General features: G+C 42.4%; 60 protein-coding genes, 5 tRNA genes and 1 pseudogene (1 of these 66 cut by a window edge). 32 read left to right on the forward strand and 34 right to left on the reverse strand.

Features of this window, described 5'->3' with window-relative positions; all coding sequences use genetic code 11:
* The 3 genes in view from HMPREF1139_RS02175 to HMPREF1139_RS02185 are tightly spaced (at most 22 nt apart) and all read left to right on the forward strand, a layout consistent with a single transcriptional unit that may run on beyond the window.
* Nucleotides 1-605: the 3' portion of an aldo/keto reductase gene (locus HMPREF1139_RS02175; RefSeq protein ID WP_009649659.1), read on the forward strand. Its footprint begins 343 nt before the window's first position; the window shows 605 of its 948 coding nt (coding positions 344-948); the start codon falls outside the window, past its left edge; its stop codon occupies nt 603-605.
* Nucleotides 606-622: 17 nt separating this feature from the next.
* Entirely contained in the window at nt 623-1,696 is a 1,074-nt protein-coding gene (locus HMPREF1139_RS02180; RefSeq protein ID WP_009649437.1) for an ABC transporter substrate-binding protein, read from the forward strand.
* A 22-nt stretch (nt 1,697-1,718) separates the two neighbouring features.
* Nucleotides 1,719-2,231 carry a hypothetical protein gene (locus tag HMPREF1139_RS02185; protein WP_034965947.1) on the forward strand — a complete coding sequence of 171 codons (513 nt, stop codon included), beginning with the start codon at nt 1,719-1,721 and terminating at the stop codon, nt 2,229-2,231.
* A gap of 459 nt (nt 2,232-2,690) precedes the next feature.
* Here the strand turns inward: HMPREF1139_RS02185 and HMPREF1139_RS02190 are convergent, their stop codons facing one another.
* From HMPREF1139_RS02190 to HMPREF1139_RS02210, 5 genes are all read right to left on the reverse strand, one after another.
* A complete protein-coding gene (locus tag HMPREF1139_RS02190; protein WP_009649508.1) occupies nt 2,691-4,832 on the reverse strand; it encodes a site-specific integrase in 2,142 nt (713 codons plus the stop codon).
* 281 nt (nt 4,833-5,113) lie between these two features.
* Nucleotides 5,114-5,476, reverse strand: a complete 363-nt coding sequence (locus HMPREF1139_RS02195) for a hypothetical protein (protein WP_009649894.1) — start codon at nt 5,474-5,476, stop codon at nt 5,114-5,116.
* A gap of 224 nt (nt 5,477-5,700) precedes the next feature.
* Nucleotides 5,701-6,825, reverse strand: a complete 1,125-nt coding sequence (locus tag HMPREF1139_RS02200) for a cytochrome d ubiquinol oxidase subunit II (RefSeq protein WP_009649564.1) — start codon at nt 6,823-6,825, stop codon at nt 5,701-5,703.
* Complete coding sequence (locus tag HMPREF1139_RS02205) at nt 6,818-8,353, reverse strand: cytochrome ubiquinol oxidase subunit I (RefSeq protein ID WP_009649465.1); 1,536 nt, start codon at nt 8,351-8,353, stop codon at nt 6,818-6,820. The genes HMPREF1139_RS02200 and HMPREF1139_RS02205 overlap by 8 nt, the downstream gene beginning before the upstream one ends.
* A 1-nt stretch (nt 8,354) precedes the next feature.
* Nucleotides 8,355-8,570: a DUF4492 domain-containing protein gene (locus HMPREF1139_RS02210; RefSeq protein ID WP_009649759.1), complete on the reverse strand. Its 216-nt coding sequence runs from the start codon at nt 8,568-8,570 to the stop codon at nt 8,355-8,357.
* Between the two features lie 128 nt (nt 8,571-8,698).
* On the opposite strand from HMPREF1139_RS02210, the gene HMPREF1139_RS02215 reads away from it, so the two are divergent.
* The 3 genes from HMPREF1139_RS02215 to HMPREF1139_RS02225 all read left to right on the forward strand — a co-directional run bounded on the left by HMPREF1139_RS02215 (nt 8,699) and on the right by HMPREF1139_RS02225 (nt 12,699).
* The gene (locus HMPREF1139_RS02215) at nt 8,699-10,333 is read left to right on the forward strand and encodes a CTP synthase (RefSeq protein WP_009649443.1); all 1,635 of its coding nucleotides are present in this window, start codon (nt 8,699-8,701) and stop codon (nt 10,331-10,333) included.
* Complete coding sequence (recJ, locus tag HMPREF1139_RS02220; protein ID WP_009649714.1) at nt 10,323-11,897, forward strand: single-stranded-DNA-specific exonuclease RecJ; 1,575 nt, start codon at nt 10,323-10,325, stop codon at nt 11,895-11,897. Before HMPREF1139_RS02215 ends, recJ begins: the two co-directional genes overlap by 11 nt.
* Nucleotides 11,898-12,276: 379 nt before the next feature.
* Nucleotides 12,277-12,699, forward strand: coding sequence for a hypothetical protein (locus HMPREF1139_RS02225; RefSeq protein WP_009649496.1), 423 nt, complete (start codon nt 12,277-12,279; stop codon nt 12,697-12,699).
* A 44-nt stretch (nt 12,700-12,743) separates the two neighbouring features.
* On the opposite strand, the gene HMPREF1139_RS02230 is transcribed toward HMPREF1139_RS02225, so the two are convergent.
* The 6 genes from HMPREF1139_RS02230 to HMPREF1139_RS02255 form a co-directional block, all read right to left on the reverse strand.
* Entirely contained in the window at nt 12,744-12,950 is a 207-nt protein-coding gene (locus HMPREF1139_RS02230) for a hypothetical protein (RefSeq protein ID WP_009649461.1), read from the reverse strand.
* A 68-nt stretch (nt 12,951-13,018) separates the two neighbouring features.
* Nucleotides 13,019-13,654 (reverse strand): protein-L-isoaspartate(D-aspartate) O-methyltransferase, encoded by a 636-nt coding sequence (locus HMPREF1139_RS02235; protein WP_009649793.1) that lies wholly within the window; start codon nt 13,652-13,654, stop codon nt 13,019-13,021.
* A 224-nt stretch (nt 13,655-13,878) separates the two neighbouring features.
* Nucleotides 13,879-14,634: a carbon-nitrogen hydrolase family protein gene (locus tag HMPREF1139_RS02240; protein ID WP_169767305.1), complete on the reverse strand. Its 756-nt coding sequence runs from the start codon at nt 14,632-14,634 to the stop codon at nt 13,879-13,881.
* A gap of 444 nt (nt 14,635-15,078) precedes the next feature.
* Nucleotides 15,079-16,101, reverse strand: coding sequence for a ribonucleotide-diphosphate reductase subunit beta (locus HMPREF1139_RS02245; protein ID WP_009649561.1), 1,023 nt, complete (start codon nt 16,099-16,101; stop codon nt 15,079-15,081).
* A gap of 98 nt (nt 16,102-16,199) precedes the next feature.
* The gene (locus HMPREF1139_RS02250) at nt 16,200-17,318 is read right to left on the reverse strand and encodes a PepSY-associated TM helix domain-containing protein (protein WP_009649879.1); all 1,119 of its coding nucleotides are present in this window, start codon (nt 17,316-17,318) and stop codon (nt 16,200-16,202) included.
* 151 nt (nt 17,319-17,469) lie between these two features.
* Nucleotides 17,470-17,545, reverse strand: a tRNA-Ala gene (locus tag HMPREF1139_RS02255).
* A 104-nt stretch (nt 17,546-17,649) separates the two neighbouring features.
* Here HMPREF1139_RS02255 and HMPREF1139_RS02260 point away from each other — a divergent pair.
* From HMPREF1139_RS02260 to HMPREF1139_RS02275, 5 genes are all read left to right on the forward strand, one after another.
* Nucleotides 17,650-17,724, forward strand: a tRNA-Gly gene (locus HMPREF1139_RS02260).
* A gap of 6 nt (nt 17,725-17,730) precedes the next feature.
* A tRNA-Leu gene (locus tag HMPREF1139_RS02265) sits at nt 17,731-17,817 on the forward strand.
* 7 nt (nt 17,818-17,824) lie between these two features.
* Nucleotides 17,825-17,898: transfer RNA gene (locus HMPREF1139_RS02270), tRNA-Cys, on the forward strand.
* A gap of 17 nt (nt 17,899-17,915) precedes the next feature.
* The gene (locus HMPREF1139_RS11640) at nt 17,916-18,071 is read left to right on the forward strand and encodes a hypothetical protein (RefSeq protein WP_009649693.1); all 156 of its coding nucleotides are present in this window, start codon (nt 17,916-17,918) and stop codon (nt 18,069-18,071) included.
* A 49-nt stretch (nt 18,072-18,120) separates the two neighbouring features.
* Nucleotides 18,121-18,210 (forward strand) — tRNA-Ser (locus tag HMPREF1139_RS02275).
* Between the two features lie 12 nt (nt 18,211-18,222).
* Here HMPREF1139_RS02275 and HMPREF1139_RS11820 read toward each other — a convergent pair.
* The 16 genes from HMPREF1139_RS11820 to HMPREF1139_RS02350 form a co-directional block, all read right to left on the reverse strand.
* Nucleotides 18,223-18,891 carry a hypothetical protein gene (locus tag HMPREF1139_RS11820; protein WP_232209588.1) on the reverse strand — a complete coding sequence of 223 codons (669 nt, stop codon included), beginning with the start codon at nt 18,889-18,891 and terminating at the stop codon, nt 18,223-18,225.
* The gene (locus HMPREF1139_RS11825; protein ID WP_009649434.1) at nt 18,830-19,477 is read right to left on the reverse strand and encodes a radical SAM protein; all 648 of its coding nucleotides are present in this window, start codon (nt 19,475-19,477) and stop codon (nt 18,830-18,832) included. The genes HMPREF1139_RS11820 and HMPREF1139_RS11825 overlap by 62 nt, the downstream gene beginning before the upstream one ends.
* Before the next feature lie 3 nt (nt 19,478-19,480).
* Complete coding sequence (locus HMPREF1139_RS02285) at nt 19,481-20,254, reverse strand: helix-turn-helix domain-containing protein (protein WP_009649527.1); 774 nt, start codon at nt 20,252-20,254, stop codon at nt 19,481-19,483.
* An 8-nt stretch (nt 20,255-20,262) separates the two neighbouring features.
* Nucleotides 20,263-21,270, reverse strand: coding sequence for a 4Fe-4S binding protein (locus HMPREF1139_RS02290; protein WP_009649478.1), 1,008 nt, complete (start codon nt 21,268-21,270; stop codon nt 20,263-20,265).
* 2 nt (nt 21,271-21,272) lie between these two features.
* The gene (locus HMPREF1139_RS02295) at nt 21,273-21,923 is read right to left on the reverse strand and encodes a TorD/DmsD family molecular chaperone (protein ID WP_009649542.1); all 651 of its coding nucleotides are present in this window, start codon (nt 21,921-21,923) and stop codon (nt 21,273-21,275) included.
* Nucleotides 21,920-22,765, reverse strand: coding sequence for a dimethyl sulfoxide reductase anchor subunit family protein (locus HMPREF1139_RS02300; protein ID WP_009649895.1), 846 nt, complete (start codon nt 22,763-22,765; stop codon nt 21,920-21,922). Before HMPREF1139_RS02300 ends, HMPREF1139_RS02295 begins: the two co-directional genes overlap by 4 nt.
* A 1-nt stretch (nt 22,766) precedes the next feature.
* On the reverse strand, nt 22,767-23,339 hold the full coding sequence (locus tag HMPREF1139_RS02305; protein WP_009649512.1) for a 4Fe-4S dicluster domain-containing protein: 573 nt from the start codon (nt 23,337-23,339) through the stop codon (nt 22,767-22,769).
* A gap of 10 nt (nt 23,340-23,349) precedes the next feature.
* On the reverse strand, nt 23,350-26,001 hold the full coding sequence (locus tag HMPREF1139_RS02310; protein ID WP_009649654.1) for a molybdopterin-dependent oxidoreductase: 2,652 nt from the start codon (nt 25,999-26,001) through the stop codon (nt 23,350-23,352).
* A gap of 127 nt (nt 26,002-26,128) precedes the next feature.
* Nucleotides 26,129-26,548 carry an RDD family protein gene (locus tag HMPREF1139_RS02315; protein WP_009649795.1) on the reverse strand — a complete coding sequence of 140 codons (420 nt, stop codon included), beginning with the start codon at nt 26,546-26,548 and terminating at the stop codon, nt 26,129-26,131.
* Nucleotides 26,548-27,156 (reverse strand): orotate phosphoribosyltransferase, encoded by a 609-nt coding sequence (pyrE, locus tag HMPREF1139_RS02320; protein ID WP_009649708.1) that lies wholly within the window; start codon nt 27,154-27,156, stop codon nt 26,548-26,550. The genes HMPREF1139_RS02315 and pyrE overlap by 1 nt, the downstream gene beginning before the upstream one ends.
* Nucleotides 27,157-27,203: 47 nt before the next feature.
* Nucleotides 27,204-28,847: a DUF4153 domain-containing protein gene (locus HMPREF1139_RS02325; RefSeq protein ID WP_009649534.1), complete on the reverse strand. Its 1,644-nt coding sequence runs from the start codon at nt 28,845-28,847 to the stop codon at nt 27,204-27,206.
* A 100-nt stretch (nt 28,848-28,947) separates the two neighbouring features.
* A complete protein-coding gene (frr, locus tag HMPREF1139_RS02330) occupies nt 28,948-29,505 on the reverse strand; it encodes a ribosome recycling factor (RefSeq protein WP_009649626.1) in 558 nt (185 codons plus the stop codon).
* Nucleotides 29,495-30,457 carry a polysaccharide deacetylase family protein gene (locus tag HMPREF1139_RS02335; protein WP_009649744.1) on the reverse strand — a complete coding sequence of 321 codons (963 nt, stop codon included), beginning with the start codon at nt 30,455-30,457 and terminating at the stop codon, nt 29,495-29,497. Before HMPREF1139_RS02335 ends, frr begins: the two co-directional genes overlap by 11 nt.
* A complete protein-coding gene (gene secG / locus HMPREF1139_RS02340; RefSeq protein ID WP_034965951.1) occupies nt 30,457-30,801 on the reverse strand; it encodes a preprotein translocase subunit SecG in 345 nt (114 codons plus the stop codon). The genes HMPREF1139_RS02335 and secG overlap by 1 nt, the downstream gene beginning before the upstream one ends.
* Nucleotides 30,802-30,867: 66 nt before the next feature.
* Nucleotides 30,868-31,251, reverse strand: coding sequence for a hypothetical protein (locus HMPREF1139_RS02345; RefSeq protein WP_009649798.1), 384 nt, complete (start codon nt 31,249-31,251; stop codon nt 30,868-30,870).
* A complete protein-coding gene (locus HMPREF1139_RS02350) occupies nt 31,244-31,954 on the reverse strand; it encodes a Bax inhibitor-1/YccA family protein (RefSeq protein ID WP_009649874.1) in 711 nt (236 codons plus the stop codon). Before HMPREF1139_RS02350 ends, HMPREF1139_RS02345 begins: the two co-directional genes overlap by 8 nt.
* A 230-nt stretch (nt 31,955-32,184) precedes the next feature.
* On the opposite strand from HMPREF1139_RS02350, the gene HMPREF1139_RS02355 reads away from it, so the two are divergent.
* The 5 genes from HMPREF1139_RS02355 to HMPREF1139_RS02375 are packed head-to-tail and all read left to right on the forward strand — an operon-like array spanning nt 32,185 to nt 37,023.
* Nucleotides 32,185-32,826 (forward strand): carbonic anhydrase, encoded by a 642-nt coding sequence (locus HMPREF1139_RS02355; protein ID WP_009649723.1) that lies wholly within the window; start codon nt 32,185-32,187, stop codon nt 32,824-32,826.
* The gene (locus HMPREF1139_RS02360) at nt 32,819-34,720 is read left to right on the forward strand and encodes a mechanosensitive ion channel domain-containing protein (RefSeq protein WP_009649580.1); all 1,902 of its coding nucleotides are present in this window, start codon (nt 32,819-32,821) and stop codon (nt 34,718-34,720) included. Before HMPREF1139_RS02355 ends, HMPREF1139_RS02360 begins: the two co-directional genes overlap by 8 nt.
* Nucleotides 34,717-34,866: a hypothetical protein gene (locus HMPREF1139_RS11645; RefSeq protein WP_009649853.1), complete on the forward strand. Its 150-nt coding sequence runs from the start codon at nt 34,717-34,719 to the stop codon at nt 34,864-34,866. The genes HMPREF1139_RS02360 and HMPREF1139_RS11645 overlap by 4 nt, the downstream gene beginning before the upstream one ends.
* A complete protein-coding gene (locus HMPREF1139_RS02370; protein ID WP_009649697.1) occupies nt 34,863-35,978 on the forward strand; it encodes a GGDEF domain-containing protein in 1,116 nt (371 codons plus the stop codon). Before HMPREF1139_RS11645 ends, HMPREF1139_RS02370 begins: the two co-directional genes overlap by 4 nt.
* A complete protein-coding gene (locus HMPREF1139_RS02375; protein WP_009649554.1) occupies nt 35,947-37,023 on the forward strand; it encodes a GGDEF domain-containing protein in 1,077 nt (358 codons plus the stop codon). The genes HMPREF1139_RS02370 and HMPREF1139_RS02375 overlap by 32 nt, the downstream gene beginning before the upstream one ends.
* A 137-nt stretch (nt 37,024-37,160) precedes the next feature.
* Here HMPREF1139_RS02375 and HMPREF1139_RS02380 read toward each other — a convergent pair whose 3' ends face one another.
* The 3 genes from HMPREF1139_RS02380 to HMPREF1139_RS02390 are packed head-to-tail and all read right to left on the reverse strand — an operon-like array spanning nt 37,161 to nt 39,998.
* The gene (locus HMPREF1139_RS02380; protein ID WP_009649453.1) at nt 37,161-38,444 is read right to left on the reverse strand and encodes a TRAP transporter large permease; all 1,284 of its coding nucleotides are present in this window, start codon (nt 38,442-38,444) and stop codon (nt 37,161-37,163) included.
* A gap of 9 nt (nt 38,445-38,453) precedes the next feature.
* Entirely contained in the window at nt 38,454-38,996 is a 543-nt protein-coding gene (locus tag HMPREF1139_RS02385; RefSeq protein ID WP_009649820.1) for a TRAP transporter small permease, read from the reverse strand.
* Nucleotides 38,997-39,005: 9 nt separating this feature from the next.
* Nucleotides 39,006-39,998, reverse strand: coding sequence for a DctP family TRAP transporter solute-binding subunit (locus tag HMPREF1139_RS02390; protein WP_009649668.1), 993 nt, complete (start codon nt 39,996-39,998; stop codon nt 39,006-39,008).
* Between the two features lie 220 nt (nt 39,999-40,218).
* On the opposite strand from HMPREF1139_RS02390, the gene sodB reads away from it, so the two are divergent.
* The 4 genes from sodB (at nt 40,219) to HMPREF1139_RS02410 (ending at nt 42,946) form a co-directional block, all read left to right on the forward strand.
* Nucleotides 40,219-40,869: a superoxide dismutase [Fe] gene (gene sodB, locus HMPREF1139_RS02395; RefSeq protein ID WP_009649602.1), complete on the forward strand. Its 651-nt coding sequence runs from the start codon at nt 40,219-40,221 to the stop codon at nt 40,867-40,869.
* A 190-nt stretch (nt 40,870-41,059) separates the two neighbouring features.
* The gene (locus HMPREF1139_RS02400) at nt 41,060-41,986 is read left to right on the forward strand and encodes an aminodeoxychorismate synthase component I (RefSeq protein ID WP_009649645.1); all 927 of its coding nucleotides are present in this window, start codon (nt 41,060-41,062) and stop codon (nt 41,984-41,986) included.
* On the forward strand, nt 41,952-42,530 hold the full coding sequence (locus HMPREF1139_RS02405) for an aminotransferase class IV family protein (protein ID WP_009649887.1): 579 nt from the start codon (nt 41,952-41,954) through the stop codon (nt 42,528-42,530). The genes HMPREF1139_RS02400 and HMPREF1139_RS02405 overlap by 35 nt, the downstream gene beginning before the upstream one ends.
* Nucleotides 42,531-42,598: 68 nt before the next feature.
* A complete protein-coding gene (locus tag HMPREF1139_RS02410) occupies nt 42,599-42,946 on the forward strand; it encodes a hydrogenase 4 subunit B (RefSeq protein WP_009649776.1) in 348 nt (115 codons plus the stop codon).
* A gap of 124 nt (nt 42,947-43,070) precedes the next feature.
* On the opposite strand, the gene HMPREF1139_RS02415 is transcribed toward HMPREF1139_RS02410, so the two are convergent.
* Entirely contained in the window at nt 43,071-44,234 is a 1,164-nt protein-coding gene (locus HMPREF1139_RS02415; protein ID WP_009649642.1) for a MalY/PatB family protein, read from the reverse strand.
* Nucleotides 44,235-44,272: 38 nt separating this feature from the next.
* Nucleotides 44,273-45,109 (reverse strand): DUF3737 family protein, encoded by an 837-nt coding sequence (locus tag HMPREF1139_RS02420; RefSeq protein ID WP_009649589.1) that lies wholly within the window; start codon nt 45,107-45,109, stop codon nt 44,273-44,275.
* A gap of 134 nt (nt 45,110-45,243) precedes the next feature.
* Here HMPREF1139_RS02420 and HMPREF1139_RS02425 point away from each other — a divergent pair, with 134 nt between their 5' ends.
* From HMPREF1139_RS02425 to HMPREF1139_RS02445, 5 genes are all read left to right on the forward strand, one after another.
* Nucleotides 45,244-46,017: an amino acid ABC transporter substrate-binding protein gene (locus tag HMPREF1139_RS02425; RefSeq protein ID WP_009649752.1), complete on the forward strand. Its 774-nt coding sequence runs from the start codon at nt 45,244-45,246 to the stop codon at nt 46,015-46,017.
* Nucleotides 46,018-46,176: 159 nt separating this feature from the next.
* Nucleotides 46,177-46,929: an amino acid ABC transporter substrate-binding protein gene (locus HMPREF1139_RS02430; RefSeq protein ID WP_009649442.1), complete on the forward strand. Its 753-nt coding sequence runs from the start codon at nt 46,177-46,179 to the stop codon at nt 46,927-46,929.
* Entirely contained in the window at nt 46,930-47,616 is a 687-nt protein-coding gene (locus HMPREF1139_RS02435) for an amino acid ABC transporter permease (protein ID WP_009649801.1), read from the forward strand.
* On the forward strand, nt 47,616-48,353 hold the full coding sequence (locus HMPREF1139_RS02440; protein WP_009649805.1) for an amino acid ABC transporter ATP-binding protein: 738 nt from the start codon (nt 47,616-47,618) through the stop codon (nt 48,351-48,353). Before HMPREF1139_RS02435 ends, HMPREF1139_RS02440 begins: the two co-directional genes overlap by 1 nt.
* Before the next feature lie 25 nt (nt 48,354-48,378).
* Entirely contained in the window at nt 48,379-49,395 is a 1,017-nt protein-coding gene (locus HMPREF1139_RS02445; protein WP_009649691.1) for a trans-sulfuration enzyme family protein, read from the forward strand.
* A 208-nt stretch (nt 49,396-49,603) separates the two neighbouring features.
* Here HMPREF1139_RS02445 and HMPREF1139_RS11065 read toward each other — a convergent pair whose 3' ends face one another.
* A complete protein-coding gene (locus HMPREF1139_RS11065; RefSeq protein ID WP_232209589.1) occupies nt 49,604-50,152 on the reverse strand; it encodes a S24 family peptidase in 549 nt (182 codons plus the stop codon).
* Nucleotides 50,153-50,260: 108 nt separating this feature from the next.
* A pseudogene (locus HMPREF1139_RS12075) lies at nt 50,261-50,425 on the reverse strand (helix-turn-helix domain-containing protein); the annotation flags it as partial.
* Nucleotides 50,426-50,601: 176 nt separating this feature from the next.
* Between HMPREF1139_RS12075 and HMPREF1139_RS11505 the strand changes: the two are divergent.
* The 7 genes from HMPREF1139_RS11505 (at nt 50,602) to HMPREF1139_RS02475 (ending at nt 55,524) form a co-directional block, all read left to right on the forward strand.
* Complete coding sequence (locus HMPREF1139_RS11505) at nt 50,602-50,748, forward strand: hypothetical protein (RefSeq protein WP_009649868.1); 147 nt, start codon at nt 50,602-50,604, stop codon at nt 50,746-50,748.
* 136 nt (nt 50,749-50,884) lie between these two features.
* Entirely contained in the window at nt 50,885-51,046 is a 162-nt protein-coding gene (locus tag HMPREF1139_RS11650; RefSeq protein ID WP_009649786.1) for a hypothetical protein, read from the forward strand.
* Nucleotides 51,046-53,178 (forward strand): helix-turn-helix domain-containing protein, encoded by a 2,133-nt coding sequence (locus HMPREF1139_RS02455; RefSeq protein WP_009649677.1) that lies wholly within the window; start codon nt 51,046-51,048, stop codon nt 53,176-53,178. The genes HMPREF1139_RS11650 and HMPREF1139_RS02455 overlap by 1 nt, the downstream gene beginning before the upstream one ends.
* A 118-nt stretch (nt 53,179-53,296) precedes the next feature.
* On the forward strand, nt 53,297-54,190 hold the full coding sequence (locus tag HMPREF1139_RS02460; RefSeq protein WP_009649575.1) for an ATP-binding protein: 894 nt from the start codon (nt 53,297-53,299) through the stop codon (nt 54,188-54,190).
* A 178-nt stretch (nt 54,191-54,368) separates the two neighbouring features.
* Entirely contained in the window at nt 54,369-54,710 is a 342-nt protein-coding gene (locus HMPREF1139_RS02465) for a DUF7768 domain-containing protein (protein ID WP_009649550.1), read from the forward strand.
* Nucleotides 54,711-54,825: 115 nt separating this feature from the next.
* Complete coding sequence (locus HMPREF1139_RS02470; protein WP_009649616.1) at nt 54,826-55,053, forward strand: hypothetical protein; 228 nt, start codon at nt 54,826-54,828, stop codon at nt 55,051-55,053.
* A gap of 60 nt (nt 55,054-55,113) precedes the next feature.
* On the forward strand, nt 55,114-55,524 hold the full coding sequence (locus HMPREF1139_RS02475) for a hypothetical protein (protein ID WP_009649683.1): 411 nt from the start codon (nt 55,114-55,116) through the stop codon (nt 55,522-55,524).
* The last annotated feature ends 244 nt before the right edge of the window (nt 55,525-55,768 follow it).

Genomic DNA, 55,768 nt, shown 5'->3' on the forward strand with positions numbered 1-55,768 from the left:
TAAAATCTTTTGAAGAATGGAGAGGAGCTAAAAACTATGGAGCTATAAGAGAGATGGAAAAAGCAAGAGAAGAAGGACTTATTAAGCATATTACTTTTTCTTCACACTTACAAAATAAAGAACTAATTGAGATGATTGGGGAGTATAAATTTGATTATAGTTTACAGGGCTTTAATATAATTAATTCCAAATACAGATTAAAAGGAATAATGAAGACTCATGAAAAAGATATAGGGACAATAGCTATGAATCCGCTGGCAACAGGAGACTTGTTGCTTTATGAAGATATATTTAACGCTATTCGTATAAAAGAAGACCAAACTTTGGTTCAAGCGGCATATGCATATATTCTGTCCTTTCCTTTTATAGATTCTGTACTGGGAACCTTTAATTCAAAAGATGAAATTAATGAAGCTATTAAAACCCTATATCAAGAACCTTACTCTGCTAAAGAAAGGAGTGAACAAGAAGGAAAATTAAAAGAAAGAATTAATCAAGTTGATTTAGAAAGAAAGATAGAAGTTGGCAAAGCTCTTAGACAAAGACCTCATATATTAAGAGAAGAAGTTGCAGATTTGTTTGGAGTTTATCCACTAAGTGTATAATTTTCAAAGGAGGAAAAATGAAAAGAAGGATTAGTTTATTATTATTTTTAGTACTAGCATTAATTTTAAATGCTTGTGGCGGCAGCGAAAAAGAAGCTAGTCAAGTGCAAGAAGTTAAAGAGGTAAAAGAAAGCGAATACTCGGTTACTGATGTTAGAGGAAAAACGATTAAATTTGAAAAAACACCGGAAAGAATTGCAACGGTGGACAAGCCTCTTCCGTCTATAATATATGCAATTGATGGAAAGACAGATAAAATTGTAGGATGCAACCCATCTTCTATTAAAGCTTTTGAAGAAAGTGTTTTAAAAAACATGTATCCACAACTAGCTAATGCGAATACTAAATGGTGTTCAAAAGACTCAGTTGTTAACGTGGAAGAGTTATTGAAGCTAAAACCGGATGTAGTGTTTATTTATTCGAATATTGAGAAAGAAATTGAAAAAATGGAAGCTGCAGGACTTAAGGTAGTAGCTTTAAAGAGGGCAGAATTTGATAGTATAAAAGAAAATATAAAAATGATATCTGAAGTACTTCAAAAGAAAGAACGTGGCGACTTATTAGTTGAATATATGGACAAAGGAATTAATGAAGTAACATCAAAGTTAGCTGAAATAAAAGATGAAGATAAACCAAAAGTTATAGAGTTTTATAGTGACATGAAAATAGCTGTAAAAACATACGACCATTGGATGAAACCAAGTGGAGCCTATAATCCGGCCCACGAGCTTAAGGGTAAATTGGCTGAAGTGGACATGGAGCAGATGATTGTATGGAACCCTGATATCATTTATTTAGGAAATCATTCAGACTTAATGCCGGAAGACTTTATTGAAAATAAGCAGGAAGGTAGAGACTGGTCAACAATTAAAGCTGTAGCTAACAAACAAGTATACAAAATTCCTATAGGTGTTTATAGGTGGGATCCTCCTGGGGTTGAAACTCCGCTTACAGTTAAATGGGCTGCAAAAATACAGTATCCACAATTGTTTTCAGATATGGACATGGAAGTAGAGTTAAAGAATTTCTTTGAATATGTATATGATTACAAATTATCAGATGATGAAGTTGCTACAATATTGAGGAAGTAGTTTTAACAAGAAAGGAAGAAACATGGATAAAATAAAAGTATTAGAAAAAGGACATGAATTAGAATATAGCTTTGATGATTTACTAAACTATCATGGTGTAGGTTATCCCGGGGGAGTAGCTCATGCATTTCAAGTCATGAGTAGAGCCTTTCCACTTTTAGATGATGGGAAATTATTAGAAAGAAGAGAGATATATCTTATTACAGCATTTCCGGGACCGGGAGGGCTAGATGCTTTTGAAATGGTAACAAGATGCGTAACAGGTGGTAGAATTTCCGTTGATATTAATTTAAAAGAAGCTGAAGAAGTCTTAGAAAGTCCCCATGGAAGATATTATTTTAAATTCAAGTATAGAGATAAAACAGTCGTTATAACCATAAAGCCAGGTTTTGTACTAAAAGAATTTATTGAATTATCAAGAAAAGAAGATAGAAGTGAAGAAGAAGAGACTACTTTGATTCAGATGAAAAAAGATATGGCAGCAAGACTATTGGCCGCTAAGCCCGAAGAAGTATATAACGCAAAAGTTCTATAAAAGAAAAAGAGAAGGGTTTTGATATGTGCCCTCTTTACTGGACAAACCAGTAAGGAGGGTATTTTTTTGAAAATAAAGATGCGTTTGAGTTATTAGTGTTTGGTTCTTATGGAAAAAATACAGTAATTTTTTAGGCTGTATAATAAATATGGGGTTTTAGGGACTATCCCTAACGAGGTATTTTTGTCTGACTTGTCGGACAAAAAGTATCCTCGCCCAGATGAAATACAAGATGGCTTTTTGATAGCAAATACCATATATAGAATATATATGCAAGCTGGTTCAGGTTATGCTTTTCGTTGTTTATTGATCCGTTTAAGATAAATAAAATAACATATAGCAAAATATTAAAAAGTCATAAAATTAAGCATAATTTCAGAATCTTAAATAACCTTAAATTATAAATCAACCTTTACTATTTATGTTAACAATCCCATCATTCTAAATAGTTTACTACGCTCACCCTTCCCCTCCTTGATAAAAATTTACCTCTTCAACTAGATCCTTTAGAATTTTTGGAGTTACTGGCTCTCCATAAGTGTTCATGGTGATCTTGTATTGTTGTTCATGTCCTACAAGAGCAGCTATATGTTCAACCCTTTGACCACTTTGAATGAGCTTGTTTATGAAAGTGTGTCTAAATGAGTGAAATGTCCTTGTCTTATCATCATCTTTTATAACTTTAGTATTGATCTTCTTTCTAAAATACTCAGAAAAGTCTTTATTATCACAGCTAAATAACCTAACTGCTTTGCCGCATTTCCTAGCTAGCTTCTTTTTACTCTCTATAAATTCAAGCAGCCCAATACTACTTAGCTTAGAATGGATAGGAACAATCCTAGCAGAGTTTCTAGTCTTTAAAGTCTTGCTCTTACCAGTTTTTACATCTATTTTTGTATTTAAACTAAAGCATACTATGTTGTATTTTTCGACTATGTCATCTGTGTTTAACTGGATTATCTCATTTAGTCTCATGCCAGAATAAGCTGCTATATGAGTAATGAAAAATAGCTCATCTTTACTAATTCTTTGGCTTTTAGTATCACCACTTGACCTGATCTTACTAACAATATCCAAAAGTGCATTTACATCACTATCTTCATAAGGATTTTTATTTGTAACGTCATCTTGGTTTAAATTTATTTGTAGATCCACAGCTGGATTCTTATCTATATAGTCGCTATCGTAGCAGTATTTAAAAAACTCACTAACTCTAACAATATACTTCTTGATGGTTGATTTAGAAATTTTTGGTCTATCCTTTGCTAAAGCTATGATCTCATCTAAGTTTTTATCTTTATAGAGACTATTTTGAGAGAGTTTGGTTGGTAGTTGCAGTAAGACATTTCTAAAATTTAGCAAATCATCTCTTTTTATCTTTTTGATATCTAGCTCGTCACCAAATTTCATAAACATCAGCTTTCCTACATGTCTAACAAGACCAAATGTGCTATCACTCCAGTTGTTTGAAATACTCGTGTTTGATACATAGTTTTCAAATGCACTCTTTAGTGTAACCATGTCAGCTTTGCTGTCGCTTTTAGTAGATGTGTCTAGTTTATATCTAAGACTTTTAGCTCTATTTGAGAAGAGCTTTTGAAAGAAATTTATAGCTTCATTGAAAGTCATGCCACTAGCATCACTTGTGTCATCTATCGCAAGATCTTTAGCCTCAATATCACTTAAAACTATACCTTTATCTTTATATTTATCTGCCTTATATAGCTTCACTTGACCACCAAAGTTAGGATCATTTAAATTTCCATACCCAAATTTTAGATCATCACTTAGCTCGTTGTCTCCATCTGGCAATAACTCACAACCAAATATTCTTAGGATATCGTTTTGTGTGAGTGCTCCCTTTTGCCTAGCTAGCTCATTTATGGCATCTCTTAGCTCACTAACAGAGTGTTTTAAGGACTTTTTAGTGAAAGGCAGCACCAAATTCTGCCTTTTTAAAGTCTCTATGTCGTCTTGATAGCTACCTATGTTAGCCTCTCTAACGCCTTTTACTATCTCGTCTTTAGTATTATTATCTAAATTTGCACTCTTGTGCTTTTTACCAAGTGGTACAAATGCTTGTTGCTTATCATTTAGTAGCTTTTGATTTTTGCACATCTTGTATGATATGTGATTTATGTTATCTATCGTTGCCTCAAGCACTCTTTTGCCAAGAAGCTTTTTGGTCTGAGGATCGGCGCAAGATAGCTTTTTGCAGATATCATCAACCTCTTTTGATATCACACTGGGTAAGCTATCCTCTTTTAAACTCTGCTTTAAAAACAAATTTAGTGATAGTAGTCCATCTAAATTTATATATCTGCCAAGCATATCATGCTCTTTGATACTTTTGGCCTCCTTGGCTTTTAAAAGCATAAGCACCAAGTGCTCTATAAGTTCGCTGTTCAAATTCATCTTCCATGCCTTTTTGATCGCGTTAAAAATTATAGAATAGATCTTAGCACGATTTTTTGCTGTATCAAAGCGTTTTGTGAGGAAGGAGGTTATATATTCGGTTTTATTACCAAAATAAGGCCTCAGATATAGTGGGATAGCTACTCTAAAGTAGTATATGCCATTTCGTTTGACTAGATATTGCATCTTTGTTACCTATGCAATATAACTTTGTAGCAAAATGTAGCAGATACCTAGTGTAAAACTGGCTGTGTGTCGTCTTTTTGGTGCTTACACAAGGTTTATTTTTAAACCCTCATAAGCCGGAGGTCGGGAGTTCAAGTCTCCCCCGTGACACCAACTGCCTATTTTTCTCCTGTTTTTACCTATCGTTTTAGATGATATTTTTATATGTATTTAAGATTTTAGAGGTTATAATCCGCAAAATTTCATGGGACGAGTTCGCCTATTACTTTTACAAAAATTATTCAAATTTCTGTAAATTTTAGATTGTCAAATTTAAATTTTGGATCGGTCCAGTCGGTGTAGTAGCGTTTACCGTTTGATAGAGTTTGAGGTAGCTTTTTACCTATGGGTTTCATATTTATTTTTGAAACTTTACTGCTTAATTTGGTTTTAATACTATCTCTAAGCTGTTCTTTTAGCTCTTTCCTCTCTCTTTCTCTGTTAACAATTTCTTCATAAAAATTCTTATCGAATATATACACTCCGCCATATTTGCTAGCTAAACTCTCAAGTTCTTTTTTGCTTATATTGCCGGTATCTCTTGCACTACAACCCATCAAAAACACTAAAGCAAGTATGGCTAATATAGAAAGTAAAATTTTCATGATAGTATCCTTTGGGGAATTTAGTATTGGTATTATAGCTTTAAAGATTTTAAATCATAAAGGAGTTGGCGGTAAATTTATACCGCCAAATTTAGGAGTAGGTTATTGCTTTTTATCCGTCATTTTTTCAAATTTCGCTACGCTGAAAAATGCAAATTTATAGCCAGCGATGAGTGCTACCGGCCAAAGGATAAGAAATATCAAAGAGTGTATCATCTTGTCTCCTAGTATGCGTGATGATCGTTTGCGATCTCGTCTTGCGTGATCTTTTTGCTGTCTATCGCGCGCCAAACTACAAATATATACGCCAAGACGACCGGGACTAGCAGGCTCACATACGCCATTACGCCAAGTGTATAGTGGCTGGAGCTCGCGTTTTTGATGGTTAGTGAGCTTTGAAGGTCGCTAAATGACGGATAAAATGCCGTATCGTTTAGTCCTGTTATCAAAAATAGTGCGGTCACGACCAGTGTCACGCCTATGCCGTAAGGTAAAATCCCATAGATGCTTTTGCTAAATGCCCCTTTAAAAATTCCATACAGCACGAGCAAGACGCCAACTATCATCGCAGCTGCGATCCATGGCATCTGGATCAAATTTAAAGCGTATTTGTAGCTTACCATGCTAACGATGCCGTCTTTGTCGTATCCAAAGCCATCTTTCATGAGCACCCACGCAAGAAATGCAAGGAAAAACGGTAAAAATGCGATCGTATTTCTCAAAAGCGCCTTTCTGGCGTTTGCTCTAAATTCCTCGTCGTCGATGTTGTTTATGAGATAAAGCGCCCCGCCCACGCGAGAGAGAAAAAACATAGCAAGCCCCAGCAGATAAAGCATCGGGTTTGCGAGTGCTTCGAGCCCACGCCAAGGGGTTTGCCATTGGACAAAATTTTGATCGTTTAGCACAAAGTCGCTACCGGCAAAAAACGTGCTGACGGCCATACCTATCAGTATCACGCCCACCGAGCCGTTTATGAAAAGGAAAATTTCATAGGTTTTCACACCTAGGAAGTTGTCTGGCTTTTTGCGGTATTCGTAGCTCACGGCTTGGATGATGAAGCAAAAAAGTATCGCCAGCCAGACCCAGTACGCCCCGCCAAAGCTCGTCGCGTAAAATAGCGGAAACGCCGCAAAGCAAGCTCCTCCAAACATCACGAGCGTCGTAAACGTGAGCTCCCATTTGCGTCCGATCGAGTTTATGAGCATATCTTTTTGTATCTCGTTTTTGCCAAGTGAAAATATCATCGTTTGGCCGCCTTGAACAAACATCATAAACACGAGCAGTCCGCCCAGCAGACTGACTATGAACCACCAATAAATTTGTAAAGTTTCGAGTGAGAGACTATGCATGGTTTTCAAATCCTATCTTTATTTGCTTTAGCATGATTTTGACTTCGGCGATGAGAAGCACGGTAAAGAGTATCGTAAACAACGCGACTGAAATTTTGATATTCGTATCGGCTAAATTCGTAGCTCCTACGCCTACGGTCATGAGATCTTGTATGACCCAAGGCTGACGCCCGACCTCGGCCACTATCCAGCCGGCCTCAGCCGCCACGAAGCCAAGCGGTATGGTAAATACGCATAGCCAAAGTAGCTTTTTGAAATTTACGATGTCAAATTTGCTTGAAAGGCACATAAACAAAGTCAGCGCAAATAGTGCGATAAAATAAGTGCCAAGTGCGACCATCACGTGAAAGCTATAAAACGTGAGCCCAACGTGAGGCACGAGATCCTCGACATTTTTGATGTAGCCGTAGCCTAAGAATTTTAAATTTTGCTCCAAAGTTTGCTTTGAGCTTGCCATCACGCTCTCATCGCCCTCTTTTTTGGCGTCTTTGTAGGCTCTTAAAGCATCTACTGCGAGCCTTCCTTTTTCCATCTTGCTGGCTGCGCTTTCGATGCCCTCTTTTTCGTTACCGTAGATGATGTCGTCGATGCCTGGAGTAAAGTTATTTATGCCTCTAGTAGCCATGAGACCAAGCGCGTAAGGCACCTTTAGCTCGAGCAAAAACGCCTCTTTGTCATCGCCTGCTTTTTTGGCAGGGTTTAAAATCCCCATCGCTACGAGGCCGGCATTTGTCTGGCCTTTATAAAGCCCCTCCATCGCAGCTAGCTTCATAGGCTGTTTGTTTGCAGCTTGATACGCGCTCTCATCGCCGCTAAATAGCAAAAATACAGACGTTATCAGCCCAAAGCTAGCCGCTACGACGATGCTTTTTTTAGCCATCACGACGTTGCGTCCTTTCAGCAAAAACCAAGCTGAAATTCCGATCACAAAAAGCGCCGCGATAGAGTATCCGCTAGTGACGGTGTGTAGGAATTTTATGATACCGACCGGATTTAGCGCAACGTCGAGGAAATTTTGCATCTCCATCCTAGCGGTGTCGGGGTTAAATTTCATGCCTATTGGATACTGCATCCAGCCGTTTGCGATGAGTATCCAAAGCGCGCTTAAATTTGAGCCGATCGCAACAAGCCAGGTCGAGACGAGGTGAAATTTCTTACTGACCTTGTTCCAGCCAAAGAACATGACCGCAAAAAATGTGCTCTCTAGGAAAAATGCGAGCAATCCCTCGATCGCAAGCGGCGCACCGAAGATGTCGCCCACGAACCAGCTGTAATTCGCCCAGTTGGTGCCAAACTCAAATTCCATTATGATGCCGGTAGCCACGCCGATAGCGAAATTTATACCAAAGAGTTTGAGCCAAAATCTCGTTATGTCAAGCCATTGCTTGCTGCCCGTCTTGACGTAGATGCTCTCCATTATCGCGACGATGAAGCTAAGTCCTAACGTGAGCGGGACGAAGATGAAGTGATAGATCGCAGTTAGCGCGAACTGAGCCCTAGACCAGTCAACCGAAGCCAAATCAGACATTTTATTCCTTTGTGAGACTGTTGATAACGAAGTCGCTTTTTTCCTCGTTGGTCTCAAATTTTGTGTTTAATGTTTCATTGAAAAGAAAAATTTTAAGTATGCCAAACATTATGATAAGCTTTATCGCTATTATGAGCCATAGCTTTTTACCTAGCTTCATACCCTTAAAGCCGTCTATATATAAAGACGCGATGTTGTTTAAGTATCGTTTTATCATGATTTTGGAAGTGTATAACAAAAAAACTTAAAAAATAATTTTTAAATTTCACAATGACTTAATACCTTACTAAATATTTAAAAGGTATAATCGACACATCTAAAAAATAATAAATTTAAGGAAAATTCATGGCTAAAGAGACGAAGTATATTTTTATCACCGGAGGCGTGCTGAGCTCCCTTGGTAAGGGTATCGCAGCCGCATCTATCGCCACGCTTTTAAAAAACGTAGAGCTAAAGGTGAGTATGCTAAAGGCCGATCCATATATCAACGTAGATCCGGGCACGATGAGTCCGCTTGAACACGGCGAGGTTTTCGTGACTGATGATGGAGCGGAGACGGACCTTGATCTGGGACATTACGAGCGTTTTTTAGACGAGAGCTTGTCTCAAAAAAACAACTTCACCACCGGACGCGTTTATAGCGCCGTCATAGAAAAGGAGCGCAGGGGTGATTATCTTGGCAAAACGATACAAGTCATTCCGCACATCGTAGGCGAGATCGTGGATCGCATCAAAAAAGCGGGCGAGGGCAATGACGTCCTCATCGTCGAGATCGGCGGGACGGTCGGCGATATAGAGGGGTTGCCTTTTTTAGAGGCTATCCGCGCACTTAGGATAGAGGTCGGCAAAAAACGCGCGATGAATATCCATCTCACGCTCGTGCCTTTCATAAAGGTCGCAGGCGAGCTAAAGACCAAGCCTACACAGCACAGCGTGGGCGAGCTGCGCCGTATCGGCATAAGCCCCGATATGATCATCTGCCGCTCGGAAATGCCGTTAAACCGCGAGCTAAAGGACAAGATCGCTTCAAGCTGCGGCGTGGAGAAAAACTGCGTCATCGAAAGTAGTGACAGCGCGAGCATCTATCAGATCCCGCTTTCGTTTTTAAAGCAAGATATTTTAACGCCGATCGCTGAAAATTTAGGCCTTGGCGAGCTAAAGCCAGATATGTCGAAATGGGACAGCCTCGTTAAACGCATAATAGCTCCGACAAACGAGACCACGATAGCCTTCGTGGGTAAATACGTCGATCTAAAAGAGAGCTACAAGAGCCTGACTGAGAGCATCATCCACGCAGGAGCAAATCTTGATACGAGGGTAAATTTAAAATGGATAGACAGCGAAAAGATCGAGCCCAGCAATGTAAACGAGCTGCTTAAAGACGTGGACGGGATCTTAGTCGCCGGCGGCTTTGGCGAGCGCGGTGTTTTAGGCAAGATACAGGCGATAAAATTTGCTCGCGAGAACAAAGTCCCTTATCTTGGAATTTGCCTTGGTATGCAGCTTGCGATGATAGAATTTGCAAGAGACGTGCTGAATTTAGAGGATGCAAATTCCATAGAATTTGACGCAAAATGCAAAAATCCTATCATCTATCTGATAGACAGCTTCATCGACGTAAGCGGTAAAAAGCAGATCCGCACGCACAAAAGCCCGCTTGGCGGAACGATGAGGCTGGGAGCCTACGAGTGCGACATAAAGGCAAATTCGCTTTTAAGTAAAATTTACGGTGGAGCCAAGAAGATAAAAGAGCGCCACCGTCACCGCTACGAGGCAAACCCAAAATACAGGGCGGAATTTGAAAAAGCCGGGCTGATAGTAAGCGGCGAAAGCGATGGGCTGATCGAGGCTATCGAGCTAAAAGATCATCCGTGGTTCGTCGGCGTGCAGTGTCATCCTGAATTTACCTCCCGTCTGACCAGGCCAAACCCGACTATACTTGGCTTCATCCGCGCCAGCATAGCAAATCATGTTAAGTAAGGAAGATATCAGGAATTTATTGGAGCTTAGATTTAGTAACGATATACACAAAAAGCTTTCGCAAATTCCTACTCCAAGCGCCCTAAAGGACATCTTTAAAGGCGCGATGCGTATCAAAGAGGCGATGCAAAAAGACGAGCTCATAGTCATCGTCGGGGACTATGATGTCGACGGCGTCGTCTCTAGCGTGATACTGGCAGAATTTTTTGACGATCTGGGGGTTGGCAACTATCAGGTGCGTATCCCAAATCGCTTCAAGGACGGCTACGGCCTAAATCCAGACATCATCGAAGAGCTAGATGAAAACGTAAAGCTCATCATCACCGTCGACAACGGCATCAGCGCGAACGATGCGGCACAAATTTGCAAAGCACGCGGCATCGATCTCATCATCACCGATCATCACATGCCCCCGCCCGTGATGCCGGAAGCCTACGCGATCATCAACCCAAAGCAGCCCGGCTGCACCTTCCCAAATATCGAAATTTGCGGCGCTGAGGTAGCGTGGTATCTAGTCGGTGCGCTAAAGGATGTGTGCAAGCTAAACTACGATATGAGTAAATTCCTGGAGCTTTTAGCCATCGCCATAATCGCCGATATGATGGAGCTTCGCGATATGAATAGGATGCTGGTGCGACTGGGACTAAGCAGGCTAAATAGCTCCAAACGAGCTGCATTTCGCGCGATAAAAGAATTTTACGGAAAGGATAAATTTGAGTGCGATGATATCAGCTTTCTTATCGCTCCTCTCATAAATTCCGCCGGACGTATGGACGATGCGATGAATTCGTTTGATTTCTTACGCGCAAAGACAATTGATAAGGCGTATGATTATCTTGACATGATAATCGACTTTAACAACTCGCGTAAAGAGGAGGAGCGCGCACTTTTTGAATGCTCGCTAAAGGACGTGAGAGATGATGACGAGATCATCGTCACGTGGGGCGAGCAGTGGCACGAGGGCGTCATCGGTATCGTAGCGAGCCGCCTGGCAAAGCACTTCTCAAAGCCGGCTATCGTTTTTAGTATAGACAGAGGCAGAGCCAAGGGCAGTGCCAGAAGCATAGGCAAGCTCGATATCCTCGCACTCATCGCAAAGCATGAAGACCTGCTAAACAGCTACGGCGGACATAAAGGCGCGGCCGGCCTTGTGATCGCGCCTGAGAATTTGCAGAAATTTAAAGAGGAGATAAATAAAAGTTGCTTTTTGATGGATCTGCACCAGTTTGCCAGCTCGGACGAGCTTTTAGGCGATATAAGCGCCAAAGAGATCGACTTTGAGCTACTTGAAATTTTGGAGCTTTACGAGCCATACGGGCAGAAAAATCCGCGCCCGATATTTAGGATCGACGGTGCTGTCGTCAAAAACGAAAAGCTGATCGGCCGCGATCAAAATCACCTCAAGCTCATATTGCAAAAAGACGACAAGACCCTTGAGGCGCTGTTTTTTAACTTCACGCGCCACGTCAAAGTCGGTGAGAGCATAAACATCATCTTTTCTATCTCTAAAAATTCATTTCGCGGGCTTGTCACGCCACAGCTTTTGATAAGAGAAGTTTTGTAAATTTAGGCGGGCTAAATTTAGCTCGCTTTGCCTTGTTTGAATGCTAAAATTTCTATTAATATGGCTTTATTTTTAAAATTTTAGGCTCTGTTAAAATATTTCATTGATTTTTAACTTTCAAAGCAGGAGAATGCGAACAGCATTCGAGTAAAACCTTGTGAAGCGACGCTATCGCCGCCGATTTTCAGAGAAGCCGTAAGGCTGAATGCGGTCCGCTTGCGGTTGCGAGTGCAACGAAGCGTCTTGAAAAGCTGCGAGCAATGCGAAGCAGAAAAAATCGTGCTAAGGCTTAACTTCACTTCGTTCGCAACTACAAAGTAGAAGTGAAGCAAGTGTCAATGATTTATTATAACGGAACCTTTAAATTTAAAGGACAAGAATGAAAAAAATCTTTTTTTGTGCGGCATTTGTAGCGGTGCTATTTGGTAGGGATATTTGCGGCGATGTGGGTATGCAAGGGATATTGCTTAATCTAAAAATAAATCCAGCAAAGCCGTCCAGCGAAGTAGAGTTAAAGGAAGTGAGCTGCAAAAATAGCGTCGTCACGCAAAGATATGTCTTAAAAAATTTTGAAAATTTTGACTTTGACAAGCTGGCTGGCAAACAAAAACAAGAGCTAAAAGAGGTCATAAAAAACGGCACGATAGAGTTTTATTGTAAAAAAACTATGACGCCGCACGACATAGATGTACTAAATGCGATGGGACTTGGGGCTTTTGACATGAGATGGGTGTATGAGACGCAAACGGGCAAGATTTTTGAAGGGGTCTTGACGCGCTACGAAGCAGACTGCAAACGCTAAATTTGCACGAAAGATAAATTTGACGGGGCAAAACGCCCCGAAATTTAGGCTAATTTCGCCAAATTCTTTTTGACGAATTCGCCAAACTCATCTTGGCTTAAAATTTTCTTACCAAGCTCAGCCTTGCACTCTTTGCCAAGCTCACATAAAATTTTGCGGTTCGCCTCGCTTTGGGACTTGCCGTGCTTTTTGAGGATATTGTTTAGCTCGTAATCCTCGGAGAAATTTACTAACTCTGCATCTTTTGCCATGGTCGCTCCTTTAAAAAGATATAGAGCAACTATACGACCTTTAGATTTAAATTTTTATTATAGTTTCGCTACTCTCGTCCGCTTAGAAGTGGTACGAACAAACACTCGTCAAATACGCTCTCGCTGATATTGCCGCTCTCGTCTTTTTTAAATTTCACGATGAATTGCTTCTCATGTTTTTTGATCGGAGCGACCAAAATGCCGCCGTTTTTGAGCTGGTTGAAGAGATTTTGTCCGACCTTATCAGTGGCCGCCGATATCAGGATGCGGTCAAATGGTGCGTAGCTCTTCCAGCCGTTGTTACCGTCGTCGTAGCGCACATGCACGTTGCGTATCTTTAGCGCTTCGAAGCGTTTTTTGGCCTCCATAGCCAGCTTTTCTATACGCTCTACGCTAAATACCCTATGCGCCAGCTTGCCAAGTATGGCCGCCTGATAGCCGCTGCCACAGCCGATCTCTAGCACGTTGTCGATGCCTTTGTCGCATTCTAGCGCAAGCGTCATCTTGGCCACGGTCAGTGGCGAGCTGATCCATTGATTGCCCAAGATCGGCTGCGCGTCCAGCTTATAGGCATGCGTTTTTATCGGAACGAAAATTTCTCTCTCTGTCGTTGCGATGGCTTTATAAACGGCCGGTGCGAGCGTGATCTCGTCTGCGATCTCATCGGCTAAATTCTGGCATTTTATCTCTTCGAGGGATGTCAAAGTCATATCCTAAATGAAAATTAAATTCGTATTATATGTAAATAAAACTTGCAAGATACTTTAAAATTTTGCATTGATATCTTTAAACGGATACGCAAATCTCAACTGCTTCATTAGTGACCGCGATACGGACGCGAGCAACTAAGCTTTTTATTTCGACAGCGCTTGACGGTTTTTAGAGATACTTCGTTTGTAGTCAGCTATTCGTAGAATAGAGCCTAATTTCACAAAATTCCTAAGTTTTTCTTTACTGAGGCTATTAGATTTGGGTCAAATTCCGTACTTTGCACGAGTTCACCTGTCGGTAAAAATACGCCCGAAAACTCGAGCATCAGTGCACTTGACGCCACGACATAGCAGCCGTTTGCCAGTGCAAGTGCCTTGCAAAGCGCAAGATACGCCTCCTCTCGCTCCTTGCCCCACATCGCGGGCACGAGTATGATGTCGCAGCCCTTTAGCTGCGCCCAAAGCTCGGCAAAACGCAGCTCAAAGCAGATGAGCACGCCTACTTTTAGCCCACGAAAGTCAAACGGGCGTATCGCCGACATGTCGCCCGCGGCAAAAATTTCGTGCTCGTGGTTTGGGCGAAAGAGTATGGCTTTGTTTTGCGTATAGAAGACGTTTTGGCTGTTTAGCAGGATGAATTCGTTGTAAATTTGCGTTTTGTGCGGCTGCGTGATCGAGATTTTGGCTAGTCCGCTCGCGCGATTTAGGCTCGTTAAGTGCGTGAGAGCGAGGAATTTCTCAGGGCTTAGGGCGTCTTGAAGCGTCTCAAAAAGTATCGCGTCAAAGCTGCCGATCGCACCACCAAGCATCTGTGCGTTCGCACCCGCGAAAAAGCCGTCGAAGTCATAGCCGCTGATACAAAGCTCGCTTGCGAGAATGAGCGAATTTTCAGGGGCTTTGGCGATGAAATTTACGAGCTCTTCCGTGCGATCGTTTGCGTTTTTGGCTTTTAAAACCATGCTTAAAAGATTCATTTTTTTCCTTTTTAAATTTGGCTCTGTTATATCAGAGTATTGATGTCCGCTTCGCAAACCCTGTTCACTCCGCAAGACGCCGAACATATAGCACGATTTACGCGGTCAGCTACTGCTTCCCTGTAAATCGGCGGCGATAAGCTCGCTAACAAGGTTTGACTTCGCTTTACTTTATTAGAAACAGAGCCTTAAATTTTAATCCCATCGTAAGGTAGCAACCTTGAACGTGCTGGGGTCGGGGTTTGTTTAAGGGGGCATGGATGGTTTTTCTACTTCGTTGCACTACTCGAATACTGCTCGTATCCTCCCTTTTCAAAACGCTTCACGACTGCAAACAAAACGTTCTAGCCGCACCCCCTTAAAAAAATATCAAGTTTCGATTTTATAAATTTTAAAATTCATCAAAGGGCGGACGGGTGTCGCTTCACGGCAGGGTTGATCCACCTAAAAATCATCAAAACTCAAACTTCCCTTGCTGTAATTAGTAACCTTGCTCTCAAAAAAGTTGCTCTTTTGATCGTTAAATTTAGCAAAATCATCGACCCATTTGATCGGGTGTTTGGCGTTATATTTGCGTTTTAGCCCGATGGCGACCAGACGCTGATCGACTAGGTAGTGGATGTATTCCTCGATGATGTCGTCGGTAAAGCCCATGATCTGATTTTGCGTGATGTAGCGACCCCATTTGATTTCGAGGTTGCCCGCCTTTTCAAACATATCGTAAATTTTCTCTTCCATTTCAGGCGTGAAAAGATCGCTTCTCTCGGCGCGCACGGAGTTTATCATATTTTGAAATAGCAACAAATGCGTGATCTCGTCGCGCTGGATAAAGCGTATCATCTGCGCGCTGCCTAGCATCTTGCCCGCGCGCGCCAGAGCGTAGATCGCCGTAAAGCCGCTGTAAAAGTAAATGCCCTCTAAAATTTGATTTGCCACCATGGCTAGTAGCAGTTTCTCGTCCGTCACCTCGCCCGCAAGCTCCTCATAGACGCTTGAAATGTAGTCGTTTTTCTCGCGCAAGACCTCGTCGTGCTTCTCCATCTCGTAGATGAGGTCGGTGTTGTCGCAGATCGCCTCGACCATGACGGCGTAGGACTTGGAGTGGTTCGCCTCCTCGTAGGCTTGGCGGCTTAGCACGGCGTTGATCTCGGGAGCGGTAATGTAGGGGTTGATGTTGTCGGCGAGGTTGTTCGTCTGAAAGCTATCCATCGAGATGAGCTGACTCCAAACGAGGTCATACATGCGCTTTTCGGCGTCCGTGAGGTTGTAGGCGTAGTCGCGCACGTCATCGGTAGTATCGACCTCTTTGGGAAACCAGGTGTTGGCCTCCATCAGATCCCAAAGCTTGAGCGCCCACTGGTATTTTGCCTTGGTGAAATTTAAAATACCGTGCGGATTGCCGTTAAATACGCGCCGATCGGTCAAATTTTCGTTCGAGCTTGGATTGTAGATGCGTTTTCGATTCATTTTTTCTCTCTTAAATTTAGTGGATCAAAGAGCGATTTTATCAAAAAATATATAAATTTTGGCCGCCAAGGCTATGGTCTAAAATTTTAAAGCCGAATTTAGCGCCTATTTATGCGCTTAAACATCATCAAAAAGCCCGTCAAAAATAGCGACGCACCGATGAGACAGATAAACGCGAATAGCACCTGACCAAGTTTGCCTAAAAATTCTCCCGTGTGCACCCTTAAGACCTTTTGGCTAAATTTCTTGCCTTGAGGCACGAGATCGTCTTTTGTGAGCAGCTTGCGCTCTTTTATCTCGCCAGTAGTGGTATCGATCTTGAGACTGCCGATCTTTTGGCTCTCTTTTGGCGAGTAAGAGATGGAGTAAATGGAGGAATTTGCGTCCGGTACATTTATCGTCAGAGCAGTGAAATTGCCCTCAGTGCCCGCGACAAAAATTTCCATAGTCTTATCGATCTCTTGAAATTTAGAAATTTGCGTCGGCGCTTGATTTTTAGGCGGCATCTTTTTGGGAGTCATTTTAACGCCAAAAGCCGCATTTACGCTGCTTCGCACCCAGCCATACGACCAGTAAAGCCCCGTCAGCGGCATCACGATGAGTGCCACGCTCACCCACAAGCCAAGGCTCGCGTGAAGCTTGTAAAACAGCGCGTAGCCTTTGGCTTTGAGGTTAAATTTAAGTGCCTCTTTGAAATTTTTCTTAATGAGCGGCGCATAGAGCCAAATGCCGCTTATCATCAGTAGGCTCATGATTATCGAGCTTACGGCGACGATTTGCTTACCGATGTTTGCGCTGATGTTGTCATTTATGAGCGCTAGACCTAAATTTCGGTGTAGGCTAAGCACGATACGCTTGAAATTTTCGCCGTTATCCTCGCTGATCACTTCACCGCTACGAGGATCGATAAAATAGTTTAAAATTTTGCCGTTATTTGTGACGCTTATGCGGTAGGCGGTGTTATCGCCGCCGGTTTGTATGGAATTTAGCGTTTGAAAATTCGTTTGTTCTTTAAATTTTGTCAAAATTTCGCTCATTTTAAGGTCGGGCTTGTCGCTTTTAGGCAAATTTACGCTGCTTTCATTGATGAGGTCGGCGATCTGAGCCCTATATGAAACAAAGGGTGCACTCAGCGTCATTATAAGTAGCGGAAGTGCGGCTATGAGGCCTAGTAGGAGGTGAATGTTGAATATGATTTTGTTGCGTTTTAGTAGCATGGATCGTCCTTTGAAAGTTGTAATTTTATGCTAAATTTATTAAATAAAATATAAAGCATTATCAAAATCAAATTTAATTTATGGAATTTAGGATATGATTTTTAGATTTTAGATAGTGATAAATCTGCGCAAGGAAGTGGTGAAAAAACGATGGTGGAGTTAAGCGGGATCGAACCGCCGACCTCTTGAATGCCATTCAAGCGCTCTCCCAGCTGAGCTATAACCCCAAAGGATTTGCTATTTTACAATTTTAAGCCTTACAGAATTTTGAAATTAACATTAAGAGAAATAAAATTTTAAGCAAATTTTGGCTAACATTGCAATCTTTAACGCGGGAATAGCTCAGGGGTAGAGCACAACCTTGCCAAGGTTGGGGTCGCGAGTTCGAATCTCGTTTCCCGCTCCATCAGATGCCCGAGTGGCGGAATGGTAGACGCAAGGGACTTAAAATCCCTCGGTAGTTTTTACCGTACCGGTTCAAGTCCGGTCTCGGGCACCATCACGGTGGCGACATAGCCAAGTGGTAAGGCATGAGCCTGCAAAGCTTTGATCCCCGGTTCGAATCCGGGTGTCGCCTCCATTTAAGAAAGGAAAGATATGCGAAAGATACTTTTGGCAGTATGTGCTATGTTTTTTATGATGGGTTGTTCAAACACATGGCATGGAGTGAAAGAAGACACTCATAACGCTAAAGAATGGACTAAAGAAAAGATCAACGACGGCGCTACTTACGTCAAAGAAAAAACCGAATAGTTATAGTAAATTTTAAGCAAAGTTCGCTATAATCACAAAACTTCATTTTCGGGAGATGGCTGAGCGGTCGAAAGCGGCGGTCTTGAAAACCGTTGAGGTGTGAAAGCCTCCTGGGGTTCGAATCCCTATCTCCCGGCCACGATCATATTATTTAAATATTTTTTAGATTAAAGTCATTTATTTTTACCTTTTGTATCTTGAGTTCTCTTAAATATACTTCATCATTTTTTACTTCTATTACGTTTGAAGATAGTCCGATATCTATATATTTATCTTTAAATAAATTTATATATTTGGGATGAAATTCTAAAAATCCTAAATCTTGATTGTGATAATACTCAAAGATTCCGTTTTGCTTTAAAATTTCAGTTGCCTTAAAGATATCCTCATCAAAAACCTTTGCAGTTTTTAAAAAGTAGTCGTTTTGGCTGAAGTATTGCCATTTTTCTTTGGGATATAGTGTATTTTGTTGATAAATTTGCCCTAGATGCTTATTTGCTAAAGAGCAATAAAATACACCCATTTTAAATTTGTTTTCACTTGCAAATTTTAAAAGCTCCAAGCTCTCCTCTTCGCTTCCAGATATAGCAAGGCCACCAGCGTACCAGTAGTTATAGTAGGTTTGAAATGGCGGATATTTGAGCATAAACCCTCTTTTTATATACTCTTTTTCATTTGTCAAAGGAAAGCAAAATTCGAGCAAATTTATACCATCGATCCCGATTTGTTCTAAATAAAACATTATATTTTTCATCTTTTCAAGAGTTTTTGGAATGACTGGCATTTCGACTATAACAGTTTTGATGTAGTGTTTTTGCATCTTCGATCTTTTCTATGATGTCTGCTTGCTCGTTTAAACTATCCTCAAGTTTTATGCTAAATCTTATCTCGTCAAGTCCGCTGACTTTTAGCTTTTTGAGATATTTTGTGTCTATCAAAGTACCATTTGTATATAGTCTTTTGTGGATAGTGGTATTTGACTCATTTATGATTTTAAAAAATTCAAGCGTATCATCTTTGTATAGTAGGGGTTCGCCGCCGGTCAAAGCTACAAATTTAACGTTTTGATTATCTTTTAAAATCTTATTTGCTATCTGCTTTGCGGCAAATTTTCGTTTTACATCTTTTTTAAAATCATCTTGGTTCGGATTAAAACAAAAATAGCAGTTCTTATTGCATTTTAAAGATAGATAAACGCTGTGAGTATCGACTCCAGTTCTACATGCTTTACAGGCATTTGACTGAAAATTTATATATGAAAGTTCATTAGTAAATTTATTTGAAAAACCTTTTGTGAAAATTCCATTTTTATCGAAAACGAGCTTGTATCTGGCTTCTATGCTTTTTATAAAGTCGTCTTCTATCTGCTTGTACTTATCGATAGCATTTTGTAGATTCGTACTCATTTTCTAGTCTTTGCTAAATTTTATGGGTTCATAAACTACTCTATGTTTTTTTGGGATTATCCCCCACCTATAATCGCTAAAAATATTTGTCTGTATGATGCACTCATAGCATGGCACAGCTGATTGTAAAAATTTTATTTTCTTATCATAAAGGCGGTCTTTTTTATCCAAGTTAGTAGCTAAAGATATAAGGGCGATGTAAAGATTTATCTGCTCATTGACTGACTTTAAAATTTTATAATCATTAGGATCGAACATATGTTTAAATTTTGTCTTTAAACTCTCATCATACGATAAATTTGCATTTTTCCAAAACTCTTTAAATTCATCTATCTGTGCATCTTTATTTATAAAGCGGAAGTAACAGATCCCTCTACTGGTATGAGCCAAAAGTGCTTTACCTAGTGTCGAATCTTGCAGCACATAAGATATTTGGATATTGTTTGCGTATGTTTTAAACTCAAGCGGTGTGACCCCATAAACATTGACGAACATATTGTGAAGTTTTGAAGAGCTAGAAAGCCCCATACTAAAGGATGTATCTAACAAATTTTTATAATTTCTAAGGCTTGCTCTTGCGTAGTTTATAGTGATAAGATGTAAAAACTGTATAGGCGTGACGCCGACATACGTTTTAAAAACCCTTATAAAATAAAATTTGCTCATATTTATTAATTGTGCCAGCTCGTCTATATTAACTTTTTTATCATGATTTTCACATATATGCTTTATTATGCGTTCTATATCTTGTTTTAGCGGGTCTTTATCTGTTTTCATAATGATCTTCAGGCAAATAAATTTATGGTTTTGCTTTTATTCTCGCATAAAAAGCACTCTTGTCTATCGTGCGGTATAAATTCTCCACAGCTACATTTATTCGGTCGTATTTTATTTTCATGATAATGCATAAGCGAGCCTTTTAGATGTATAGGCTTGAATCCTTCAATAGCCCCAAACAAACAGGTCGTTTTACATAGTCCGCACTCGTTGCACCTTATGGCGGAGTGGTACAAGGTTATAGTATTGTTGCTTTTTGTAATACTTATAGCATCAAATGGGCAGATATTTTCACAAATTTGACATCCGCAGCATTTTTTATCGTTTATATTTAGTGTTTTCCAGCCAAATATCTTATCTTTTGCATAAAATTTAAGCCACTTATACATATCTTTTCTTGATATTTTATGTATGTAGTTATCTTTATAGTTTAGAACCGATCTTTTAATGCTGGAAAATAGTCCCCTTCTTGATGAGATATCAGTTTTTACTTCGTTTAAAGAGAGATTGATGTTTTTGTCATATAGCTCTTTACCTAAAAATTCTTTCACTCTTTTTATATTTTTTTCAAATATTTCTAAAAGACCTTTTTCTAGGCATGAGCTGCATTTATCATAGTAAAAGATCAACTTTTTATTGATCGCAAGATGGGCTAAAATCTCCCAAGGCAAAGAGGCTATGCAGTATAGATCTAAATTTTTATTAAACCCATTTTTATAGCATCCTATGGTTATAGTCTCAAATTTCGATTTTAAAATTTCTTGAAATTTCTTTGCATTTACGGATGAAAAAGATATAGCTCTTATCGGACAGACGACAGCGCAAAGATTGCAGTCGATACAGGCTTCAAACGAAGTATGCTTGCTTGCGTCATGATTCATTATGCCTTTGGGGCAAATTTGTTCGCAGTTAAAGCATATACTTTTGCCTTGTTTGCTGTTTAGACAGCCTTTAGCGTCTTTGCTGGTGTGAAACCGATCAAAAGCTTCTTTTTCTCCCGATAAAAAATTAGCCAAAATTATCTCCCGTCTTTTGCTAGCTCCAAAAATGTTTTGTCATATTTTAAAAATGTGGTTAAAAAATATGATACCTTTTTTATGTATAAGCCGTTCTGATATTCTAAATCTGAGCTAAATTTACCTACCCATGTAAGCAAGTGCTCGTCTAGAAATTCCAAACTATCGTTGATAGCATCTTTATACGATCTCTCGTCTTGGTTTATGATACCAGCAAGATATAGCATAAAATTTAACTCAAATGCTATATGATCGTCCGCCTCGTGTGGGTGCTTAGTAGGAAGTAAGCCGTATTTGGCGTATTTGTTTCTCACTATAAGAGTCGAGTTGCCAAAGAGTATTTTTTCTTCCGACTCATAGGCGCTTTCCCAAGGCGGAGCGGGCAGCCTTTGCGGGCCGATGAGCATCGCAGTGTATTCGCTACTAAGCCTAGACAAAAATTCATCGCTTACTTCACTTAAGAGCTTTGACAAAAATTTATAAAGCTCACTCATATTGTAAATTCGCTCTGAAATCAAAAATGACTGCTTTATCTTTTCATCTAATAGCTCCTTTGCGCTTTTGACGCTTAGCGGTGCGCTAAAAACTATATAAAAAACCTTGTAGATATAGTATCTACAAAGCATATAAATTTTTATATCTTCACGGTTCATTGAAGCCCTACTGTCGTAGTCACCATCGCTACATAAAATATCAGCTTTGCAAGCACTGCTGCTATAAATAAAAATACCGTCGCAGCAAGAGGTAAATTTAGAGCTATATAGCGCTGTTTATCAGATATTGATCTTATACTTTGTGCAAAAAATAAAAATATAGACATAGCGCCCAAAATCGATATCAAAAGTATGAGGTTCGAATATGAAAATAGTATGCTTGCACTTTGTTTTGCGGCTAGTGAGCCTTGCGACAAGCCAAGTCCATGTAGGACGTAAGAGAGACTAAGCATCCCCGCTAAAACTAAAATCACTATGCCAAAAACATAAAAATTTAAACTCATTTCTTTATATGTAAGTGTATAGAAAAATATCGCTCCAAGCATAAGAGCCGATAGGTAGTATTCAAAATAAGTATTTGCACTATCCCAGAAAGGAACGCTTGTCGATATATAAGCCTGCGACATCACATATAGATTAAATATGCCAGCTAGTAAGCTTAAGGCGCAAATCGGCGTTAAAATACCCGTGAATTTACCTGTATATAATATAAGCGCATACGCACAAACGAGCCCTGTATATAGCGATGTAAAGAAAATTTCGCGAGATAGCCAAGAGCTTGAAAGGTTGCTCATCGTTAAATACGCGTTTATAGGATTTCCCAAGTGCAAGAATGAGCTCAAAACACCGATCACGGCTAATATCGCTGCTATCATAGCTGGCTTGGTAAATTCCTTTTTGTATCTAAATTTAAAGATTGCAACGAAAAAGATCATGCCTATTGAGGATTGCAAACATACTGAAAATACACTAAGTCCTAAATCTTGAAATAAACTATGCATCTTAATACTCCTTCTTGCTAAACGAGCTATCAAATGCCTGTGGTTTAGGCTTTATATAAACGCTTGGATGTGTTATCTGCGAATTTGGCAAGATAGGCAAGTCCTTGGTTAAATTTTCGCTTCTATTCGTATCTTCGGTATCTACTATCGTTAGACAACGCATTATACAAGCATCGACGCAAGCTGGATCTTGACCAATATCAAGCAGGTCTTGACACATATTGCATTTGCTTACTAGCCCTGTTTTTTTGGAAAATTGCGGGACGCCATAAGGGCAGTTCCAAATGCAATACTTGCATCCTATACATTTTGAAGCATCATGTTGGACGCTAAGATCCTCGCTTATATGCATAGCTCTTGTAGGGCAGCCTTCGACACATTTTGGATTTTCGCAGTGGTTGCAAGATGTGCTGTAGTGATAAATTCTGACATCTGGAAAGACTCCGGTCTCAAAGCTTACTACTTTTCTAAATAAAGTTCCTATATCAAGATCGTTTTTGTCTTTGCACGCTATCTGGCATGTCTTGCAGCCGATACAGCTTGTCATATCAAAATAAAAGGCTCTTCTTTTCATCTATCGCTCCTTAACTAAAAATAACTCTTGCAGGCTTATTGATATCATCGATCAGCTTACTATGATACTTCTCGATCTTTACTATGACCGAGTTAAAGCCTGACACGCCTTGTCCTGTTGGATACTGACCGGCTAAGATATTGTCGGCTCCGCCCATATCAATGCCCGTTTTTTCATCTATATCCACCCATGCACCATGCGGTAAAGCTATGACTCCTGGCATCAAACGCTCGGTCACTACTGCATTTCTTAAAACCTTGCCGTAAGCACTCGTGATCAAAACACTGTCATTTTCACTTATACCGTTTTCCTTTGCGTCTTTGGAGCTTATAAATACGGGATTTCTCCATGCCTCTTGCAGCCATTTTACATTGTCAAACACCGAGTGTGACCGCCTTAGATAGTGCGGCGATATGAGCTGATATTTAAATTCTCCTTTTACCTTTTTGTCCCAATCGGCAAAGGTGTCTACGTAACCGTCTTTTACATTTATATATGTTGGTATAGGCGAAATTTTGCTATATCCCATTTGATTGATCTTGTTTGCCAGTGTCGAAGAGCAAATTTCTAACTTTCCGCTTGGGGTATTTAGAGGATTGCCTGCAGGATCTTCTCTAAAATCCTTATACGCTATATAGCCATAGTTATCTCCTTGAAACCTTTTTACCTGATAAACGCCTTTTTCTTTAAATTCCTTATATAAAATTCTGCCTGTTTGCGGCGAGCCCTTGACCCCAAGCTCGGCTATATCTTCAGGCGTAATGGTAACTAGCGGCTCATACGTCTTGCCGTCATCTTTTATGACCTCTATGGTAGATAGGGTATTGAAATACTGCTGCTTTTCATCAAATGGATAAATTTCTTTAGGGTCTATGCCAAGTCTTTTGCCTAGCTCTATGGCTATCCATTGATCCGACTTTGCTTCAAAAAGTGGTTGCGTGATTTGAGAGTAGTTTATTATCATCTCTCTGTTTCCGCTATGGACTAAATTTCCGCCCAAAAAGCCGCCAAATTTTTCCCATTCGGTGATGACTGGCAAAACGATATCGGCGTATTTGGCATTTGTAGTGAGAAACTGCCCGTGAGCTACAACCAGATCGACTTTTCTATGTGCCTCTATGCCTTTGCTCATCCCGTCGCTCGTTTGTAAATTTGCCCCGGCGGCGCTATAAATGACACGGATATCGATATCTCTGATCTGTCCTTTAGCGTATTGTTTAGGAGAGACGAAAGAACCGCTTCCGGTAAAATTATATTTTCCATCTATTATGGCGTTCCATACCTCATTGGCATTTATCGTATCATCTATAGGATTCGCGATCGCGGGTAGTCCGTCGTTACCGGCTTTTACAAGTGCAGGGTCGCCATTGCCTGATGTAGCGTGCATGGTGCTTCCTGTCATATGACCTGATTTACCCATATGTCCGGTCATAGCGCCTATCGTCATTATCAGTTGAGGCAGATTGTCAGCGTTTTTAGTTCTTGCCGAAGCCATGCCGCACAGAAACGCTACTTTGTTGTTTTTGCCAAGCTCCAATGCAAGATGCCTTATCTCGCTTGGCTCGATACCACAAATTTCAGACGCCCATTCGGCCGTTTTTGGCTTGCCATCATAGGTGCCTAAGACATAGTCTTTAAAATTATTTTTGACATCTTCGCCCTGAGGCATATGATCTTCGTCAAAACCAATCGTGCATCTATTTAAAAATTCCCAATCTATCAGCGGATGATTTACCGGATCGTCCATGGTGATCAAAGAGTGCGCCACCCCAAGAAGTAAGGCCGTATCGGTCGATGGCCTAACGGGTAGCCATTTGGCGTCTAAAAGGGCGCAGGTATCGTTATAAATAGGATCTATACATATAAATTTGGCTCCGGCTTTTTTAGCTTGCAAATAATGCCAACTAGCACTTCCCATCGCACTTCTAGCCGGATTCATGCTAAGCATTATGATCGTATCGCAGTTTCTCATATCAAATCTATCGTTGATAGTCTGGTCCCAAACTCCAAGTTGTAAAAAGCCTACGACCCCCGGCGTCATCGCCCAGCTGCCAAAGGAATTCGTATTCCAGTATTCTGTATATCCGCCAAAAAGCCCTAATGTCCTTGACATCTCGACGATTTGGCTGTTCCAGCCGGCCGAGAGCAAAATAGAGCGGTTGCCATACTCTTTTTTTACTCTTTTTAGCTCATTTGCTATCAGGTCTAGTGCCTCGTCCCACGAAATTCTCTCCCATTCGTCCTGACCGCGTAAATTTTTATCTCCGCCGCCAGGGCTATAATGCTTTCTTTTCATAGGATACTTGAGTCTATCGACGCTAAAGACTTGCTTTCTTTGACTTCTGCCTCTTAGACAGCCACGTTGCTGTGGATAGTCCGGGCTATCCGCGTGAGTATCGTCTGTCTTTTGCCTTATGACTACTCCATCTTTGACTAGGACCTTGTTTACGCATCTGCCGCCGCAGTTATGCCAACAGGCTGCAGATATCCATTGTGATGAGTGCTCGGTATCTTTTTCGTCTTGCTTTGTTTGTTGCGCTGCACCACTGGTCTTACTTAGCGAGCTATCTGCGCCAAGAACGGAAGCTGCAGTGGCTGTAGCCAGAGCACTTTTTAAAAAGGCCCTACGATCAAATTTTTGTGTTTTTGATGTGTCAGACATGATTTTCTCCCGACTAAAATAATTTTATGAAAATTATATGGGAACAGCTTTATAAAATCAATCTGAAAATTGCTATTTAGTAGAATATTTTTATTTTACGGTTTTTGAATATTTGTCGATATAAATTTCACTCTTTTTTACAAACGGCAGCCGAGTGCGTCAAGATATCGTGTAAATTTAGCCTGTCTTTTCGTAAAAAACATAGCAGTAGCCCCACGATGCTAAATCCGGCGAGGATAAAACAGACATATCGCAAAATAGCGTGCAAAAAGCCTATCTTGCGGCCATTTCGTAAATTTATGAGATAAATTTGCTGGGCCTTGTAGCCCGGAGTCTGTGCGCCAATGCTAAAAAACAGGCACATTATGAGGCCAAAAGCGGCGTTGCAAACGGCGATAGAGAGCTGGCTGGCGGCAAATCTCTCTTTGCTACCCAGCACTACATAGGTCGTAAAATACAAAATCGGCATCAAAATGACGAACATATCGATGATAAATGCCTTTACTCGCAACCAAACCGGCGCGATAACCGCCTTTTGCTTTGGCATCAGTTTCCGCGACTGCCGGGCTTTATCGCTTGGCTCCCGCTCGCGCACAACGGGCAGTTTTCAGGCGCGTAGATCTCGAATTCAAAATTTCCCAGAGCAAAGAGTGGCACATCGCTTGGCAGTTTACAGTTTGATTTCGCTTCGTTTTTTAAATTTGCCAAGGAGCAAAAGCCTCTGTTTGCAAGCGCTGCAAAGCCCACGACCTCGCCGCCTAGGCCTTTGATTATGTTTGCGGCCTCTAGCGCCGAGCCGCCTGTGGTTATGATGTCCTCGCAGACGATGAAACGCTCGCCTTTTTTGACCTCAAATCCACGTCTAAGCGTCATCACTTTATCGACTCGCTCTGTAAATATGAATCTCTTTTTCGCCGCTCGCGCGAGCTCATAGCCGGCTAAAATTCCGCCCAAAGCAGGCGAGCAAACGCTGTCGAATTCCACGCCGTGCGCCGATATGATCCGTGCCAGCTCATCTGCTAAACGCCCTGCTAGCTGCGGATCTTCGAGCACCTTTGCGCTTTGCAGGTAAAACTGCGAGTGGTTGCCGCTCGTTAGTAAAAAATGTCCTTTCAAATATGCGCCCGCGTCGCGGTAAATTCGCTCTAGATCCATTTACGCTCCTTAAAATTTTGCGCTATCTTAGCACACACGCTCTTAAGCTACTCTTGCCTCACATAGCCAAGCGGCCTTACCGACATGATCTTGTAGCCGTTTTGCGGATTAAATTCAAGCTCCATATTTCCAAATATCACATCTAAATTTTCCTCTTTAAACACCAAAAGATCGAATTTTATGTTTACGAGCCGCTCGTGGTCGTAAAGTTTCGTGGTGCTCATATAATTTTTGCTAAAGGTGTCTTTTAGATGCTCGTCAAGATCGATATCTACGCTTTCGTTGTTATCCAGGGCAAATTTCAAAACAGGCCCGTCGACTCTACTATCATAAAATCCGGGTCCTATAAAATACACCTGTGCTTCTTTGCCGACTTTTAGCTTTGCCGGTGCAAACGAGAGCGAAAAGTATTCGTTTTCGTCGGCATACATGGTGGCTATGCCGGCGTCAAACGTATCGATAGCTTTTTTATTTTTATTTGCAAAGTCACTGTCGTAGCTTTGTATGTAAAATAAAATATCTCTGATGCGCGACGTCAGCTCATCGCCTAGCTGCGCCAGCTCCCGCTCGTCGATATTGGTCCTGATATTGCCGTCGGCATCCAAGAAATTTAGCTGCTTGAATTTCGCAAATAAAATTTGCTTTTGCGAATTTAGCGCTATCGTTTTTGCATCGAGCACAAAGCCCGTGACGAAGGTCGCCAGGATAGCAAAAACGGCTACTGCGCGGTATGAAAATAGCGGCTTAAATAGCATGGATACATAAATGACGCTCACAAAAGCCGCCGAAGCGATCAGGTAAATTCTATCGACCGTAAGGCCGTATTCGCCGACTCTAGCCTCTATGCCGACCCATAAAAGCACTATCGCAGGGACGGCTAGGATGGCGAAAATTTTAAAGAATTTAGCCCAAGGCTGCTTGTCTAGGACTAAATTTATCGTGCTTAAAGTAAAGCCGCCAGCCAAATAAGCAAGGACTATGTATGCCACGCCGCCTCTAGGCAGACCGCTAAAGATAGCGATATTTGCGATATAGCAGTAAAGCAAGATCGTATAAACCAGCAAAAGTGGTGTCAGGATGAAATTTATGATGAGCTCAAGGAATTTAGTAAATTCATACTCCGTCTTGCTGGTCTCAAACGCCAAAAACAAGATCGGCAAGACGCCTAGGACTGCGCCCATGTAAAGTCTGGCAAATATCCCCTCTCTTAACAGATCCGTGTCAAATAGATAGTCAAGTCCGCCAAACACGGCGAATACGGCAAGATAAAATATATGTGCAGCGATGAAGGCGAAGGCTAAATTTATGATGCGATTTAGCGCTTTGCGGACGAAATTTTGATTTTCTTTGGAGAAATTTTCGCTGATCAAGGCGATGAGTGCGATGAGATTTGCCGCCCAAAATTCCAGTTTGTCAAGATAGTGTTCGCCGTCCGTGTCGATAAATTTTATCGCCGCTGCGCCGATGATAGGCACCAAGGCCGAGCAGATATAAAGCGCTCTTTGACGCCTGCAAAGAAAGATGACGACTAAAAAGAGCGGCTCAAATACCCAAAATGCGCTATTTTGCTTTAGTGTGCTCATGCTGATGAACGAAAGTGGCAGCATGAAAAGAACGATCGCTATGAGCTCGATCTTATGTGATGATAGCGTAGGCTTGAGATAGCAGAGGCTTTTGCGAAAGAGGCTCATAAATTCCCTTTGAATAAACGGCTGAATTTTGATCAGAAATAAGAGCTTTGACTAGAATTTCAGGGCCTTAGCAAAGCTCTTTGCAGCTTAAAATTTAGGCTTAGACCTTTAGTAGTTCGGCCTCTTTTTCTTTTACGAGAGCATCGATCTTGGCGACATAGCCGTCAGTTATCTTTTGAACCTCGTCTTGTCCTTTTTTGCTCTCGTCCTCAGTTATGGCTTTATCTTTTTCAAGCTTTTTGACCTCGTCGTTTGCGTCTTTGCGGACATTTCTGACGCTTACTTTGGCTTTTTCGCCCATCGCCTTTGCGTGTTTGGCGTTTTCTTGGCGTTGCTCGATAGTCATCGGAGGGAAAAACAGCTTCACGCATTCACCGTCGCTGTTTGGATTGACACCGATATTTGCCGCTTGGATCGCGCCTGAGATCGTCTTTATCATACTCTTTTCCCAAGGTGTGATGCTGATCGTAGAAGCGTCGCTGGCAAGCACGGTGGCTACTTGATTTAGCGGAGTCATCGAGCCGTAATAATCGACCATGACGTGATCTAGGATACTTATATTTACCTTGCCCGTTCTAAGCGTCGTGAAATCGCGCTTTAGCGAAGCGATCGCCTTTTCGCAGCCGTCCTTTTGGGCCGCATAAACATCATTTAGCATTTATGTCCTTTATTAAGAGTTTTGTCGTCCTTTGATGATCGATTTTTAGCGACATCAAAATTTTGTTTTTATTGATAGGCTGGGCGAATTTGTAGCTGAATACGCCATTTTGCATAGGCACGGGCTTAAAGCCTTTAAAACCGGTTATGAAAAATTTCCCCTCGCTCGCGTTCGTATCGGTCTTTATCGTTATCTCGTCTATCGCGTTGTCTTGCGGGTAATCTTTTGGAAATATCCACTCGGCCTTTAAAAATTTGCTATTTAGCGCTAGAGCTATCTTGGTGCCGTCCTCAACGGGCGTCCTGTAAAGATCGAAAATATCGCTTTTGTTTGAAACGGCGCCTGAATTTTGATTTAACAGCGCGTCAAATCCAAATTCCTTCGTGAGCTCTATGACGCGTTTGTCATACTCTCCGTAAGGCACGGCGAAATACTTTGGCTTATAGCCCATGTGCTTTTCAAAAATTTCAACCCCGTTTACGAAATCCTGCCTAAGACTCTCGTCATCAAGTCTCGTCATACGAGGATGGCCGTATGAGTGGTAGCCTATCTCGCCGTATTTTTCGGCCTCTTTTATCTGATCGAAATTCATATAGTCTTTATATCTTCGTGCGCTGGCCTCGACATAAACCATCAGTGTGAAAGGATAGTCATACTCTTTGAAAATGCTAAGAGCATTGTCGTAAAAGCTCTTATACCCATCATCGACCGTCAAAACGACCCAGCTATCGGGGATAGCTTCACCTGCATTGACGGCCTCTACCAGCTTTGAAAATTTGACGACTTCATACCCGCCCGCTTTTAAAAAATCAAACTGTGCGCGTAAAGTCTGAGTGGATATGTTCGTGCTGGGGTATCTAGGGTCGTCGAATCGGTGATATACAAAGATATGCGCATCACCGAATGCGAAAATAAAGCTGCAAAATAAAATCAGCAGCGATTTATACATCATTATTTGGCTGGAGTTTGCGGAGCGCTCGGCACTGACGGGACAGACGGTTCGCTAGGCTCTGTAGGTTTTGGCGCGACTAACGAATTCGTATCGACGCTGTCGATCAAAGAGCGCTTCATATCTTTGTTATAAAGATAGCCCAGCGTCAAGGTGTTTAGTATGAAAAGTATGCCCACGACAAAGGTGAATTTAGCTAAAAATCCGGCCGGGCCCTTTGCGCCAAAGAGGCTTTCGTTGCTGCCACTATACGCGCCAAGTCCGATAGATGAGCTCTTTTGAAGCAAAACGGATATGGTTATGACTACTGCCAGGACGAATTGTAAGATCAGAAAAATCAAACTCACTGAAATTCCTTTAAAATTTTTTAAATAATTGTTTGCGATTATACAAAAAAAGTTTTAAATTTATTGTTAAAGCTGCTTTTCTATCTCGTAAAGCTCGTATCTGATCGTCTTAAAAAGCTCGGAGAGCTCTAAATTTACAAGCTTGAAGCACTCTTCCAAAACGCGCGCGCTCTCCTGCGCTCTTTTTATGTTTGCGGTCATTATGTCGTCTAAATTTTGACGATCTTGCTCGGTTTTGGTGCTTTTTTTTAACACATCCGAGTCGGCGTCTCTAAATTTTATGAATTCATTTGCGGGGATTTTTGCCTTATGGCGGAGATTTTTGATCTTATAGGCGAGCTGGGCGTCGTCAAAGACATATCTTTTGATGTCCTCGACGACGCGTAAGCCCTCTTTTAGTCTATTTAGATTCGCATCTATAACGCGGTAGATGCGCTCGTTTTCACTCATCTCTGCCAAAAATTCCTAAAATTTGAAGCAACGAAGTGAAAAGATTTACAAAGTCAAGATACAAGGCGACTGCACCCTCGATAGGAGTCTCGTAGTTGCCACGAACGATATTTTGCGTATCGTAAAGTATGTATGCGCTAAACAAGATCGCACCGATGCTGGCGATAACTATCTGAAAAATAGGGCTTTGCATAAAAATGTTTATGATGCCGGCTACGATGATCACGATAAGCGTGATGAAGAGCATCTTACCCATCGCCGTAAAATCGCGCTTGCTGTTCATCGCAAATATGCTTAGGGCGCCAAACGCGACTGTCGTGAGAGCAAACGCTTGAGCTACTATGGATGCACCGCTTGGCATCGATAAGATAGCCGATAGTAGCGGAGTTAGTGTAAGTCCGCTGACGAAAGTGAAGCCAAATAGGAGTATTAAATTTAGCCCCTCTTTACGTTTGGCCGCCATTAGCCCAAATAACAGTGCAAATTCCACTATGACAAGACCCCAAAACAACAATCTGTTAGTCGCAAAAACGCTTGCTATGCTGATGCCTACGTAAGCACCTGCGGTAGCAGATAAAAGCGAAGCCGCGAAAAGCTGATACGTTTGTTTGATAAAAGTGCTTAACGAGCTTTGCGGATACGCCACTTCGCGCTCGTTTTCCCTTGAGTTTTCATTAGCGTAGTTTCTATCGTATAAACTCATTTTCTCTCCTTTTGAAATTTTTGCCTAAATTTAGCCAAAAATAGGTAAATAGTAGTTAAAATTTGACTTAACCGCAGAGCATAAATTCAACTTATGGGCATCGCTGTGGATTTTGCTATTTGAATCTAAATTTTAATCCTTTATATTATATTGTCCGTATCATTACTTTAAACTATCTGCAGATTAAATAAAAGTTGCTATAATCACGAAAAAATAGATTTGGAGAGGGTATGGATTCACTGCTTGAAGGTGCGGTTAAATTTATGGAAGACGGCTTTTTGGAGCATGAAGAGCTGTTTAAAAGTTTGCAACATGCGCAAGACCCGCATACGCTTTTTATCTCGTGTGTGGACTCGCGGGTGGTACCTAATCTAATAACAAACTGCCTGCCGGGCGAGCTTTTCATGGTCAGAAATATCGCAAATATCGTGCCGCCTTACCGCGTCAGTAGCGAATTTCTAGCTACCACTTCGGCGATAGAGTACGCGCTTGAAGTGTTAAATATAAAAAATATAATAATATGCGGCCATTCAGACTGCGGCGGCTGTGCGGCGCTGTATCAAGATGAGAGCAAATTTAAAAATACGCCAAACGTTAGAAACTGGATCAAGCTCATCGAGCCGATAAAGCATGAGGTGCTTAAATTTACCAGCGACGATCCGGCCAAGATGGCGTGGCTGACCGAGCGGCTAAATGTCATAAACTCCATAGAAAACATCCTGACCTATCCTAACGTAAAGAGCGAACACGAGGCGGGCAGGCTCGAAATTTACGGCTGGCATTATATCATCGAGACGGGTGAAATTTTCAGCTACGATCTAAAGAGCAAGACGTTTAAGCTCCTAGCCGTGAGACAGGACAAGCATGAGTAAAATTTTATTTTCCTTGCTTTTATGCCTGGTATTTGCTTTTGGCGCTGATAATAACAATACCGATCAAAACGACACGAACATCGTAGACATCACAAAACAGATCCAAACCCTAAACGCTCAGATACAAATTCTAAAAGCGCAGCAAACGGACGCGAACTCCTCGGTCAAATCATCGAATTTAGATACGCTCGAAAAGAAAAAAAGCAGGTTGCTTGATAAGATACCGCTTTCTATAATGCAAATCGACGTCAAGCAAAAGGATATCGATAAATTCAAGCTTCAAAAAGCCAGCCTCGAAAAAAAGGTCGCAAGATATGAAAAGCAAGATGACAAGGATCTTTACATAAAAAACGCCATCGAGCTTGAGAAGATGAAGATAGGAGAGTCTTATTTCACGACTCTTGTCAATCTTGAAAATATATTTAAAAACGGCGCGAAAGCGGGCTCGATAAAAGATCTCATAGACACCGGACTTTTAAACCTGCAGACAAATTCTTATGTGAGCATCAAAGAGCTAAAAGATAGTCTGGGAGACAATACGAACGCCTATGACAGTGCGCTGTCGGATCTTGAGCTGCAAAAGGAGACTAGCGAGGAGATCTTGACCTATTTAAAGGCCAACGCCGAGCTTTTGAGCTCAAACCTCATCCTCTCGGAGCTAAATTTAACCAACGCGATAGAGTATATCAATAAACTAGTTCCGCTAAATTCAGCTAAATTCAACACCGGTAAAATCGTCATCATCATCGTGGTGTTCGCCTTTTTCGTATCCCTTACCAGACTTTTGGCAAAGCTCACGTATTGGCTCATGTCCTTGCTCACTTCGCTTCAAGAGAGTAAAGATATAAAAGATCAAATTTTAGACATAATCAAAAAGCCTATCACCTGCTTGCTCATCATCTACGCCCTAAATATCTGCATCGGCATAGGATTTTACCCGGCCCCGATGCCTATAAATACCGCAAATGTATTTTCTATCATCGATATCGCGGGCTTTACTTGGTTGATTTTAGCTATACTTGATGGATACGGCACGCTTTTGCTGGGCAAGATCGCTCAAAAAAGCGGACGCAAAGAGGTTGTAAATTTAGTCTTAAAGATCGTTTATTTCATCATAATCATCTTAGCGCTTTTGATGGTGCTAAGTAGGCTCGGCTTTGATATTTCCGCACTCATCGCATCTCTTGGTATCGGCGGTTTGGCCGTAGCGTTTGCGGCAAAAGACATAATCGCAAATTTCTTCGCCTCCGTGATGCTACTCTTTGACAACGCTTTCTCGCAGGGAGACTGGATAGTTTGCGGCGATATAGAGGGTACGGTCGTGGAGATAGGCCTTAGGAAAACGACAGTCAGGAGCCTCGATAACGCACTCATTTTCGTGCCAAATTCTAAGCTCACTAGCGATCCGATAAAAAACTGGTCGCGCCGCAAGGTCGGACGAAACATAAAAATGACGATCGGCCTCACCTATGACTCTAAGCCGCCTGTGATATTAAAATGTATAGACGAGATAAGGCAGATGCTACTTGAACACCCTAAAATTTCAAAGTCCGACAACGGCGGGGCCTTTAGAGCTAAGGATAGTAGGAGCAGGTTTAAGCAAAATATCGTTAGTATAGATGATCTTGCGGGCTATAAAAGCAGGCTTTGGGTGTGGCTTGACAAACTAAACGACAGCTCGATAGACATCAACATAAACTGCTTTACAAAGACAATAGTAGGCGATGAATACGTTCTTGTCAAGCAAGATATAATATTTAAGATAATGGATATCGTAGAGAACAACGGACTAAGCTTTGCCTTCCCGAGCCAAAGCCTATATGTGGAAAATGCAGGCTCAAACGAGCTGCAGCCCATCTTAAACAACGATAAAATTTCAAAGGAGACGGTATGAGCGATTTTGACGACGAAGATTTCGAATACGACGACGATGACTTCGAGGAGGATCAAAAAGAGGATTCGTATAATTACAACTACGATGAAAATGACTACGAATACGACGATAGCGACGAAGACGAAGACAGCTACGATTCGTATTGAAATTTAACGGGGATATCTTGACTCAGGATTTTGTAGATCAAAGTAGCTATAAGGCGATAGAAGACATCTATAAGATGATCTTAAACGTCATGATGGTCGGAAATTTGTTCGGACTATGTTTTTTGGTGTTTTTAAATACCTCTATCGTGCTTATTTGCTTTTTGTTTTTCGTACTTGCCGTGATGATGATGTTGAAATTTAAAATAAAATATAGAATTTTGATCTCGTCGATGTTTCATCTGAATTTGATCCTAGTGACCGTGATAGGCACGATGGCTATGGGCTGGAACAGCGGGATCTGGATAGTCATGGTAGGTGCGATATTTGCGAGCTATTTTTTAGCGTTTAACTCAAAGCCTATCACATATAGTGTCTCGATGTGCGAGCTTGGCATACTGATATGGCTTTATCTGGCGTATAAAGATATGCCCGCGGTCATCCCGCACTGGGCGGAGATGACGCTAACCATAACAAACATCGCCCTTGTGTTCTATACCATCTTAAAGATGTCCATCTATGCTGACGTGATCACTTCTAGCGGCTATCAGCAGGTGCATGAGGAAAAAGAGCAGCTTGAAAAGATGTCAAAGTATGACTTCCTTACCGGGCTTTTAAACAGGCGCACCATCGAAAAGGCGCTAAAATACGAGCTTAGTATGCTACGCGATAAAAATGCCAATACAAATTTAGTCGTGATGCTGGGCGATATCGATAATTTTAAAATGATAAATGACACCTATGGACACGACTGGGGCGATAAAATTTTAAAAGAGATAGCAAAGACGCTTTTAGCGACATTTAGGAAAAACGACTATGTTTGTCGCTGGGGCGGGGAGGAGTTTTTGATCATCCTGCCAGATACGAAGATAGACTTCATTCACAAGATAACAAACCGCCTGACTAAAAACATAAACCACGTGAAGCTGCCCGATAAGACGGCCGTTAGTATGACCTTTGGCATGCTAGTTTGCATAAATGCCGCGAGCGTAAATTTCGAATACATTATCAACAGGGTCGATAAGCTGCTTTATAGAGGCAAACAAAACGGTAAAGACAGGATAGAAATGGAAATTTTAAACGATGCAACGAACGCAAAAAACGATGATGACTAAAATTTCCATATCCTTAGCGCTTAAGATCATAATGGCGATGGTCCTACTCGTGCATGCGTTTTACCTCGTGATATTTTACGTCATGCACGAGGAAATTTTAGCCACTACGAATATATTTTCCATAGTGATATATCTTTTCGCACTAAAGCTTCTTTTAGACAGCGATGAGAACGGCAAACTCGTGTTTGTCATATTTCAGATCGAAGTATTTTTACACGCGCTTATTTGCATGCTGGTTTTAAGCTGGGGATACGGCTTTGAGCTTTTGTTTTTGGTCTCCACCGTCACTTTGTTTTTCGCGTCATTTAGCTACAAGCGCATAAACTACGCGATAATCACGATCCAGATATTGATCTCGGTAGCTTGCTATGTGCTGCTTGACGGTAAAAATATAAAAGTTTACAGCGAGTATAAAGATATCCTTTTTATATTCAACCTTTCGATGGTGTCGGTGTTTGCAGTGATGACCTCTTATCTTTTGGAAATTTCAAATTCCTTTATATTTTTAAATATCTTGGAGCAAAAAGAGCGCGTCAAAACGATGGTCAATCACGATCCGTTGACCGGGCTTTTAAACAGAGCTTCCATGCAAAATATCTTACAGCAAGGAGCGCTCTTTGAGGGCAAAGACTTTGCCGTGGTGATGTGCGATATCGATGATTTTAAAAAGATAAATGATACCTACGGACACAGCGCTGGAGACGCGGTCTTAAAAAGCCTGTCTGAAATTTTTAAAAATACTTTTAGAAACGATGACTATGTAGCGCGCTGGGGCGGGGAGGAGTTTTTGGTCGTTATCAGAAACGCTAAGAAATTTGGCGCTATAAGCGTTGTAAACCGTGTAAAAGAGCTGTTAAACGAAAATATCGTGGAATTTGAAGGCACGAGGATAAACGTGACGATGACCTTTGGTGTCGTGACTCACGACGGCGCCTCGAAATTCGACATCGAAAAGATGATCAAAAAGGCCGATGAGCTGCTGTATGACGGGAAGCGAAGCGGCAAAAATATCGTCATGAGCGCGGAATTTAGCTCCGTTTATTAAATCAGGCGTCCTCTTGTAAATCGCTAGCCTTGGCGATAAATTTCGTCGCTTCACATATAGCGCCCAAAGCGATTTTAGGAGCTCTCGCCCCTAAAATTTAATACCCTCTCGCAAGCAGGCGCGAAACCTACTAAATTTCACTTGCCATACATCAAATTTGGCAGCCAAAGTGAAATTTCTGGGATATAGGTGACCAGCACGAGTCCTACGAAAAGCGTGAGCGTCCAAGGTATGCACGCGACGATGACATCTTTTAGATTCATTCCCGTTAGGCCGCTAGCGACAAATAAATTTAGCCCCACAGGCGGCGTGACCATGCCGATCTCCATATTGACGACTAAAATGATGCCAAAATGGATCGGATCGATGCCAAGCTGCGTCGAGATCGGCAGCAGTAACGGCACCATGATCATTATGACGCTTGAAGGCTCCATAAATTGCCCCATGATGAAAAGCAGGATATTTACAAAGATGAGAAAGCCGATCTTGCCGATATTTGCGTCTAGTAGCGCGTCGGCGATCGCTTGCGGGATCTGCTCGCTCGTTAGCAAATAGGCAAAGACCACAGCGTTTGCGATGATGAAAAATATCATCGCCGTCGTGAGCGCGGAGTCCAGGCAGATGTCCCATAGGTCTTTAAATTTAATGTCTTTATAGACAAAAAGCGAGATAAATAGCGCATACACCGCACTCGCCGCAGCCGCTTCGGTTGGCGTAAATATGCCGCCGTAAATTCCGCCGATGACGACCACGACGATGAGTAGCGCCCAAAACGCCTTGCCAAATTTCCTCATCCGCTCGCTCGCTGGCTCTGGCGTCGTAGCTCTAAACCCAAGCCGCCTAGCTCCGATGTATGTTTGCGCTAGCATCATCGCTCCTAGCATGAGCCCCGGCACGACGCCCGCCATGAAAAGCTTGCCGATACTGACCTCCGCCGTGACGCCATAGACGATCATGACGACTGAGGGCGGGATCAAGATACCAAGCGAGCCCGCAGTCGTGATACCGCCAACGGCGTATTCTTTGGGGTAGCCGGCTTCTTTGATGGCGACAAACATGATAGAACCTATCGCCACGACCGTCGCAGGCGAGCTGCCGGATACCGCGGCAAAGATGATGCACGCAAATATCGCGCTCATCGGCAGACCACCTGGCAAATGCCCGACCATGGACTTTGCAAAGTCGATGATACGTCTAGCCGAGCCGCCCTTACTTAGTAAATTTCCCGCCAAAATAAACATCGGGATCGCCATTAGGCTAAATTTATTGATCCCGTCAAAGATGAGCTGAGGTATGCCAGCGACGTCCAAATCGGTGAAAAATATCATCGTTAAAACCGTGCTCGTTCCCAGCGACACGGCGACTGGCACGCCAATGAGCATGAGTCCAAATAGCAAAATGAATAAAAATGCTATCGTCATCGCCGCTCCTTAGTTTTTCACTACGCTATCATGCACGAGCTCAGCCTCGGCGTTTAGCACGACACGATCGGCGGGCGTTTTAGCCACCTGCACGATCTTTTCTCCCGCGCGGTAGCTCGCACCTAAAAACGCGATCGGTAGCACCAGCATCGGCACCCACTGCGGGATATTTAGATCGATCATCATCTGATCCATCTCGTGCAAAATTTGCAAGTACTCCACGCCATAAACCACGATGAAAAGTAAAAACACGCTCGTTAGCACGTGCGAAAATACAAGGCACGCCTTTGCCACAGCGGGCGGGAATTTCTCGATGAGGATGGTGACGCTGATGTGAATGCCTTTGTTAAAGCCATACGCCGCGGCGAAAAACGCCGACCAGATAAAAAGGTAGTTCGTCACCTCTCCTGCCCACGACCATCCGCTGTTAAAGCAATAGCGCATAACGACGTTGGCAAAGGCTAGCAGTGTGCCGGCGGCTAGCCCGATGACGGCGATCGTTTTATTTACCGAGGCGATGCCGACGTCTAAAATTTGGAAAAATTTTTGCATTTTTGCCCTTTATTTCGCGTTCATCGTCTGTTCTATGAGTTCTTTGCCGATGACATCGTAAAATTTAGGATAGATGCCACTCATCGCGTCCGACCACTGCTTCCTTTGCGCCTCATCAAGCTTTAAAATTTCAAGCTTTTTGCCGCTGGCGATGTATTTTTCAAGCTCGGCGATGACGTGAGCGTCCTCTTTTGCCGTCTCTTCGCGCTCAAACGCGGTCGCCTCGCTAAGCGCTTGCGTAAAGACCTTTTTCAAATCATCGGGCAGCTTGCTCCAAAATTTATCGCTCACGACGACCAGATAGCCCAAATACCCGTGCGATGAGAGCGTGAGCGAGGTTTGCACTTCGTGAAATTTAGAGTTGTAAAAATTTGAGAGCGGGTTTTCAGTCGCATCGACTACGCCTTGTTGAAGCGCGGAATACACCTCTGAAAACGGCAAGACTTGCGGATTACCGCCGACTGCTTTGATCTGCTCTTCAAGTACTTTTGAGCTTTGGATCCTAAATTTTTGCCCTTGTGCGTCGTTTGGTAACACTATCGGCTTTTTACTCGAACTAAAATGCTTAAATCCTGCGTCCCAATAATCAAGCGCGACGAAGCCCTTTTTGGTCACGAGCTCTTTTAGCGCCGCACCTACCGCACCGTCTTGGACTTTGTGCAAATGCTCGCTGTCAGCGAATATAAACGGCAGATCAAATAGCTGAAACTGCGGCACTATCGGCGTAAATTTAGAAAAACTAGGAGCCGCCATCTGCACGTTGCCAAGCTTTAACGCACCAAATACGCGGTCATCGTCAATCAGCTGCGCAGACGGAAAAACCTGCACCTTGATCTGACCGCCGCTAAGCTCATCAACGCGCTTGGCAAAAAAGTCCGCCGCCTTGCCTTTTGGCGTGGAAGCCGCGACCACGTGGGCGAATTTTACCGTGTAGGTCTTGCCTGCTCCAAAAGCTGATACTGCTACAGCGCAGCTAAGTAGGGTAGAGATTAGAATTTTCATTATGTCTCCTTTGTGTTTTGGTTTAAGGCTTATTATAAATGAAACGATCGATGACGTGTATAAAATGTTACTTTTAGTTACATTATTTTATAATATAATGTGTAAAAAAGAAACATAATGTAAAATTTTGCCCCCTAAAGGATAAAAATACTCAATTAATAATTTAATCAGGTTATTTTATTATAATAGCGGCTCACAAACAAAATCAAAGGAGAAAACAATGTTTAAACTAAGAGAACTCCCGTTTGACGCGAAGTCAAACGCCGTTGTTAGCGAGGAGACCTGTAATTATCATTATGGCAAACACCATGCGACTTATGTGAATAATCTAAACAATCTCGTAAAGGATACGAAATTTGAAAACGCAGGACTTTACGAGCTTTTAGTAGGTAGCGAGGGCGGGCTTTACAATAACGCCGCACAGGTCTATAATCACGACTTTTACTGGGACTGCATAGCTAAAAAAAGTGAGCCAAGCACCGAGCTAAAAGCTGCGCTAAGCGCGAATTTCACGGATTTTAAAGAGGAATTTATCAAAGCTGCGACCACGCTTTTTGGCTCGGGATGGTGCTGGCTGGTTTTGGATCCTAAAAGTAAAAAACTACAGATCGTTCAGACTTCAAACGCCGTCACGCCTGTGACTGACGGTAAGGTCCCGCTTCTTGTCGTCGATGTTTGGGAGCATGCTTATTATATCGATAGTTTCAACGCTCGCCCGAAATATCTCGAGAAATTTTACGAAAATATCAACTGGAAATTCGTGAGCGAAGCCTACGAGTGGGCGCTCAAAGAGGGCTTAAATTCTGTTAAATTTTATATCGACGAGCTTCACGGCAAATGTGGCTGCGCATCTGGCTGTGGCTGTCATTAAGAGCTAAATTTATCTAAAATTTGCCCGTCAAATGAACTTGGCGGGCTTTTAAAATTTTGCTCCATGCGTGCGAGATACCTTGCCTAAACATCACTGAGATCAAAATTTAAGCGAAATTTCACTACTATTTTCAAACGATTTTGTTTAAACGACGCAACCACGACAAAGCCTCTTAAATTTAGGTCAAATTTTGCTAAAAACTACGAAAAATAAACTAAATTCATTCAAAACAACGCCATTCATCGCTTTGCTAAGCTACGATACACCGGACCTTGATATCGTTTGTAGTCCTGATGAGGCTACGAAATTTGGCTTAAAATTTAAGCTCGACGCCAAAAATAGCATCCCTTTAAAATACGACCTGCAAAAATTCCCGATCGGCTTTGAGGAGTATAAAAAGAGCTTTGACACCGTGCAGGAGTACCAAAAAAACGGCGATAGCTATCTTTTAAACCTCTGCTTCTCGACCGTTATAAAGACGGATCTTGGCTTACAAGAGATATTTGAGCACTCAAACGCGAAGGTGGCGGTACTAAAAGAAAGTGACTTCGTTTGCTTCTCGCCCGAGCCCTTCGTGCGCATCGAAAACGGCTACATCCACACCTTTCCGATGAAGGGTACGATAGACGCCAGTCTGCCAAATGCCGATGAAATTTTGCTAAACGACGAGAAGGAATTCAGCGAGCAGGCGATGGTCGTGGATCTGATGCGAAACGACCTGTCCATGGTGGCTAGCGAGGTTAGAGTGCATAAATTTCGCTTTATCGAGCGAGCCGCAGGATTGCTACAGACCAGCTCTCACATCAGTGGCAAACTACACGAGGATTTAGGCTTTGGCGATATTTTTGATAAAATTTTACCCGCCGGATCGATAAGCGGCACGCCAAAGCATGAGACCTGCAGGATCATAAACGAGTGTGAACGCGAGCCACGCGGCTTTTACACGGGCGTATTCGTCTATTTTGACGGGGAAATTTTGCAAAGCTTCGTGATGATAAGATTTGTAAAAAAGCTCGGTCAAACGCTTAAATTTTTTAGCGGCGGAGGCATAACCGCGCGTAGCGACGCCAGAAAGGAATACGATGAACTACTGCAAAAAGTCGGATTTACTTTTTGAAACGATAAAAATTCTAGACTTCAAGCCGCAAAATTTAAAATTTCATATAAAAAGGGCGAAAGTCTCGGCCGATGAAGCGCTTAAATTTGACTTTGAAAGCTGCCTCGATTCGCCACTCGCCGGCCTAGTCAGGGCCAAGGCCATATATGATAGAGGCGGGAATTTAAAAAGCGTAGAGTATTTTGCCTATGAGATGAGGAAATTTTATGAATTTAGGCTTGTGGATGTGGACTTTAGCTATGAGAAGAAATTTTTGGATAGAAGCGATATAGACGCTGCAAAGGGCGCATTTAGCGAGATAGTGATGATAAAAAACGGGCTTGTGACCGATACTAGCATCGCAAATTTAGCGATCTTTGATGATGGCTGGATAACGCCTAAAAGCCCGCTTTTAAGGGGCACTACGAGGGCTAGGCTGCTTGAGGAGGGCTTTTTGAGACAAGAAGACATAAGCGTGCAAAGGCTGCTTGAGACCAAAAGATTTGGCATAATGAACGCGATGATGGGCTTTTTGGAGCTCAAGGAGTTTAAATTTACGCGCTAGCGTGTAAAATTTTATTTAAAATTTACCTTTAAAAAGTAAAATCTGCCATAATTTCTCAAAGGATAAACATGAAAAAAATTCTAGCTTCATCTTTGATCGCACTCGCGTTTTTAAGCGGCTGCGCGACTTCAAACACCGCTACTCAGGCGCCATCTATGGCTAAAGAGACAAAAACGATCGAATTTCACGGAACCGGAGACTACAAAGACTATAAAGCCACGCTCGTATCGAGCGATCTTTTTAAAACAGCCGTCTTTACGGACTCTATGGGCTATAAATTTGATATGAAGCACGCTCCTGCGGCTAGCGGCATAAGGATGGTTAGCGACAAGGGCATCGAGATACATTTCAAAAAGGGCGAGGGGATACTAAATTTCGGCCACGGCCAAATGTCTTTGGTATATGAGGACAAATAATCGCTCTGATGGGATTTAAGCCAAATATGCTTTAAATCCCAAATTTTGCTCGATCAAAGACGCAAGCCGCCCGTTTAAAACGTAACGGCACTGATGATCGCAAGCTGGTGCCTTCTTGCTTTAATCATCTTTTCAAATATAAATTTATCCCGTTTTTCAGGCGATTCAGCCCTTCGATGACGCGGCTTTTTTGCGTCGCGATATTCATACGAAGGAAAAATTTATCTCCTCTGTAAGCGTTTCCGTCATTTAGCCAAAGCCCTGCTTTTTCGCGTAGGAATTTCATAAAATCACTGGAATCCTCGCAGACCTTGGAGCAGTCCAGCCACAAAAGGTAGGTCGCCTCGGACGCGACTAGATGCACGGGCAAATTTTCATTTTTTATAAATTCTCGCACGATTTTTTTGTTCTCGTAGATGTAGGCTCTCATCTCGTCTAGCCACGCTTCACCACGCTCAAATGCCGCGATAGCAGCGATTATCGCAAAGGCGTTTGCCTCGCCGACTTCGTCGTAGTTTATCGCTGCAGCCATTTTTACTCTTAAATTTTCGTTTGGCACGACGACTGCCGAGCTTTGAAGGCCGGCGATATTAAAGGCTTTTGTAGGCGAGATGCAAGCGATGGTGTTTTGCGCGCAAAGCTCGGAAACGCCGATAAAAGGCGTATAGCTCTTTCCCGGATCAGTGATGTCGCAGTGGATCTCGTCGCTGATGACTAGTACGCCATGTTTATGGCATAGCTCGCCGATCTTGCCAAGTGTGGCCTTGTCCCAAATTTTGCCGATAGGATTGTGCGGGTTGCAAAGTAGCATCATCGTCGTGAGCGGGTTTGCGAGCTTTTTTTCAAGATCGTCAAAGTCTATCTCGTATTTGCCGTTTTTATATACGAGCTCGTTTGCCGAAATTTCCCTGCCGTTGTTTGCGATACAGTTAAAAAATACGTGATAAACGGGGCTTTGGACTAAAATTTTATCTCCCGGGCTGGTAAAACGGCGGATCGCGGTCGAGAGAGCGGGGATCACGCCGGTGCAAAATATCGCCCAGTTTGGCTCGAATCTCACGCTATGTCTGCGCTGCCACCACGAGCAAATAGCGTTGTTCCACTCCTTTGGGATGAACGAATAGCCAAAGACACCGTTATCTAGGCGCTCTTGCAAGACTTTCAAAATTTCAGGCGCAGCGCGAAAGTCCATATCTGCCACCCACATCGGTAGCTCGTTGCCTACGGTGCGCCATTTTGAGGAGTTTGTGCCGCTTCTATCGACGGGCGTGTCAAAGTCGTATTTCATCGTTTTACCTCGCAGTATTAAAATTTTCAGCCATTATATCAAATTTGCTCTATTTGCGTTTTGGTGGGGTCGATCCTATCTTTTTCGAGTATCACTTCGCCGAAATTTTGCGCCCTGATGCGCCCGCCGATCGGGTTTTTCACGCTGTCGATACCGCTTGAAATTTCAGCCTGCACGCTTGAATACTCAAACGCCAGGTTCGTGTTTATCGTCTTGCAGTTTTTTAGCACGACATTATCGATGTAGCACATGCCTTGCTCGCTTTGGATGACGCAGTCGATGAACGTGATGTTTTTCGAGTTCCAGCCCAGGTATTCGCCCGAGATGAAGCTGCCCGTCACGGTCACGTTTTGACTGTTCCAAAAGGCGTCTTTTGAGATGATCTTGGAGTTTTTGATCTCTAAATTTTTGACGCCGTCAAAGCTGTAGTTGCCCGCTAAATTTAAATTTTTAATGCTTATGTTCGTGCTATTCATCGCAAAATAATCGCCCCTGGCGCTCACGTCTTTAAGCGTCACGTTTTCACAGCTCCAAAGCGTCTCGGCGGCGTTTGGCAGCGTCACGTTTTGCAGAGTGATATTTTTTGAGCGCCTGAAATTTTTGGGCGCTTCGATGGTGCATTGGTTGAAAAAAATGTCCGAGCTATACCAGATGCCAGCCCTTGCCATCTCGTAGAAAGTACAGCTTTCCAGTCTAGCGTTTTTGCTGTACCAAAGCGGATATTTCCACTTGAAAAGCGTGAAATTCAGCTCTAAATTTTGACTGTGCTTTAGCGGGGACTCGCCCTCATCAAAGACGCAATACGAAAATCTCGTATCCTTGCACCAAAACATCGCCCTTTCGCCGCTAAAATTTTGCTCGTTTATCTCTTGCATCGATATTCCTTTTTATTTTTTCGAAAGTATAGCAGCTTTAGTGCAATACTTACTACAACGCTTCTGTAAAATTTTTAAAATTTTTATGATATAATCCACACTTATTGTAAAAATAAAGTAAAAAAGGAGAAGATATGTTTTTACAAAAATTTGCAAAATTCCTGACTTTAGCAAGCCTAGCGATATGCGTGGGTGCATTTGGCGAAAGCTCGCTCGAGCAGATCAAAAAGGGCGGCGTCATCAGAATCGCGACCGAGGGGACGTATTCGCCTTATTCGTTTCATGATGAGAAAAACGAGCTTGTCGGCTACGATGTCGATGTTGCAAAGGCTGTTGCAGCCAAGCTTGGCGTAGAGGTACAGTTTGTCGAGGCGCCGTGGGATGCGATGCTGGCGGCGTTTAACGCAGGCAAGGCAGATGTTGTGTTTAACCAAGTGAGCATCACGCCTGAGCGTAAGGTAAAATACGATTACAGCGAGCCTTACACTACGGCTTACGGTGCGCTCATAGTTCGTAAAGACAACGATAGCATAAAGAAATTCGAGGATCTAAAAGGTAAAAATTCCGCTCACTCGGCCACCAGTAACTGGGCGCAAGTAGCTGAGAAATACGGCGCGAACGTCGTTACGGTAGATGGCTTTAGCAAGGGCGTGGAGCTCATCATCGCAAGACGCGCAGACGCCACGATAAACGACACGATAACATTTTTTGACTTTGTAAAGCAAAAACCGGACGCCCCTATAAAAATAGCTGCTACCGCAAGCGAGCCGATATATTCAGCCGCTCTTTTTCATAAAGGAAGCGATACACTCGTAAAGGCCGTAAATAAAGCCTTACAAGAGCTAAAAGCCGAGGGCAAGCTAAAGGAAATTTCGATGAAATACTTCGGCAAGGACGTCTCCGAGTGATGATACGGGCGTTAAATTTAGCCAAATTTTACGCCCGGCCGGCTTGCTAAATTTTGCAAAATTTATATTTTTTGTGATATATTTTCGCTTTAGATTGCCGTTGGCATATACATCAACATAAAGATACAAACAAAATCATATCTTTTTTAAGGACAAATCATGAAAATTGCAAATTTGCTTAAATTTGCCGTCATTTTGGCTTTGGGGCTAAATTTACAGGCTAAAACGATAAAAGACGGCGTGCTGACCGTCGCGACCGAGGGCACATACGCGCCGTTTTCGTTTTATAACGAGAAAAACGAGCTCACGGGCTTTGACGTGGATATCGCTCGTGCGGTGGCTGAGAAGCTAAATTTAAAGATCGAGTTTTTCGCCACGCCGTGGGACAGCATGCTTGCTGGATTTGACGCGGGCAAAGCGGACGCGGTGTTTAATCAAATGAGCCCCACAGATGAGCGCAAGAAAAAATACGACTTCTCAAAGCCCTACACCGTCGTCTATGGCGCGATCATCGTGCGTAAGGATGACGATAGTATCAAGAACTTTGCCGATCTAAAAGGCAAAAAAGACGCCGACTCCGCGACTAGCAACTGGGCGCAAGTAGCCAAGAAATACGGCGCCGAGCACGTCGTGGTCGATAGCTTTGCCAAGAGCATGGAGCTACTTTTTTCTGGCAGAGTTGATTGCGTTATCAGAGACAATATCGTATTTTACGACTTTATCAAAGAACGTCCCGACGCACCGGTGAAAATAGCCGCTACGAGCGAAGAAAAGGACTACACCGCAGCTGCCGTGCAAAAGGGCAACGAAGAGCTAGTAAGCGCGATAAACAAAGCCCTTGACGAGCTTCGTAGCGAGGGCAAACTAAAAGAAATTTCTGTAAAATACTTCGGCAAAGACGTAACAGAGTAGTTGGGGCAAATTTTGGACGCAGATAGGATAAACCGCATAATCGAGCTTGTCTCGACCTCGACGCTGCCGATGTTAGACGCGCTGGTAAAGGTCACGATCCCGCTCACGCTCATTTCCTTTGCCTGCGGGCTGGTGATCGCGATCATCACCGCCATAGCGCGCCTGTCGAATTTTAAAATTTTAAAATTCATCTTTGGCGCTTACGTTTGGATATTTCGCGGCACGCCGATGCTCGTGCAGCTTTTCATCATATTTTTCGGCTTGCCGGCTGTGGGCGTGACGCTGGATACTTGGAGCGCGGCGATCATCGCATTTAGCCTAAACGTGGGCGCATACGCCTCAGAGTCGGTGCGAGCCTCGATCCTGTCGGTGCCAAAGGGGCAGTGGGAGGCGGCGACCTCGCTTGGTATGAGCCACGCGCAAATTTTACACCGTATCATCGCCCCGCAAGCAGTCAGGATCTCGCTACCGCCGCTATCAAACACCTTCATCGGGCTCGTCAAAGACACCTCGCTAGCCACGTCTATCACGATGGTCGATATGTTCATGGTCGCTCAGCGCATCGCTGCGCGCACCTTCGAGCCGCTCGTGCTCTACGTGCTCGCCGCACTCATCTACCTGGTCGTTTGTACGCTGCTTACGTTCCTGCAAGCCAAACTCGAAAAATACACTTCAAGGTATGTCTGATGTCCGTTAAATTTACAAATTTAAACAAATCTTTTGGCGACCATCTCGTCCTTGATGACATCAGCGTCGAGATCTTTGACGGGCAAACGACGGTCATCGTGGGCTCGTCAGGCTCTGGTAAATCAACCCTGCTACGCTGCATAAATTTGCTGGAAATCCCGCAAAACGGCGAGCTGGAGCTTGGGCGAGAGAGGATAAATTTTAGCACTAAATTTAGCCAAAACGAGCTGCTACCGTTTCGCCAGCACACGGGCATGGTCTTTCAGGGCTTTAATCTCTTCCCGCACCTAAACGTGCTAGAAAACGTCATCGAAGGTCCCGTACACGTGCTGGGCGTCTCAAAACAAGCCGCGATAAAAAGGGCGGAGGAACTACTTGGCAAGGTGGGGCTGGGCGATAAAAAAGACGCCTATCCAAACCGCCTCTCAGGCGGGCAGTCTCAGCGCGTGGCGATCGCGCGTGCACTTGCGATGGATCCATATTTCTTGCTGCTCGATGAGCCCACGAGCGCGCTTGATCCCGAGCTTGAAGCGGAGGTTTTAAAGGTCATCATCAGCCTCTCGCGTGAGAAAAAATCTCTCATCATCGTCACGCACAATATGAATTTCGCTCGCAAGGTCGCGGATAGAATTTTGTTTTTAGACAAGGGCAAGATCGCCTTTGACGGCACGCCGGAGCAGTTTTTCACGAGCCAAAATGAGCGTATCGTAAATTTCATATCGGCGATGGATATTTGAATTTAGAAATTTAGAAAGGAAAAATATGAAAATAGACACTTTGATCGTAAAAGGCATAGAAGCCAAAGACAACCCGTATAACGCCGTCGTGCCGCCTATCGTGCTCTCAAGCACCTTTGCGCAGGAGGGGCTGGGCGAATTTGGCGAGTTTGCCTACTCTCGTAGCGCGAATCCTACAAAAAAGGCGTTCGAGGAACTTTTTGCAAAATTTGAAGGCTCTAAATACAGCTTCGCGCTAGCCTCGGGGATGGCCGCTACGACAGCGGTATTTAACCTCTTAAAAAGCGGCGACAAGGTGCTTTTAAACAACAACGTCTATGGCGGCACCTATCGCTACGCAAGCGGAATTTTTAAAAATCAAGGCATCTCCTACGAGCTCGTGGACGATCTGAATTTGATAGAAGAGGACGACATCACGGACGACGTGAAGATGGTCTTCATCGAGACGCCATCAAACCCGCTACTTCGCGTGACAGACATCAAACGTATCGTGAATTTAGCCCACAAAAAGGGCGCTCTAGTCGTCGTGGATAACACGTTTTTGACGCCGTATTATCAAAGGTTGCTACCTCTTGGCGTAGATATCGTGGTTTACAGCGCGACCAAATACATCGGCGGGCATGCAGACGTCATCGCGGGCATCGTCAGCACAAACGACGACGCTTTGGCCGATAGGATAGCGTTTATGAAAAACACCTTGGGAGCGACGCTTTCGCCTACGGACGCTTATTATCTGATCCGTGGGCTGAAGACGCTTAGCGTGCGATTTGACAGGCAGACGCAAAATACGCACAAGATAGTGGAATTTCTAAAATCAAATTCGGCGGTCAGGACGGTTTATTACGCCGGGTCGTATTCGGAATTTGAAAAAAGAGCGCAAGAAGCACAGGCTAGCGACATCGGTGCGGTCATCTCGCTCGAGCTAGCCGAGGGCTACGACTATGAGAAATTTGCAAAAAGTCTGCATCTGTTTGACCTGGCCGTCAGTCTCGGAGGAGTCGAGAGTCTCATCTGCCATCCTGTAAATTATCGTATGAAATGAGAATTTTTAGCTGAGGCAAAAGGATTGAGATTTGTGCGGATTTATGGGGGTTGGCGATAGATTTTTTCTCATTTCAATGAGATTACACAAGTGGTGAAAATGGTTGCGAACACTTGACACTTATCATACATTTTGGCGATAGTGGTTAGAAAAGTGTCAGAAAATGTTTAGAGCCCCGTTAGAATGGGCGGTTTAGTGGTTAGAGCTTTTAGCTTCGTTTAGTATGAGCCACGACTCTGCCTATCACGTTACACTTTTCTAAATTTTCACCCTCGATCGTTATCGTCTTGTAGATTGTGTTGTCCGACATCATCGTTATAGCCTTTGTTATCGGATCTCGTTCCAAGCGCTTGACAAATATGTCTCCCTCGTAATTTACTACATATATGCAGCCGCTTATTATGCCACCCTCGTTTGCGAGTGGATTGATAAACAAAAGCTCTCCTTGCGTGATCGTTGGCTCCATGCTATTGCCTTTAGCATTTATGATATGTAGGTTTACCAAAGAGCCGCTGATACGCAAAAACGTGCGTAGAAATTCCTCGTCAAAGTCCATCACTATGGGCGCTTCATCGTAGTTTATGATACCATCTCCTGCGCTGGCATATACATCCTCATAGTAAGGTATCGAAATGATGTTGGTTTCTTTGCTGTCATTGGTATTGTTGGACAGATTGTCGGGCAAATTTTGGGATTGCTGGACATTTTTTTGCTGATTGCTGGACTTAGTGACAAATTTTTCTGGACTTAGTGACAAATTTTCTGACTTAGTGACATTATTTTTCTGACTTAGTGACGACTTAGTGACAGAAACTCCATTGTTGTTTTTTAGTTCTTTATCCGAAAAATTTAAAATATCAATACCAAAAGCATTTGAAATTTTTTTCAGGTTATCTATTGTAATATTTTTAGTTTTTCCAGCCTCATATCCTTTGATGCTATCAATAGATACACCCGAGTGATCAGATAAATCTTGTTGAGTCCACTGCTTAAGACTTCTAAGTTCCTTTAGTCTACCAGATAAATCCATAACTTTACTCCCATATATTGTAATATTTTACACTTTACCTTGACAAAGTGTGATAAATTACGCTATAATTTCAAAATCAGCTTAGAAATATTAGCGAAAAAATAGCTAAACATTTCTGAATTTGTGTTCTTTTAAATTTCATTGTTAGGCGGATAAATTTACACAAGAAGTAAAGCATGGAAGAAGTGCAAGACAAAAACGAGGTGTTGGAGCGAGCAAAAGAGATAATCGCCATTATAGATAAGCATTGTGAGGACACTAGTGTGTGCGACCAAAAGCTACTTAGGCTTGTGGCTGCCTATTATGGCTATGAGTTGAGCTAGACTTTTCTAGCTCCTTTATCCGCTTAACAATAAAATTTAAGGAGAATATCTTGGATGATATTTATTGGCTTATAGCTTATGTAATATGGAGCTATATGGTTTTATTTGATGAGTAAAATTTAGGAAAGGAAATAGTGTGAAAAGGGATACGATAGCAAAAATAGTCAAAAAGGCTACTAAATACGACCTAAAAGACTATTGTGAGATGAAAGGACTGAGCCTAACTAGTCTATATAAGGGCTATGTGAGTAAAAAGGCTCAAAAAGTATTTAAAAAAGACGGCATAAAGGTAGCTTGATGTGGGTCGATAGCAAAAGTGCAGCTGAAATTTTAGGGATTGATTACGCAACATTAAGACAAGCCGTAGCAAGAGCCAAAAAGATCGGTAAAAAATTTTGCAAATCTAATAGTAATATATTACACTTTTGCTATACTGACGGCATAGGTCGTGGTGGTAAAACCCTCCAAATTTGGCTTGATGAAGAAGTAGTGCGAAGCTATGACCCTGATCTAGCGGACAAGCTAGCAAGCAGTGAAATTTCAACTGCCAATATGAAAGAGTCGCGAGATTCCTTTGATAATAGAAATTGTGGTGTCGGCAGCTTAAATTTCATAGAAAAGGACGGTGTAAATGCAAGCAGTATCAATAGAGCGAAGTCAAGCCAAGGGATTGATAAAAATGATGACACAAAGCAAAGAGGCGGAGTTTATGGCGTTTGTGGAACGTATGCAAAAAATGGGCTTTGTAGTGAAAAAGAGCGAGCGCGGGGTGTATGGCTTCAAACTGGGGACAAAGAGGAGCTAGGCAATGTTAAATTTAGACACGATAATAGGGATAATAGTGCTAGCACTAATGATAATGGCGGCAGGATCGGTAGTAATGCTTGCCTGGCTAGTAACTTCTTGGGTACTAGACATCAAAGAGATACTAAAAACCAAGAAATAGCCCGTAAAAACATCAACAGATCAGAAGTCCTAGCCTTTTGTAAAGATCATAGCATAAAGGCTGCTTCTAGGGAATATGGCATACCTGAAAAAACGATATATCGCTGGATGAAAGAATTTGAAAACAAAGGCGGTAAAGCCCTCGTCGATAAACGCGGTGGCAAGGCAAGAGCCGATACAAAAATGATAAAAGACGCGATACTGACTATCGGCACAGCTCATAAAACGAGCTGGTGGATGGAGTATTGCCGTATATATTGCGTAAAAAACAGCCTAGACTTTGATATGTATGATCTGCACTCTGACATCAGTCGTGCGACCTTTTTTAGGCATGCTGACGAGATAGCTAAAAACGACTATGAAGTAAGAGCCTTTTTGCGTGGCGGGCTGGATGTGTTAGGAACGAACCTGAGTATCGGTAGGAAGTATCTAAAATTCAACGAAGAGTGGCAGGTGGATGCTACGAATTTCGACTTCATGTGTCTTGATGAAAATGGTGAGCAAAAAAGATACACAGCGGTAGGTTTTGTAGATGTAGCTAGCAAAAGAAGAGTATATGAGCTATGCGACAGCCCTAACTCATACGCCAATGTTAGGCTTTTAAAAAGAGCGCTCATCACTATGGGACGCCCGGGGATAGTAAGAGGTGATAATGGCAAAGACTATGTCGGAGAACATTTTCAAGGGGTGCTCAGACGCCTTGGCATCATCTATTCTAGGACGCCTAAATTTAAAGGAGAAGCAAAAGGTAAGATAGAAAGAAGCCACAAGACATTACAAGACTTCTTTGAGACATTGCCGGGCTTTTTAGGGCATAATGCAGGACAAAGGATAGAAAAAGAAAATCAAGCCCTAGAAAAAAGCAAAAGGCTAGGCGGCATGAAGACGAATATAGAAAATTTGCTGACCCGCGATGAAATGCAAGCCATGATAGATGAATGGAGCCAAAGGGCATTTGCTTTAAGTAAGGCTAGTTTTGAACCATTCGAGTTTGATGAAAGAGTATTCGGACAAAGTCAGGTCAGGCTCTTGCAAACTGAGGGATTTAGCATAAATGGCGTCAAATATGCCAGTCTTGAAATTTTCTCTCATCTAAAAATGGGTGATAAGTGCGAGCTTATCGAAGATATAGATGACGCTAGCAAGATGTATGCTTATAGCGAAGATGGGCGATTTTTGTGCGAGGTCATCAATAGTGAAGTAGCAAACTATACGGCTGAAGAAGTCAAAGCCGCCAAAAAAGAATACGCGAATAAAAAGATCAAACCACTAAAAGCCTATATCAAATCAATGACCGATGAAAAAGATGCCCACTATAAAGCCGTGGCTCAGTCAAATTTGGCTCAAAGGATGAAAGATAAAGCTGAAGTCATCAAAAAAGATAGCAAAAAGGTGTCTGTAAAGATAGAGTTTGAAGCCGAGGTTGCAAATAGCCCTGTGTATCTGCCTGATATTGATGAAGCCATAAAATCACTGGAAGTATAAAAATAAGAAATCTGCGAACACTTGATTTAAAAGCTCCTTTTTTAGGGCTTTTAAAGTATTTTAGGTGTTCGCAAATTTGTTATTTTAACGTGCGAACACTCGCAAGAAAGAGATGAAAATGAACGATCTAAAAGCTCAATTTGAGGCATATCAAAAAGAAGGTGGCAGCTACCGAAAGCTTGCCGAGATGCTAGGCATAAAAAGCCATACGTATGTAAATCTGGCAATCAATGGCTGGGGAGATTATAAGCTATCTGATGAAAAGAAAAGCGAGATTGAAGAAATGGTTGCAAATTTTTTCAACTCAAGGCAGCTAAAAGTAAGCTCAAAATATGATGAAATTTGCTCCAAGGCAGACATATTGCCTTTTAATAATACAATCATTGTAATAGCCAGCGTAATAAAAGCTATCCGCCAAAGAGCTCTCATGAAAATATCGGCAAAAAGCGGCACTGGTAAAACCGTAGCACTTGAAGCCGCAATGGGTGTGCTGCCTCAAAGTGTGATGGTAACTGCATATGATGGTATCAGCAAAAAAGAGCTACTTGAAGACATAGCCGATATCATAGAGGCTAAACCACTATCAAGATCATCCCAACACCTCATGCGAGCTATAAAAACTCAGCTTGCAAAAAGCCAAAGGATCATAATCATAGATGAAGCAAATTTCTTGGGCGAAAAAAGCTTGGAGCAGATACGCCATATACAAGACTGCACTCATGCTCCGATCATCCTAGCTGGCACTGAAAAACTTGACTTGCAAATAGCAAGGTCTCACGAACAAGTAGCTACCAGAATAAGAAATCCCTCAAAGAAGCTAAGCCCATTTGGCGGTAATGAAGTGATCATGCTCTTTGAAAAATACGGTATCACTATCGGTGAAAACGACGCAAATGCAGTTTGGCAAAAATGTAAAAATCTAAGAGAAGTAAGATACGCCATAGAAGATCTAATAGAGCTATATAACGGCGATGCATCAAAGCTAAAAGAGGTGTTAAAGGAGATACAGTGATGATAAGAGGAGTCCAAGCAAACTACTCAAAAAGGTTTTATTTCGTTAAAGACGGCTACATCTATGTCTCTTTGGGGCTATTTAGCTACGTGGTAGATGTAGTGGCCAGATAGATATTTGATTTTTCGGGGGCTTTACGAAGCTTCCTATAAAGTCAAATTGTAAGAAAGGAAAAGATATGAGAAGTGCGAGACTTGTGTTCGTCTCAACGCCTTATGCAAGCATAGAGTGTAAGGATAGAGACAGGAACTACTACGCGCGTCAGTTTGCGCTTGAGGCTTACCGTATCGTCAGACAAAACGGCTACAAGCCAATTAGTCCGGTGATTGCTTTTATGGACGCGTATGGTGAGTTTGAGCGTGAAGAGGTGATGGAGGCTAGCTTTGAGCTGCTTTCGGTGTGTAGCTATTATTACTTTCATCCGTGCAAATTCAGCGATAAAAGTCGCGGTATGCAAGAGGAGAGAGACTACGCTCGCGAGCTTGGTATCACGGAGCTTAAATTTAGCCTGTTTGAGTAAGAGATGGTGCGGATCGTAAAGAGAGCCAAGCAAAATTTAGCGGTAGCCACTCTTTACGGATACGTTTGTAAAGCGAGATTCGCATATAAATTTAAAATTTTAGAGAGGGACAAGAATGAACGAAAAGGTTTTTCAGATAGATGCCAGCGGCGAAAGAGTCTTGATAGAGATAGAGAATATAAGCGGTAAAGAGCTTTTGATAAGTATCGGTAATATCATGAACGTTTTTGTCGATACTTTGGCGCAAGCCAGTGGCGACAAAACCAGGATAGATAGCGCGATAACTCTGATGAAGATAATGCTTGAGAAAATCGAGGATGAAAGACTTGGAAAGGAGAGATAATGGCGAGTTTAGACAAAAAGTTGGCGAAAAAGCCTAAAAAATCAAGAAAAGGAGCAAAGAATGCAAGTAAAAATAAATAAAAAAGAATTCAGCCTAAGCGATAAAGAGCTAAGCCGTGCAGTAGAGGATTTTTGCGAGGTAAAATCTCAAATCGATGTGCTGAATGAGAGCCTGAAGACTCATAAAGATGTCATCGTGGCAAAGGCTAGAGAGCTACTTAATGATGATGAAGCCACGACGATAAATTTCATCGATGACAAAGATGGTGTAAAAGTCTCTTTTGGCTGGAACATAGAGGTGAGCGATGTCAGCGCTTTGATGACTCTATTGGGACCTAATTTTAATCTACTGGTAAGGACTGACACTACCTACAAGCCGGAGAAAAAGTTAAAAGAGCTCGCGCTAAACGATGACGGACTAAAACAATGTCTAGACATCAAAGAAAAATCACCAAGTGTGAGCGTGATATAAAGGGCATCAAGCCCTTTAATCAGTATTTATATGCATTAAACGCTGATTAAAGAGTTTAAAAAATAGGAATGAGAAATGAAAATTTGGAATTTTTATATGGACTACTTTAATGAAGACGATGTCACATACAAATTTAAAGAAAAGTACTACGCAAGCAATAATATAAAAATTCTGCTTAACCATATTTCTAAGAAATTTAAACTCAAAAAAAGCTGCTGGTATCGTATCGATAGCAAAACATACG

Origin of the sequence: Campylobacter sp. FOBRC14 (assembly GCF_000287855.1) — a bacterium.
GTDB classification, from domain to species: Bacteria; Campylobacterota; Campylobacteria; order Campylobacterales; family Campylobacteraceae; genus Campylobacter_A; species Campylobacter_A curvus.

Coding starts and splice junctions, on each gene's coding strand:
- HMPREF1139_RS02180 (WP_009649437.1), top strand. CDS start 623: ATGAAAAGAAGGATTAGTTTATTATTATTTTTAGTACTAGCATTAATT.
- HMPREF1139_RS02185 (WP_034965947.1), top strand. CDS start 1,719: ATGGATAAAATAAAAGTATTAGAAAAAGGACATGAATTAGAATATAGC.
- HMPREF1139_RS02190 (WP_009649508.1), bottom strand. CDS start 4,832: ATGCAATATCTAGTCAAACGAAATGGCATATACTACTTTAGAGTAGCT.
- HMPREF1139_RS02195 (WP_009649894.1), bottom strand. CDS start 5,476: ATGAAAATTTTACTTTCTATATTAGCCATACTTGCTTTAGTGTTTTTG.
- HMPREF1139_RS02200 (WP_009649564.1), bottom strand. CDS start 6,825: ATGCATAGTCTCTCACTCGAAACTTTACAAATTTATTGGTGGTTCATA.
- HMPREF1139_RS02205 (WP_009649465.1), bottom strand. CDS start 8,353: ATGTCTGATTTGGCTTCGGTTGACTGGTCTAGGGCTCAGTTCGCGCTA.
- HMPREF1139_RS02210 (WP_009649759.1), bottom strand. CDS start 8,570: ATGATAAAACGATACTTAAACAACATCGCGTCTTTATATATAGACGGC.
- HMPREF1139_RS02215 (WP_009649443.1), top strand. CDS start 8,699: ATGGCTAAAGAGACGAAGTATATTTTTATCACCGGAGGCGTGCTGAGC.
- recJ (WP_009649714.1), top strand. CDS start 10,323: ATGTTAAGTAAGGAAGATATCAGGAATTTATTGGAGCTTAGATTTAGT.
- HMPREF1139_RS02225 (WP_009649496.1), top strand. CDS start 12,277: ATGAAAAAAATCTTTTTTTGTGCGGCATTTGTAGCGGTGCTATTTGGT.
- HMPREF1139_RS02230 (WP_009649461.1), bottom strand. CDS start 12,950: ATGGCAAAAGATGCAGAGTTAGTAAATTTCTCCGAGGATTACGAGCTA.
- HMPREF1139_RS02240 (WP_169767305.1), bottom strand. CDS start 14,634: ATGAATCTTTTAAGCATGGTTTTAAAAGCCAAAAACGCAAACGATCGC.
- HMPREF1139_RS02245 (WP_009649561.1), bottom strand. CDS start 16,101: ATGAATCGAAAACGCATCTACAATCCAAGCTCGAACGAAAATTTGACC.
- HMPREF1139_RS02250 (WP_009649879.1), bottom strand. CDS start 17,318: ATGCTACTAAAACGCAACAAAATCATATTCAACATTCACCTCCTACTA.
- HMPREF1139_RS11640 (WP_009649693.1), top strand. CDS start 17,916: ATGCGAAAGATACTTTTGGCAGTATGTGCTATGTTTTTTATGATGGGT.
- HMPREF1139_RS11820 (WP_232209588.1), bottom strand. CDS start 18,891: ATGCAAAAACACTACATCAAAACTGTTATAGTCGAAATGCCAGTCATT.
- HMPREF1139_RS11825 (WP_009649434.1), bottom strand. CDS start 19,477: ATGAGTACGAATCTACAAAATGCTATCGATAAGTACAAGCAGATAGAA.
- HMPREF1139_RS02285 (WP_009649527.1), bottom strand. CDS start 20,254: ATGAAAACAGATAAAGACCCGCTAAAACAAGATATAGAACGCATAATA.
- HMPREF1139_RS02295 (WP_009649542.1), bottom strand. CDS start 21,923: ATGAACCGTGAAGATATAAAAATTTATATGCTTTGTAGATACTATATC.
- HMPREF1139_RS02300 (WP_009649895.1), bottom strand. CDS start 22,765: ATGCATAGTTTATTTCAAGATTTAGGACTTAGTGTATTTTCAGTATGT.
- HMPREF1139_RS02305 (WP_009649512.1), bottom strand. CDS start 23,339: ATGAAAAGAAGAGCCTTTTATTTTGATATGACAAGCTGTATCGGCTGC.
- HMPREF1139_RS02310 (WP_009649654.1), bottom strand. CDS start 26,001: ATGTCTGACACATCAAAAACACAAAAATTTGATCGTAGGGCCTTTTTA.
- HMPREF1139_RS02315 (WP_009649795.1), bottom strand. CDS start 26,548: ATGCCAAAGCAAAAGGCGGTTATCGCGCCGGTTTGGTTGCGAGTAAAG.
- pyrE (WP_009649708.1), bottom strand. CDS start 27,156: ATGGATCTAGAGCGAATTTACCGCGACGCGGGCGCATATTTGAAAGGA.
- HMPREF1139_RS02325 (WP_009649534.1), bottom strand. CDS start 28,847: ATGAGCCTCTTTCGCAAAAGCCTCTGCTATCTCAAGCCTACGCTATCA.
- frr (WP_009649626.1), bottom strand. CDS start 29,505: ATGCTAAATGATGTTTATGCGGCCCAAAAGGACGGCTGCGAAAAGGCG.
- HMPREF1139_RS02335 (WP_009649744.1), bottom strand. CDS start 30,457: ATGATGTATAAATCGCTGCTGATTTTATTTTGCAGCTTTATTTTCGCA.
- HMPREF1139_RS02345 (WP_009649798.1), bottom strand. CDS start 31,251: ATGAGTGAAAACGAGCGCATCTACCGCGTTATAGATGCGAATCTAAAT.
- HMPREF1139_RS02350 (WP_009649874.1), bottom strand. CDS start 31,954: ATGAGTTTATACGATAGAAACTACGCTAATGAAAACTCAAGGGAAAAC.
- HMPREF1139_RS02355 (WP_009649723.1), top strand. CDS start 32,185: ATGGATTCACTGCTTGAAGGTGCGGTTAAATTTATGGAAGACGGCTTT.
- HMPREF1139_RS02360 (WP_009649580.1), top strand. CDS start 32,819: ATGAGTAAAATTTTATTTTCCTTGCTTTTATGCCTGGTATTTGCTTTT.
- HMPREF1139_RS11645 (WP_009649853.1), top strand. CDS start 34,717: ATGAGCGATTTTGACGACGAAGATTTCGAATACGACGACGATGACTTC.
- HMPREF1139_RS02375 (WP_009649554.1), top strand. CDS start 35,947: ATGCAACGAACGCAAAAAACGATGATGACTAAAATTTCCATATCCTTA.
- HMPREF1139_RS02380 (WP_009649453.1), bottom strand. CDS start 38,444: ATGACGATAGCATTTTTATTCATTTTGCTATTTGGACTCATGCTCATT.
- HMPREF1139_RS02385 (WP_009649820.1), bottom strand. CDS start 38,996: ATGCAAAAATTTTTCCAAATTTTAGACGTCGGCATCGCCTCGGTAAAT.
- HMPREF1139_RS02390 (WP_009649668.1), bottom strand. CDS start 39,998: ATGAAAATTCTAATCTCTACCCTACTTAGCTGCGCTGTAGCAGTATCA.
- sodB (WP_009649602.1), top strand. CDS start 40,219: ATGTTTAAACTAAGAGAACTCCCGTTTGACGCGAAGTCAAACGCCGTT.
- HMPREF1139_RS02405 (WP_009649887.1), top strand. CDS start 41,952: ATGAACTACTGCAAAAAGTCGGATTTACTTTTTGAAACGATAAAAATT.
- HMPREF1139_RS02410 (WP_009649776.1), top strand. CDS start 42,599: ATGAAAAAAATTCTAGCTTCATCTTTGATCGCACTCGCGTTTTTAAGC.
- HMPREF1139_RS02415 (WP_009649642.1), bottom strand. CDS start 44,234: ATGAAATACGACTTTGACACGCCCGTCGATAGAAGCGGCACAAACTCC.
- HMPREF1139_RS02420 (WP_009649589.1), bottom strand. CDS start 45,109: ATGCAAGAGATAAACGAGCAAAATTTTAGCGGCGAAAGGGCGATGTTT.
- HMPREF1139_RS02425 (WP_009649752.1), top strand. CDS start 45,244: ATGTTTTTACAAAAATTTGCAAAATTCCTGACTTTAGCAAGCCTAGCG.
- HMPREF1139_RS02430 (WP_009649442.1), top strand. CDS start 46,177: ATGAAAATTGCAAATTTGCTTAAATTTGCCGTCATTTTGGCTTTGGGG.
- HMPREF1139_RS02440 (WP_009649805.1), top strand. CDS start 47,616: ATGTCCGTTAAATTTACAAATTTAAACAAATCTTTTGGCGACCATCTC.
- HMPREF1139_RS02445 (WP_009649691.1), top strand. CDS start 48,379: ATGAAAATAGACACTTTGATCGTAAAAGGCATAGAAGCCAAAGACAAC.
- HMPREF1139_RS11505 (WP_009649868.1), top strand. CDS start 50,602: ATGGAAGAAGTGCAAGACAAAAACGAGGTGTTGGAGCGAGCAAAAGAG.
- HMPREF1139_RS02455 (WP_009649677.1), top strand. CDS start 51,046: ATGTGGGTCGATAGCAAAAGTGCAGCTGAAATTTTAGGGATTGATTAC.
- HMPREF1139_RS02460 (WP_009649575.1), top strand. CDS start 53,297: ATGAACGATCTAAAAGCTCAATTTGAGGCATATCAAAAAGAAGGTGGC.
- HMPREF1139_RS02465 (WP_009649550.1), top strand. CDS start 54,369: ATGAGAAGTGCGAGACTTGTGTTCGTCTCAACGCCTTATGCAAGCATA.
- HMPREF1139_RS02470 (WP_009649616.1), top strand. CDS start 54,826: ATGAACGAAAAGGTTTTTCAGATAGATGCCAGCGGCGAAAGAGTCTTG.
- HMPREF1139_RS02475 (WP_009649683.1), top strand. CDS start 55,114: ATGCAAGTAAAAATAAATAAAAAAGAATTCAGCCTAAGCGATAAAGAG.